52 protein-coding genes, 1 pseudogene and 1 other annotated feature (2 of these 54 cut by a window edge) are annotated in these 57671 nt (G+C 35.7%); of the genes and pseudogenes, 12 read left to right on the top strand and 41 right to left on the bottom strand.

Annotated features, from left to right (window positions below):
- From QM017_RS07120 to QM017_RS07160, 9 genes and pseudogenes are all read right to left on the bottom strand, one after another.
- A pseudogene (locus tag QM017_RS07120) lies at positions 1 to 389 on the bottom strand (ABC transporter ATP-binding protein); it reaches 292 nt to the left of the window's first position.
- Between the two features lie 180 nt (positions 390 to 569).
- Positions 570 to 1250, bottom strand: coding sequence for a hypothetical protein (locus QM017_RS07125; protein ID WP_282709276.1), 681 nt, complete (start codon positions 1248 to 1250; stop codon positions 570 to 572).
- A 116-nt stretch (positions 1251 to 1366) separates the two neighbouring features.
- Positions 1367 to 1708: an AzlD domain-containing protein gene (locus tag QM017_RS07130; protein ID WP_282709277.1), complete on the bottom strand. Its 342-nt coding sequence runs from the start codon at positions 1706 to 1708 to the stop codon at positions 1367 to 1369.
- A gap of 5 nt (positions 1709 to 1713) precedes the next feature.
- A complete protein-coding gene (locus tag QM017_RS07135) occupies positions 1714 to 2484 on the bottom strand; it encodes an AzlC family ABC transporter permease (protein WP_282709278.1) in 771 nt (256 codons plus the stop codon).
- Between the two features lie 249 nt (positions 2485 to 2733).
- Positions 2734 to 5502 (bottom strand): YhgE/Pip domain-containing protein, encoded by a 2769-nt coding sequence (locus tag QM017_RS07140; protein ID WP_282709574.1) that lies wholly within the window; start codon positions 5500 to 5502, stop codon positions 2734 to 2736.
- A 347-nt stretch (positions 5503 to 5849) separates the two neighbouring features.
- Entirely contained in the window at positions 5850 to 7196 is a 1347-nt protein-coding gene (locus QM017_RS07145; protein WP_282709279.1) for a serine hydrolase, read from the bottom strand.
- Positions 7197 to 7285: 89 nt separating this feature from the next.
- Positions 7286 to 8443: an ATP-binding protein gene (locus QM017_RS07150; RefSeq protein WP_282709280.1), complete on the bottom strand. Its 1158-nt coding sequence runs from the start codon at positions 8441 to 8443 to the stop codon at positions 7286 to 7288.
- 26 nt (positions 8444 to 8469) lie between these two features.
- The gene (locus QM017_RS07155; RefSeq protein WP_282709281.1) at positions 8470 to 9159 is read right to left on the bottom strand and encodes a response regulator transcription factor; all 690 of its coding nucleotides are present in this window, start codon (positions 9157 to 9159) and stop codon (positions 8470 to 8472) included.
- A 378-nt stretch (positions 9160 to 9537) separates the two neighbouring features.
- Positions 9538 to 10434, bottom strand: a complete 897-nt coding sequence (locus tag QM017_RS07160) for a phosphate ABC transporter substrate-binding protein (RefSeq protein ID WP_282709282.1) — start codon at positions 10432 to 10434, stop codon at positions 9538 to 9540.
- Positions 10435 to 10652: 218 nt separating this feature from the next.
- On the opposite strand from QM017_RS07160, the gene QM017_RS07165 reads away from it, so the two are divergent.
- Positions 10653 to 11750, top strand: a complete 1098-nt coding sequence (locus QM017_RS07165) for an endonuclease/exonuclease/phosphatase family protein (RefSeq protein WP_282709283.1) — start codon at positions 10653 to 10655, stop codon at positions 11748 to 11750.
- Positions 11751 to 11840: 90 nt separating this feature from the next.
- Here the strand turns inward: QM017_RS07165 and QM017_RS07170 are convergent, their stop codons facing one another.
- The 5 genes from QM017_RS07170 to QM017_RS07190 form a co-directional block, all read right to left on the bottom strand.
- Positions 11841 to 13172 carry a hemolysin family protein gene (locus QM017_RS07170; protein ID WP_282709284.1) on the bottom strand — a complete coding sequence of 444 codons (1332 nt, stop codon included), beginning with the start codon at positions 13170 to 13172 and terminating at the stop codon, positions 11841 to 11843.
- A gap of 78 nt (positions 13173 to 13250) precedes the next feature.
- Positions 13251 to 13775, bottom strand: a complete 525-nt coding sequence (locus QM017_RS07175; protein WP_282709285.1) for a YIP1 family protein — start codon at positions 13773 to 13775, stop codon at positions 13251 to 13253.
- A gap of 178 nt (positions 13776 to 13953) precedes the next feature.
- Positions 13954 to 14766: a MetQ/NlpA family ABC transporter substrate-binding protein gene (locus tag QM017_RS07180; protein WP_282709286.1), complete on the bottom strand. Its 813-nt coding sequence runs from the start codon at positions 14764 to 14766 to the stop codon at positions 13954 to 13956.
- Positions 14767 to 14788: 22 nt separating this feature from the next.
- Entirely contained in the window at positions 14789 to 15475 is a 687-nt protein-coding gene (locus tag QM017_RS07185) for a methionine ABC transporter permease (protein ID WP_282709287.1), read from the bottom strand.
- Positions 15468 to 16511 carry an ATP-binding cassette domain-containing protein gene (locus QM017_RS07190; protein WP_282709288.1) on the bottom strand — a complete coding sequence of 348 codons (1044 nt, stop codon included), beginning with the start codon at positions 16509 to 16511 and terminating at the stop codon, positions 15468 to 15470. Before QM017_RS07190 ends, QM017_RS07185 begins: the two co-directional genes overlap by 8 nt.
- Before the next feature lie 56 nt (positions 16512 to 16567).
- Positions 16568 to 16798 (bottom strand) — a binding site (T-box leader).
- Positions 16799 to 17037: 239 nt separating this feature from the next.
- Between QM017_RS07190 and pepF the strand changes: the two genes are divergently transcribed.
- On the top strand, positions 17038 to 18843 hold the full coding sequence (gene pepF, locus QM017_RS07195) for an oligoendopeptidase F (protein ID WP_282709289.1): 1806 nt from the start codon (positions 17038 to 17040) through the stop codon (positions 18841 to 18843).
- Positions 18844 to 19020: 177 nt separating this feature from the next.
- On the opposite strand, the gene yidA is transcribed toward pepF, so the two are convergent.
- The 4 genes from yidA to QM017_RS07215 form a co-directional block, all read right to left on the bottom strand.
- On the bottom strand, positions 19021 to 19833 hold the full coding sequence (yidA, locus tag QM017_RS07200; protein ID WP_282709290.1) for a sugar-phosphatase: 813 nt from the start codon (positions 19831 to 19833) through the stop codon (positions 19021 to 19023).
- A 97-nt stretch (positions 19834 to 19930) separates the two neighbouring features.
- The gene (locus QM017_RS07205; protein WP_282709575.1) at positions 19931 to 20869 is read right to left on the bottom strand and encodes a zinc ABC transporter substrate-binding protein; all 939 of its coding nucleotides are present in this window, start codon (positions 20867 to 20869) and stop codon (positions 19931 to 19933) included.
- 17 nt (positions 20870 to 20886) lie between these two features.
- A complete protein-coding gene (locus tag QM017_RS07210) occupies positions 20887 to 21723 on the bottom strand; it encodes a metal ABC transporter permease (RefSeq protein WP_282709291.1) in 837 nt (278 codons plus the stop codon).
- On the bottom strand, positions 21723 to 22460 hold the full coding sequence (locus QM017_RS07215) for a metal ABC transporter ATP-binding protein (protein ID WP_282709292.1): 738 nt from the start codon (positions 22458 to 22460) through the stop codon (positions 21723 to 21725). Before QM017_RS07215 ends, QM017_RS07210 begins: the two co-directional genes overlap by 1 nt.
- A 192-nt stretch (positions 22461 to 22652) precedes the next feature.
- Here QM017_RS07215 and QM017_RS07220 point away from each other — a divergent pair, with 192 nt between their 5' ends.
- Complete coding sequence (locus QM017_RS07220) at positions 22653 to 23990, top strand: FAD-dependent oxidoreductase (protein WP_282709293.1); 1338 nt, start codon at positions 22653 to 22655, stop codon at positions 23988 to 23990.
- A 33-nt stretch (positions 23991 to 24023) separates the two neighbouring features.
- Here QM017_RS07220 and QM017_RS07225 read toward each other — a convergent pair whose 3' ends face one another.
- Complete coding sequence (locus QM017_RS07225) at positions 24024 to 24509, bottom strand: hypothetical protein (protein WP_282709294.1); 486 nt, start codon at positions 24507 to 24509, stop codon at positions 24024 to 24026.
- A gap of 181 nt (positions 24510 to 24690) precedes the next feature.
- Between QM017_RS07225 and QM017_RS07230 the strand changes: the two genes are divergently transcribed.
- Positions 24691 to 25383: a L,D-transpeptidase gene (locus QM017_RS07230; RefSeq protein ID WP_282709295.1), complete on the top strand. Its 693-nt coding sequence runs from the start codon at positions 24691 to 24693 to the stop codon at positions 25381 to 25383.
- Between the two features lie 243 nt (positions 25384 to 25626).
- Here the strand turns inward: QM017_RS07230 and QM017_RS07235 are convergent, their stop codons facing one another.
- The 4 genes from QM017_RS07235 to QM017_RS07250 all read right to left on the bottom strand — a co-directional run bounded on the left by QM017_RS07235 (position 25627) and on the right by QM017_RS07250 (position 28895).
- On the bottom strand, positions 25627 to 26376 hold the full coding sequence (locus QM017_RS07235) for a L,D-transpeptidase (RefSeq protein ID WP_282709296.1): 750 nt from the start codon (positions 26374 to 26376) through the stop codon (positions 25627 to 25629).
- 75 nt (positions 26377 to 26451) lie between these two features.
- On the bottom strand, positions 26452 to 27405 hold the full coding sequence (locus tag QM017_RS07240) for a glycosyltransferase (protein WP_349238480.1): 954 nt from the start codon (positions 27403 to 27405) through the stop codon (positions 26452 to 26454).
- Positions 27406 to 27736: 331 nt separating this feature from the next.
- On the bottom strand, positions 27737 to 27877 hold the full coding sequence (locus QM017_RS07245) for a hypothetical protein (protein ID WP_282709297.1): 141 nt from the start codon (positions 27875 to 27877) through the stop codon (positions 27737 to 27739).
- An 85-nt stretch (positions 27878 to 27962) separates the two neighbouring features.
- Positions 27963 to 28895 carry an AEC family transporter gene (locus tag QM017_RS07250; protein ID WP_282709298.1) on the bottom strand — a complete coding sequence of 311 codons (933 nt, stop codon included), beginning with the start codon at positions 28893 to 28895 and terminating at the stop codon, positions 27963 to 27965.
- 236 nt (positions 28896 to 29131) lie between these two features.
- Between QM017_RS07250 and QM017_RS07255 the strand changes: the two genes are divergently transcribed.
- The 3 genes from QM017_RS07255 (at position 29132) to QM017_RS07265 (ending at position 34248) form a co-directional block, all read left to right on the top strand.
- Complete coding sequence (locus tag QM017_RS07255; protein WP_282709299.1) at positions 29132 to 31783, top strand: cation-translocating P-type ATPase; 2652 nt, start codon at positions 29132 to 29134, stop codon at positions 31781 to 31783.
- Positions 31784 to 32052: 269 nt separating this feature from the next.
- Positions 32053 to 32289, top strand: coding sequence for a hypothetical protein (locus tag QM017_RS07260; RefSeq protein WP_001159903.1), 237 nt, complete (start codon positions 32053 to 32055; stop codon positions 32287 to 32289).
- 6 nt (positions 32290 to 32295) lie between these two features.
- Positions 32296 to 34248, top strand: a complete 1953-nt coding sequence (locus QM017_RS07265; protein WP_000163792.1) for a hypothetical protein — start codon at positions 32296 to 32298, stop codon at positions 34246 to 34248.
- 71 nt (positions 34249 to 34319) lie between these two features.
- Here the strand turns inward: QM017_RS07265 and dfrG are convergent, their stop codons facing one another.
- The 7 genes from dfrG to QM017_RS07300 form a co-directional block, all read right to left on the bottom strand.
- Positions 34320 to 34817 carry a trimethoprim-resistant dihydrofolate reductase DfrG gene (dfrG, locus tag QM017_RS07270; RefSeq protein ID WP_000868795.1) on the bottom strand — a complete coding sequence of 166 codons (498 nt, stop codon included), beginning with the start codon at positions 34815 to 34817 and terminating at the stop codon, positions 34320 to 34322.
- Between the two features lie 347 nt (positions 34818 to 35164).
- Positions 35165 to 35821 (bottom strand): class A sortase, encoded by a 657-nt coding sequence (locus tag QM017_RS07275; protein ID WP_282709300.1) that lies wholly within the window; start codon positions 35819 to 35821, stop codon positions 35165 to 35167.
- 76 nt (positions 35822 to 35897) lie between these two features.
- Entirely contained in the window at positions 35898 to 36860 is a 963-nt protein-coding gene (locus QM017_RS07280; RefSeq protein ID WP_282709301.1) for a ribose-phosphate pyrophosphokinase, read from the bottom strand.
- A gap of 133 nt (positions 36861 to 36993) precedes the next feature.
- On the bottom strand, positions 36994 to 38235 hold the full coding sequence (locus QM017_RS07285) for a glutamate-5-semialdehyde dehydrogenase (RefSeq protein WP_282709302.1): 1242 nt from the start codon (positions 38233 to 38235) through the stop codon (positions 36994 to 36996).
- Between the two features lie 14 nt (positions 38236 to 38249).
- On the bottom strand, positions 38250 to 39056 hold the full coding sequence (gene proB / locus QM017_RS07290) for a glutamate 5-kinase (RefSeq protein ID WP_282709303.1): 807 nt from the start codon (positions 39054 to 39056) through the stop codon (positions 38250 to 38252).
- Between the two features lie 170 nt (positions 39057 to 39226).
- Complete coding sequence (locus QM017_RS07295; RefSeq protein ID WP_282709305.1) at positions 39227 to 40072, bottom strand: alpha/beta hydrolase; 846 nt, start codon at positions 40070 to 40072, stop codon at positions 39227 to 39229.
- Between the two features lie 2 nt (positions 40073 to 40074).
- Positions 40075 to 41343, bottom strand: a complete 1269-nt coding sequence (locus QM017_RS07300; protein ID WP_282709306.1) for a PTS transporter subunit EIIC — start codon at positions 41341 to 41343, stop codon at positions 40075 to 40077.
- Between the two features lie 213 nt (positions 41344 to 41556).
- Between QM017_RS07300 and QM017_RS07305 the strand changes: the two genes are divergently transcribed.
- From QM017_RS07305 to QM017_RS07315, 3 genes are all read left to right on the top strand, one after another.
- Positions 41557 to 42774, top strand: coding sequence for an MFS transporter (locus tag QM017_RS07305; protein ID WP_282709307.1), 1218 nt, complete (start codon positions 41557 to 41559; stop codon positions 42772 to 42774).
- A gap of 68 nt (positions 42775 to 42842) precedes the next feature.
- Positions 42843 to 43403: a GNAT family protein gene (locus QM017_RS07310; protein ID WP_282709308.1), complete on the top strand. Its 561-nt coding sequence runs from the start codon at positions 42843 to 42845 to the stop codon at positions 43401 to 43403.
- Positions 43393 to 44004, top strand: a complete 612-nt coding sequence (locus QM017_RS07315; RefSeq protein WP_282709309.1) for a DUF1349 domain-containing protein — start codon at positions 43393 to 43395, stop codon at positions 44002 to 44004. The genes QM017_RS07310 and QM017_RS07315 overlap by 11 nt, the downstream gene beginning before the upstream one ends.
- A 50-nt stretch (positions 44005 to 44054) precedes the next feature.
- On the opposite strand, the gene QM017_RS07320 is transcribed toward QM017_RS07315, so the two are convergent.
- Together QM017_RS07320 and QM017_RS07325 are read right to left on the bottom strand one after the other, a co-directional pair.
- Positions 44055 to 45512, bottom strand: a complete 1458-nt coding sequence (locus tag QM017_RS07320; protein ID WP_282709310.1) for a family 1 glycosylhydrolase — start codon at positions 45510 to 45512, stop codon at positions 44055 to 44057.
- A 152-nt stretch (positions 45513 to 45664) separates the two neighbouring features.
- The gene (locus tag QM017_RS07325) at positions 45665 to 46174 is read right to left on the bottom strand and encodes a DUF308 domain-containing protein (protein WP_178196956.1); all 510 of its coding nucleotides are present in this window, start codon (positions 46172 to 46174) and stop codon (positions 45665 to 45667) included.
- 197 nt (positions 46175 to 46371) lie between these two features.
- Between QM017_RS07325 and QM017_RS07330 the strand changes: the two genes are divergently transcribed.
- Positions 46372 to 46683: a DUF454 family protein gene (locus QM017_RS07330; RefSeq protein WP_282709311.1), complete on the top strand. Its 312-nt coding sequence runs from the start codon at positions 46372 to 46374 to the stop codon at positions 46681 to 46683.
- A 54-nt stretch (positions 46684 to 46737) separates the two neighbouring features.
- On the opposite strand, the gene QM017_RS07335 is transcribed toward QM017_RS07330, so the two are convergent.
- The 7 genes from QM017_RS07335 to QM017_RS07365 all read right to left on the bottom strand — a co-directional run bounded on the left by QM017_RS07335 (position 46738) and on the right by QM017_RS07365 (position 55277).
- Positions 46738 to 47157, bottom strand: a complete 420-nt coding sequence (locus QM017_RS07335) for a PAS domain-containing protein (RefSeq protein ID WP_282709312.1) — start codon at positions 47155 to 47157, stop codon at positions 46738 to 46740.
- Positions 47144 to 48796 (bottom strand): ABC transporter ATP-binding protein, encoded by a 1653-nt coding sequence (locus tag QM017_RS07340; RefSeq protein ID WP_282709313.1) that lies wholly within the window; start codon positions 48794 to 48796, stop codon positions 47144 to 47146. Before QM017_RS07340 ends, QM017_RS07335 begins: the two co-directional genes overlap by 14 nt.
- Positions 48789 to 50480 carry an ABC transporter ATP-binding protein/permease gene (locus tag QM017_RS07345; protein WP_282709314.1) on the bottom strand — a complete coding sequence of 564 codons (1692 nt, stop codon included), beginning with the start codon at positions 50478 to 50480 and terminating at the stop codon, positions 48789 to 48791. Before QM017_RS07345 ends, QM017_RS07340 begins: the two co-directional genes overlap by 8 nt.
- A complete protein-coding gene (locus QM017_RS07350; RefSeq protein WP_282709315.1) occupies positions 50473 to 50874 on the bottom strand; it encodes a YbaN family protein in 402 nt (133 codons plus the stop codon). The genes QM017_RS07345 and QM017_RS07350 overlap by 8 nt, the downstream gene beginning before the upstream one ends.
- Before the next feature lie 87 nt (positions 50875 to 50961).
- Complete coding sequence (locus tag QM017_RS07355) at positions 50962 to 52401, bottom strand: amidase family protein (RefSeq protein ID WP_282709316.1); 1440 nt, start codon at positions 52399 to 52401, stop codon at positions 50962 to 50964.
- A 98-nt stretch (positions 52402 to 52499) separates the two neighbouring features.
- On the bottom strand, positions 52500 to 53894 hold the full coding sequence (locus QM017_RS07360) for a glycoside hydrolase family 1 protein (RefSeq protein ID WP_282709317.1): 1395 nt from the start codon (positions 53892 to 53894) through the stop codon (positions 52500 to 52502).
- 75 nt (positions 53895 to 53969) lie between these two features.
- Positions 53970 to 55277, bottom strand: a complete 1308-nt coding sequence (locus QM017_RS07365) for a PTS sugar transporter subunit IIC (RefSeq protein ID WP_178196939.1) — start codon at positions 55275 to 55277, stop codon at positions 53970 to 53972.
- 205 nt (positions 55278 to 55482) lie between these two features.
- Between QM017_RS07365 and QM017_RS07370 the strand changes: the two genes are divergently transcribed.
- Entirely contained in the window at positions 55483 to 56193 is a 711-nt protein-coding gene (locus tag QM017_RS07370; RefSeq protein WP_282709318.1) for a GntR family transcriptional regulator, read from the top strand.
- A gap of 28 nt (positions 56194 to 56221) precedes the next feature.
- Here the strand turns inward: QM017_RS07370 and QM017_RS07375 are convergent, their stop codons facing one another.
- Both QM017_RS07375 and QM017_RS07380 read right to left on the bottom strand, forming a co-directional pair.
- Positions 56222 to 56599 (bottom strand): VOC family protein, encoded by a 378-nt coding sequence (locus tag QM017_RS07375; RefSeq protein ID WP_178196935.1) that lies wholly within the window; start codon positions 56597 to 56599, stop codon positions 56222 to 56224.
- On the bottom strand, positions 56596 to 57671 hold the 3' portion of the coding sequence (locus tag QM017_RS07380) for an MATE family efflux transporter (RefSeq protein WP_282709319.1). It continues 250 nt past the right edge of the window; only the last 1076 of its 1326 coding nucleotides appear in the window; its start codon lies beyond the right edge, outside the window; it ends in the stop codon at positions 56596 to 56598. Before QM017_RS07380 ends, QM017_RS07375 begins: the two co-directional genes overlap by 4 nt.

A 57671-nucleotide genomic window follows, 5' to 3' on the forward strand; every position in this document is an offset into this window, starting at 1 on the left:
TCTCTTAATGCTTCTAGTGCCATTTGCTTTCGTTTTTTACCTGTAATTTTAGCTATTTTCAACGGTAACATCACGTTCTCTAAAACCGTTTCTTTTGGATTTAAGAAAAATTATTGAAAAACAAAGCCAAAGGTTTTATTACGCAATGAATTCAATTCTTTATTGGTTAACTTAGCAGTATCTTGTTGTGCTAATAAAACTTGTCCGCTTGTTGGTCGATCAAGTAACGCTAAAATATGCATCAAAGTTGATTTACTTGAACCACTCTTACCTATGATTGTTACGCTTTGGCCCTTATCAATGGTTAAATCAATTCCTTTTAAAACGGTAAACAATGTATTTCCTGCACCATATGTGCGTGTTACTTGCTTGGCTTTTAAAACTTCCATTCTTCATCCCCCTTAATCAGTTAGTTACTTATGTAATTAACTACATCACCAACGCATTTTTCGTGCGACCTTTAAGCATAAAAAAAGCCTTCACTTGGAAGACTCTTCTTTATCGTGATAACTTTCATAGGCTTCTTTTAACGACAATTTCTTTTATTTGGCTAATTTTAACACCGCTTGTCAATCTTTAGTCGTCAACTTCGTTACATCTACACCTTGTTTGGTTAATTGTTGTTTAGCCGCTTTTATTTCATCATCTGTCGGTTTATTTTCTTCATCGACAGTATAACCTAAACTCTTTAAAATCTTATTATTTTTAGCTTGAAGTTTTTTAGCCTTAATACGAATTTCATCATAATAAGACTTATTGATGCTTCCATAATCCAAAATAACTGCAAGTTTGGTATTAGAAGCAGTATATTGCGAAGATTTAGTTAACTGCTTAGCTTTAGTATAGGCCTTATTAAAAATCGCAAGTTCCTTGATAACTTCTTTTAATTCGGCTTGTTGCTGTGAAGCACGTCGAATCAAAACCAAGAAGCCTTCATCAAATTGTGCCACTTGACTCATCTGTTCTTTAGCTTGCTGGTAGTTTTTTTGCGCAATATTATCTAAGGCACTACGATAAAGCTGAACTTGTTGTAGATATTCATTTCCTTGTGGATTGTTTTGGTTTCTACGCAAAGCATCTTCTAAAATTGCCTGAGCTTGTGCGTATTTTTCTTTTTTAACTTCTTTTTTAGTTTGTTGTAGCGCACTGTTAAATTCTCGTTTAGTTTCAATTGACTTAGTCACACCAAAACCAACAAAAACTATCGCAATCACACAAGTTATTATGACCCATCCTAGCCAACGTTTCATCTTCTCACCACTCAGTTTTTCTTACTTTCTTGTAATTATAACATTAATCTATAAAAGATTGTTTACTTTCAAAAAAATTTTACATACTAAAAAAGATGGCATACACCATCTTTTACTTATAAAATTACAAACATTGATAAAATCGCTACAGCCACTAGACCAATCACAACTGACAAGCCCATCGAACGTGAACGATAAGCTACAACAATTACGATTAACGAAGCTAAAATCTTAGCTACATGATCTAGTCCTACAAAAGTATAGTTTGTTGTATCCATAAAAACATCTTTAACAACTAGGGCTGTAAAAAGCGAAACTGGCACATATTTCATCCATTCATTGAACCATTCAGGAATCTTACGTGTCGAAAAAATCCGTAACGGGATGAAACGTGGAATATAGGCCACGCACATCGATAAAATAATTAAAATGAAGTGATTAAAAGAAGTCATCTGCATCGTCTTTATTCCTCTGATTTTCTACTAATTACTTTACGACTAGCTGCCGGTTTAATGCGCCGGAGCCAAAAACTGTTTGTCTTTCCATGTCTTACAAGATAATCTTCAATCGCAAAACCAACTAAAGATGCCAACAACGTAGCCACAACCAAGCCCATAGTGCCTTTTAAAACAACCATGAAAAAGGCTGCCAAACAGCCTGCAATAAGACTGATAACAATCGTTAACTTGTTTTTGACTTGCATAATAACCATATATAAGAATAGGGCCGTCAAAGCATAATCTACAATCGCTAAATTAATTGAAATCAAACCGCCAATTAAACTACCAATCAAATTAGCTCCGGTCCAAAAAAGCAATGACCAATGCTCAACTTGTAATGCATCTTTAGGTGTCCATGTTTTATCCGTAGCAAATTTTAAATAGTTAACGGCATAATTTTCATCGTTTAAAGACGCAGCAAAGAAGTACAAAAATTTCTTGCTTGTCCCTCGCATATATTGAGACAAACTAGATCCTAAAAGTGCATAACGCAATTCTAGGAAAAATAGCATTAATAAAATTGTATGCATCGGTGCATTAGTTGCCAACATCGATGCAATCATAAATTGTGCACCACCTGAAAACACCAACAACGATACTAAAGTGGTTAATAAAGCGTTAAAACCAGCTGCATGTAGTAAAATTCCACATGCTAAACCAATCGGTACATAGCTCAAGCACAGTGGTAAGGCAATCTGGAACACCATTACCCAACGTGACTTATTTTCTTCCACGACATGTTTCCCCCACTATCAATTAATCTCTAAAACGTCTCCATTTTCGATTATAGCATAGCTCTTAAACAATTGTTCATCTTTTTTTAGCCGATGATAATTTTTTCTGTAAGATATCGCTAACTATCTGCCTTATTTTATCAAAGTTGCTCAACTAAATTGCTTATTTTAAAACAAAAATACCCTCCTTACTGAAATTATCCAGTAAAGAGGGTACTTAGTAATTCTTAGCTTGTAAATCTATTATTTTTATTGATCTGCTTCAACATTTTCTAAAGATTCTACATAAGTCATCTTGCTTCTTAAAGCACTCATTACAATCCATAAGAGTACCAAACAAATTACAATATAAACAACTTGTACCAAGACAGAAGTTGTAATTTGACTTGCTCCTAAGCCTGAGTTTAAAGCTTGACGGAAGCCATAAACCGAGTAAGTCATTGGCAAGTATGGATTGATTGCTTGGAAGAACCCATCCATTCCTTTGGTGATTTCAATTGGGAACGAACCACCACAAGAACCTAATTGGATTACCAAGAAAATCATACCTAAGAAACGACCTGGGTTGCCTAATGCCATTGATAAGAACATAATCAAATACATTGCTGTTAATGAGAAGCTAATTCCATTGATTAAGAAGCTACCTAAATGTTGTGGATGTAAACCAACTGCCATCATCAATAACATTTCAACTAATGCATTACCAATAGCAACTAAACCACCGATCGCAATCTTACTTGCAAACCATTGTGTAGCTGTACCATCTGGTGTAGACAAGCGACGTAATGGGTAAACCAAGTTAAAGACTAATGCCCCAACATATAAAGCAACAGAAAGCATGTATGGTGCTAAAGCATAACCATAGTTTTGTACTTTACTGTAGTTTTTGTGTTTTAAGTTAGTTGGTGCGGCAAACATTTCCGCATTCTTGTTAGTTAACTTAATGCCATTAACTGTCTTAGCCCCATCTTTAAGGCTGTCGGCTAATGTCTTGTTACCATCTTTAAGTTGCAAAGCACCATCGACAAGTTTACCTGAGTTATCTACTAATTGTTGTGTACCATCAGCTAATTGAGTAATACCACTAGTTAAAGTTGGTACTTGTGCATTTAAAGTATTCAAACCACTAGCTAATTGTGTTGAACCATTGTATGCACTACCCACACCTGCTGTATAAGTGTTAAGTCCACTGCTTAATTGACTTGAACCAGCAAACAATTGTTGCACTCCATTTGGTAATTGTTGAATTTGTTGAGCTTGAGCCTTAATTTGTGGCAACATTTGGCTGTATTTAACAATCTGAGATTGAATGTTTTGTAGATTGCCCATTTGACTTTGCAATTGCTTAATTTGTGCTTGCATTTCTGGGCTTGCAACTACTTTTTGAGCTGTTAATAATGTTTGTAAATCTTGTTGACTCAAGTTAAAGCCTTTAATCGTATTTAAGATATTCAATAAATCTTGTTTCTTAGATAAAACAGCTTGTAAAAGCTTGATTTGTGCTTGTAATTTTTGTAAATCTTCTGGTTTAAAGTTACTTTGCAATGTTGCCAAAATTGGATCAATTGTTTGTTTTACACCGGTATAAAGCATTAATTGTTTTTGTAAAACTTGAGCTTGTCCATTCATAACATCGGCAATCACAGTTGGAAACTTATCTTGCGCAATATTTCCTTCTTTGACTTGGCGTAAAACAGAATTAATAGAAGCCCCAAAAGCACTATCTGAAGTAACTGTAATTTGGCCAGAAGCTAAGCCCATCACAAATTTTTGTGCCTGAGTTGGATCGTTTAAGCCTTGTAATAAGGTCACTACTTGTTCTTGTGTTAAAGTTTGCCCGTTTTGGATAATCGTTGGAATAATCGTTGCTTTAAATGCATTTAAAGCTTGGGTTAAACTATTTTGCAAGCCTGAAACTTGTTCTAATAAGCTAGCAATAACTGTTACTTTATTTTGTAAATCATTAAGTTGAGCTTCATCGATTTGAAGTAATTGTTGGATAGCTGGATCTTGTTTAAGTGTTTCTAAAGCTTGTAAAGTTGATTGTAATTGATTAGCATCAACTTTACCTAAAACTTGGCCTGCATTTAACAATATTTGTAGACTTTGAATGTTTTGTGGTGTCAAATATTGTTGGGCTGTTTGACTTAAATTACCGGCTTTATCCAATAAACCTGGCAATTGTGCTAACATATCTTTAACTTGTTGGCTAGTTGCGACTTGGTTTAATTGATCAATACCTGCTTGTAATTGACTTGCGCCAGAAGTTAATTTTTGTGAATTAGCATTTAATTGCCCTAACCCACTGGCTAAGGCATCTGAACCATTAGTTAGTTGTAAAACGCCACTTGCTAACGGGGTTACGCCTGTCTTAAGTTTAACCACCCCGTCGTTAACCGCGCTAACACCTGCTGTATAAACATTTAAACCATCACTTAACGTTACTGTACCATCACTTAATTGTTTAGCACCATCTGCAGCTTGATTAAAGCCTTTGCCCACTTTTTTGATAGTTGCAAACATCGTATTTGCATAGGCTGTCGTTACATTTTCACGTACTTGAGCCTTGATTTGCTTGGCACCTTCTTGACTGATAACTTGTCCAATATAGTTTAACGAGTCATTTGTGTTATAGGTCAATTCCATTTTCTTAGGATTTTTTTCTAAAACGGTTGTTGCGTTTTTAGAGAAATCTTTTGGAATAGTTAATACCATGTAATATTTTTTGTGACTCAAACCATATTGTGCTTTTTTAGCTGACACAAAATTCCAATCTAAGTCGTTATTTTTCTTTAATTCTTTAACCAATTCAGCCCCAACGGCAAATTTCTTACCTTGATAGTATACGCTCTTATCTTTATTGACAACTGCAACAGGTAAATATTGTGTATTTCCGTATGGATCCCAAACTGACTTCAAGAAGAAGACGGAATAAAGAAATGGAATAAACATGATTCCGATGATTGTTGCAATCAGAATCTTATGATTTTTAATATTTCTAAATTCTTCCTTAATCATATTCAAGACTATTTCCTCCCTATCTTCAATAGCCATTGTCTACTTTTATAATCTATAATATACACTCAATATCCACAAATAACAACTCATAAAACGCGACAATTTTTAAAATATGTCGCGCAATTTCATTTGATTTCATAAGCTATGATTGACCTTTCAAACAAGAAATCGCTTACTTGAAAAATAAATTTTTCCAAAACATTAAGTAACTTTGATAGTGTTAAACTTAGATGTTCTTACTTAACAATAAGACTTTTAATTTAATATGCTAAATCCTTCAAACAAAAAGATCTCCTTACTGGCAAATCCCAGTAAAGAGGTCTTTATTAATTGTAGTTTTTTAACTCTTATTTATTAAACAAGCCTTTAACAGCTCGCCAACCAATTACAAAAATGTTAGCTTTCTTAACTTCGCTTGTCGTCTTAGCTTTGACATTTAAACTTGTCGCCCCATCGAGGTAAGCTAAATCTTGGCCTTTGATGCTTAATGCCAAGGTCCCTACGCTTTGCCCTTTGCTTAATGGTGCTTGTAAACCATCTTTTTCGTAAAGCTTCTTATCAGCTTTTACACTTGCTTTGATTGCTGTTGTTTGTACACCATTTTTCAACCAAACATCTTGGTTATCTTTCAAGGCTACTTTAGTCGTTAATTCTTTACCGTCGTGAACAGGTAAACTGTCTGCTCCTTTAAATGTCATCCCGGCTTTAAGTGTTGTGTAATTGTAATTGTTAAAGACATAAGACATTAATTTTTGGGTTTCTTCAAAACGTGATAAATCTTCTTGACTAGTATGCTTTGCACCTAAAACAACTGTGATGATTCGATGCCCATCTTTTTTAACAGTCGCCACAAAACATGCACCTGCAGAATCAGAAGTACCCGTCTTCAAACCGTCAACAGGAAGTTCCGTATATGACTTAGCCAAGCCTTTCAACATCCAATTCCAATTTTCCATCTCGGTTTGATCAGTACCATTATCAAATTTCATGCGCGTAATCTTAGTTGTATCTAAGACTTCTGGATAATCTTTTAGTAATCGTTGCGCAATGATTGCCATATCTTTAGCAGAAAATTCATTTTCAGCATTATCTGGTGCACCAGGATACTTGGCATCGCCGACTTCACTACTGGATAAACCATTAGCTGTATAAATCTTAGCATCGTTGATTCCAAATTTTTGGGCTTGTTTTCTCATCATGTCGATAAAGCCTTTGTGACTACCTGCCACAGCATTACCTAAAGCCATTGCTGCACCATTAGCAGAATAAATCAAGGTCGCTTGGTATAAAGCTTTAACAGTATACGCATGCCCTTCTTTTAAAGGAACATTTGATAAATTAGTATCTTGGCTGACCTTTTGTGAAGCTTCATCTGGTACAATTTTTTGATTCCATGAAAGTTTTCCTTCATGAATGGCTTGTAAAACTAAATAAACCGTCAAAAGTTTTGACAAAGATGCAATTGGTAAAACTTGTTCGGCATTTTTAGAATATAAAATTTGCCCACTTTTAGCATCAACTGCTAAACCAGCCTTAACATCTAAGTTAAGCTCACTTGTCCCCATATCTTTAATTTCTGCGGCTGCCACACTAGTTGTGTTAAACGCACCGATTCCTGCAGCAAATGTTCCCGCAAACGCTAGTGCTACTCCAAATGCAGCCGTGGTCTTTTTCATTTTTTTGAAAAATTTCATCACGCTGATTTCCCTTCCATATCAATAAAATATTCTTAATCTAGCATACCCAAAACAACTAAATGTTTCAAGCCTTTTCAACAAGTAAATTACGGATTTTGCGGTTTAACAAAATCGGCATGTTTAACTGGTAAACGCAGTGTAAAACTTGTTAAATACTCATCTGATTCTACATAAATATAACCGTGATGTAGTTCAACAATGCTTTGGGCGATTGCTAAGCCTAAGCCCGTTCCACCCGTTTCTTTAGAACGTGAACTCTCCACTCGATAAAAGCGATCAAAAACTTGGGCTAACGCTTTTTTAGGAATTGGTTCGCCATCATTTGCCACGACTAATTCGACTTCTTTTTCTCCAAGAGAATGTGCTTTTAGATAAATATGTTTTCCGCCCTTACCATATTTTAGGCCATTTGAGATTAAATTATTAAAGACCCGCGCTAATTTTTCTGGATCTGCCTCAATTAACAAAGGCTCTTTAGGAGTAGTTACTTCGATTTGCATCTGTTTTTTGCTAGCTTCTAATTCAAAACTAGCTCCTAACTGTTCAAGCATCGCTCCAATATCAATCGTTGAAATATTAACAGGTGCATCTGTTTGTCTGACCTTGGTGTACTCAAACAAATCATCTACTAAAGATTTCATCTGTTTAGATTTCAAATATGCAGTGTGCGTGTATTTGAGCAAATCTTCTTCGCTTTGATATTGTTTGTCTTCAATTAAACCTAAATAACCAATAATAGAAGTTAACGGTGTTCTAATGTCGTGACTGACATTGGTGATTAATTCATCCTTTGAACGCTCAATTTTTCTTTCTTCTTCCATTGCATTAATTGTACTGTCAACTAAAGCATTAACACTTTCAACTACACGTTGCATTTGTCCAGAAAGTGTAAATGGAATCCGATGACTGAAGTGTCCGGATGCAATGTAATGTAACTCTGCGATAACATGACGCAATTGCATTTGTCGATAACGTCGTATTAAGCGCCAATACACAATAAAAATATCAACAACTAACATAAAAACAATAAACAACCAGCCCCAACTCCATAATTGCAAGTTATGCGGCCCAAATGTTAGTGACATCTTTATTTGAAAAATTTCACTCGATAAATAAGGGTTAATATCAATGATTTGTTTTAAAATCACATAAATCGACATGTTTAAAAGTAATAGTAAAATGACGGTTACTACACCTTCACCAAATAATTCACTTTTTTCACGTCCAGTTAACTGAAATTTCAAATTAATTGATCCCCTTTGACTTAATTTTAGCGTGATTCAATCTTGTAGCCTACGCCCCATACAGTTTGAATAACCTTTTCGCCTTTAGTAGCTTCTTCAATCTTATCGCGTAAGTGACTAACGTGTACCATCACGGTTTTAGCAGAAACAACTGATTCTTGTTGCCAAACACGTTCAAAGATTTCATCGGCAGAAAAAACTCTATTAGGGTGACTAGCCAACAAATATAAAATTCCAAATTCTAAAGCTGTTAATTGGATTGCGACACCTTCACTGGTCTCAACTTCATGAGAATCTTTTTTAATTACAAGTGGCCCAATTTCAATACGATCAGGTTCTTCATTTTTAACTTCATGTTGTGAACGACGCAACAATGAACGTACCCGTGCCATGACTTCTAATGGATTAAACGGCTTAGTCACATAATCATCAGCCCCTTGAATCAATCCTTGAATCTTGTCTAAATCATCGGCCTTAGCAGACAACATCAAGACTGGAATCTGTGAGTCTTTACGAATTTCACGAACAACTTGTAAACCATCCATTTGTGGCATCATAATATCTAAAATCATCAATGCAATTTCTGGATTAGTGTTTAACTTAGTCAAGGCTTCCTTACCATTATAAGCTTTTTCAACTTCGTAACCTTCATTTTTAATATAAATACTTAATAATTCAACAATATCTTTGTCATCATCAACAACTAAAATCTTCATATTAATATCCTCCAAAACTATACATTTTAATCTTTTTACACAATTTTGTTTTACTCTTCAATCATAACTAAAGCTTATGTTTTATTCAATCAATAAGGTTATAACATAAGTTTTTTTTAAATCTTAAGCTACAAAAAAACGACGCCTTATCGACGTCGCCTTTTTAATAGCTATTTATATTGAGTATTTTTGACTCAAATATTTGGTCGGATACCTGAAATCAAAATCATTTTACAACTACTTTGCTTGCTGTTTAATTTAGGGTCGTGAAAATGTAGAGGAATAGGAGTTGCCTAAATCAAAACGTATTGGAAAGTAGCCTTTAAATGATGCTTACTTCAGCTGCGAAGTCAAGCATGACGACCAAATCATTTACTTTTATTGGTTAACTGTTACATTACCTTTATCATCTTTTGTCACGTTCATATCATTGATACTGATATAACCAAGTTTTTTAACTAATGAACGTTGTACAGCTGGTGATTGCATATACTTCAAGAATTTCTTAGCAACGCCTGTTGGTTTGCCGTTTGTATACATATGTTCATATGACCAAATCTTCCAAGCGTTTGAAGCTACATTTTCATCAGTTGGTTTAACACCATCAATTGACAATGCTTGTAAGGAATCATCAACATAAGAAAATGCCAAATAACTGATTGCACCTGGTGTTTGTGCAACGATCTTTTGCACTGTTCCGTTTGAATCTTGTTCTTGCGATTTAACTGCTTCTTGACCATTTAATACGGCACTTTCAAAGGTTGCACGTGTACCAGATCCTTTAGCACGGTTAACAACAGAGATTGCTTCATCTTTACCGCCTAATTCCTTCCAGTTGGTAATTTCGCCAGTAAAAATCTTTCTTAATTGTTCCATTGTCACATTCTTGACACCACAGTCTTTGTTAACAACTGGTGTCATCCCAACAACAGCCACTTTATGATCAACTAACTTGTCTGCATCAATTCCAGATTGAGCTTCAGCAAAGATATCAGAATTACCAATTGCAACTGCACCTGATTGAACTTGGCTTAATCCTGTACCAGAACCGCCACCTTGCACAGTGATATCTGCACCTGCGTTACTTTCTTGATATTTTTTAGCAGCTTGTTCAACTAATGGTTGTAAAGCAGTTGAACCAACAATAGTAATCTTTTCTGAATCACTTTTAGCTGCATCTGCTGATTTGCTATTATCTGAACTGCACCCTGTTAACACTGTGCCAAAAACACCCAATGCTACAAGTGCTGAAACGAACAATTTATTTTTTTTCATAATTTGGTTGCCCCTTAACTATAATTATCGTTACTCTCCTGAGCACATTAGTAAGTATAGTCTTTTAATGTAAAAGCAAAATATCGAAAGCGTAAAGGAATTGTAATGATAAAATATTTAAATGTAAAGAAAAAGTAACGTTTCTTCATGTGACAACTTTTTTGTATGCGTAGCTTATGCTAAAATGACTAAGTATCTTTGTAAATGGAGGAAACTATATGTTAAAAAAAAGCTTGCATGCTTTAACTTGGATAGTAGCGGTACTCATAATTGCTTTAGTTGGATACTTTTGCTACTTACAAATCCATTACTACAGGATTGCCGATAAACAAACTTTATCCATTAAAAATCCACAAAAACAACAGCTACAAACCAACAAAACCTACACTTTAAGTACTTACAACATCGGCTTTGGTGCTTATAGTCCAGACTTTACCTTCTTTATGGATAAAAACCAGATGAAAGATGGCCCAGAAACACAAGGTAAAAACGGTAAAGCTAAAGACAAAGAAACGGTATTACATAATACCACAGGTGTGATTAACACCGTCAAAAAACTCAATAGTGACTTTATGTTTTTCCAAGAAGTCGATACAAATTCTAGTCGTAGCTATCATGTTAACCAAGTAAAACAAATCACACATACCTTTAATAATTATGCTAATGTGTTTGCTAATAACTTTCATTCAGTCTTTTTGGCTTATCCTTTAACAGATCCACATGGCGCCGTACAATCAGGCCTTTTAAGTTTGAGCCGTTACCGAATCGATTCTGCGACTCGTCGCAAATATCCAATTAGCCAAGCACTAATCAGTAAGTTTTTCGACTTAGATCGTTGTTTTGTTGTGTTGCGCTTGCCTGTTTCTAACAATAAACAACTTGTCTTAATCAACAGTCATATGTCTGCTTACGATAAAGGTGGCAAAATGCGCGCTAAGCAGCTTGCCTTATTAAACTCCGTCATGCGTCAAGAAGTTAAAGCCGGCAATTACGTTATTGTTGGTGGTGATTTTAATCATGCTTTGGGACAAGATATGCTAACTCATTTTGCTAATCAACAAGAAGTACCTGATTGGGTGTCTGTTTTAACTAATCATGACTTAACTAACGGTATTCATTTTGTGCGCGCGCAAAACACCAATCAAGTTCCAACTTGTCGTGGAACAGACATTGCTTATACTCCAAATAAAACTTATCAAACCGTTGTCGATGGCTTTTTAGTCTCTGATAATGTCGCTGCAACAGCTACTAATATCCAAACTAATTATGCTTATTCCGATCATAATCCGGTACAATTAAAATTCACCTTAAAATAAAAAAGCAAGGTTAGATACAAAAATGTGTCTAATCTTGCTTTTTTACTTAATTAAGCTCAGACTTATTGGTTAGCATCCACATGCTAATTACTAGTCGTTTTCTTTTGGCTGTTTAATTTTAACTTGCATCCACTCGATGTAATTACGATTAAATTCGGTAATCGTAATTTCAAGATCACCCATAGTAATCACTTTACCTAATTTAATCTTATGTTTTTCAAGTAAGTATCCAGCAATTGTTACACTGTCTGATTCTTCAAAATCCTTAGCCTTAAATTTAAAGTAACGCTCAAAATCATATAGTGTAGTTTTTCCTGATACTAAGAAGGTGCCGTCTTCATTTTTGATGATATCATCAGGAGACACATCATCGGCTTCATCTTTAACCGTTCCAAACAATTCTTCATAAATATCACGGTCAGTCACAATCCCACTAGTCCCACCATATTCATCTAAAACTACAACCATTGGGACATGACTTTGAATCATTTGTTGCAATAAATTATGAATAGGTGTTACCTCGGGTGCAGTGATGATTGTACGCATTACCTTAGCAACACGCACATTGGGATCTTCTTTAGCTTGTTTAATCATGTCATAAATGTAAACATACCCCAAAATCTTATCTTTATCATTGTTAGCTACTACTGGATAACGTGTAAATTTTTGGTGTAAATAGCGTTCAATAACGTCTTTGACAGTATCTGTAACATCCACAACTTCTAAGCTTGTACGATCGACCATAATGTCTTTAGCAACCTTATCATTAAATTCAAAAGCCCGTTGCATATAGACATAATCATCTTTATCGATTGCTCCGCCAATAGCAGCATTTTTGGAAATATTTAAAATTTCACTTTGCGATAAAACATCTTCACCTTCGCCAGCAGGCTTTAACCCGATCAAACGAACCAAGCCCGAAGCCGAAACATTTAATAACCATACGAATGGATAAAATGCCACATGAAAATAATGCAACGGTGTTACAACAAACATCATTACTTTTAACGGCATATCAATACTAATATTTTTAGGAACGATTTCTGTCACAACAACTTCAAGATAGGTTAACAACGCCACGCCTAAAAACGCACTAAGCGCAATCACGGTTGCTTTGTTGAGGGGCAAAAAGCCAAACAATTCGGTAAAAAGAGTGGTCAATGAATCTGCTCCAATCCACCCTAAAATAATTCCTGTCAGCGAAATACCTACTTGAGTAGTTGAAAGATACTCATTCATATTAGAGACCATCTTTAATGCTAACCGTAATTTACGTTCATTACCATTGCCATTTTCTAATTCACTTTCAAGCGCACTCTTACGCACGGTCACAATTGCAAATTCTGAGGCAACAAAAAACGAAGCAAAATAAAAGACAATTAGCATTACCAACAAATTAGTGGCTATCTGGCCATTTGACATAAATTAAATCCTCATTTCTATATATTCATACTAATACAATTATAATATCATTTTTGCACTATACAAAACAAATTCAATTTAAAATAATGAACTGATAACAGGTAAAACAATCATTAAAAATAAGATACTGCTCAAAATTCCATTGGCCTTTGGTGTTAATTTTTCTTCTGCAGTGTTTAGACGATAAAAATAAAGTAACGCCCCAACTTCACCCAATAAGATTAAAATATTACCAATATAGATGCTTTTAGCAGGCAATAAGAAAATAATCAACACGATTAAAACTAAGCGACAAAAGACATCTGGTAAGCGACTAATCATATAAATACGAAACATTTCTCCAAAGCTCATATCTTGTTTTAGCCAACGACTCACCCCAAATAAAATTGCTACTAAAATAACAATTCCTAAAGCAGTCCCTATCAAACCTGAAATACTGCCAATTGCTGCAACCAAATATTGAACTGCTTGTTGCTCTAATGTTTTATCCGGTGATAAACGTACTGTGATTAATGCAGTCACCAAGGCCATTACGATCAAATAAGCTGCAAATGTTAGCCACGCCAACATATTAGAGTGCCAAAAATTTTGTTTTTCTTTCATATTAATTCTATCCTCATTTTTAAATATTTATCTCTATCAAAACATGCTTACTAAAATTTTTCAAGTAAAAAGGGGGATTTTCCTTACTAGCTTTTTGAAACAAAAAAAGATTACGGATTAGTAGCAAAAATAAAAAAGAATTGGATGTGTCTTCCACAAACAATTCTTTTTTACTATATTATTTAACTGGCAAAACTGCACCTTTATATTCTTTTTTGATCCATGCTTGTGTTGACTTGGAACGTAGAGCTTTCATCAACTTTTTAATAGCTGGGTTCTTCTCATCGCCCTTACGTACAGCAACAATGTTAGCATACGGAGAAGTATCTTTTTCTAATGCAATTGCATCTTTAGTAGGATTTAACCCTGCTTGTACAGCATAATTAGCGTTAATAACTGTTGCATCACCTTCATTTGCTTCATAAAGTTTAGGCATCAACTTAGCTTCATAAGTATGTTTGAACTTAAGATGTTTTTTATTGGTCTTAATATCATCAAAATTAGCAGTTTCAATGTTAGTGCCTTTCTTTAATGTAATCAAACCTGCATCTTTGAAAATTTGTAAAACGCGGCCGTAATCAGAAACACTGTTAGACACTAAGATTGTCGCATTTTTTGGTAGCTTCTTTAGACTCTTATAATCTTTAGAATAAACACCGATTGGTTCCAGATGAACTGCACCAGCACTTACCAGGTTGCCATCATTTTTCTTATTCCATTCTTCTAAAAATGGTGTGTGTTGGAAGTAGTTAGCATCTAATTCTTTGTTAGCTAAAGCCTTGTTTGGCAAGATATAATCATCGAAAACCTTGATTTTAAGGTTGATTCCTTGTTTTTTTAGTTTAGGCTTGATGTGTTCTAAAATTTTTGCGTGTGGTGTTGATGAAGCACCAACAGTCAGCGTCGTATCAGCGTTAGCTTTTGGAGCTGTAAAGAATAAACAAGCGGCCGTTGCTAAAGTTGTAATTGCTACAAAATGTAATTTTTTCATAACTTTCACCTCATATATATTTTTAACGTTTATCGATTTTTTTAACGACTGTATCCCCAATAAATTGAAATAAAAAGACAATTAAAACAATAATCACCGTTGCACAAAGAGTAATTGCATTATTGTAAGACAAAAATCCATCGGTATAAGCTAATTGACCTAAACCACCAGCTCCAATTGCCCCAGCCATCGCTGTATAGCCAATCAACGAAATGGCCGTTACGGTTATTCCAGAAACCAATGCAGGTAAACTTTCTGGAATCAAAACTTTAAAGACTAATTGCCAACGTGAAGCACCCATGGCTTGAGCTGCTTCTAATACCCCACCATCAACTTCATTAAAAGCAATTTGAACCAAGCGAGCATAAAATGGTGCAGCTGAGATTACAAGTGATGGAATAGCTGCCTTTGCTCCTGTAATTGCCCCAACTAAAACTTGTGTCACGGGTAAAAGTAAAACAATCAAAATGATAAAAGGAATCGAACGAAAGACATTAACGAATAATGTAACTATGATATTTAACAAACGAACTGACCATTTTTTGCTGCCATTTGTTTGATAAAGTATCAATCCTAATAATAGTCCTAAAATCGTTACAATCACTACCGATAAAACGGTCATCCAAATTGTTTCCCAAGTTGCTGCTAAAATATTTGACCAGTTAACTTCTTGAAATTGAAAATATGATGCAAATCCTGTGCTATTCATGAGTAATCACCTTCGTTTCTACACGCATGTTAGCGAAAAATTCTAACGCCGCGTCAATTTGTTTTTTAGGACCCAATAATTGGACAAATAACGTTCCAATCGTGGCCTTTTTATCAGCTAATTGATGAATCGATCCTTCTAAAATACTCAATTGTACTTCTGGAAATTCGCGAATAACTTCTGTCACAACTGGCATTTGAACTTGATCGCCATGAAAACGCAACTGCACCAAAATACCATCAGGATATTTGTTTAACAATTGTGTAGCCACTTCTTTTATATCTGCACTTTGATTAGTGTCTACTTCGGCATTAACAAAACGCTTGGTTAATTCTTGTTGTGGATGATTGAAAACTTCAATAACAGGTCCTTGTTCAATAACTTGACCAGCTTCCATCACTGCTACTTTATCTGCCAAACGGCGAATAACATGCATCTCATGCGTAATGATGACAATAGTCAAACCTAACTTGCGATTAATATCTTCTAGTAAATCTAACACTTCATCGGTTGTTTGTGGATCTAAAGCACTAGTAGCCTCATCTGAAATTAAGATATCTGGATCATTGGCCAAGGCTCTTGCAATCCCTACCCTTTGCTTTTGTCCGCCTGATAATTGTGCCGGATAAGCGTGCATACGTTCACCCAAACCGACTAATTGTGCTAATTCTTTTGCTTTTTTGGTTCGTTGCTCTTTAGCCACGCCGTTTAGTTCTAACGGAAACATGATGTTTTCTAAAACGGTTCGTGACCATAACAAGTTAAAATGTTGGAAAATCATTCCGATTTTTTTACGCTTTTCTCTTAGTTGCGCTCCTTTAAGTGTGTCGATTCGTTGTCCATCGATTAAAATTTCTCCACTTGTCGGCGTTTCTAAACCATTTAGCATGCGAACCAACGTACTTTTCCCAGCCCCAGAAAAGCCGACAATTCCATAAACTTCACCTGTTTGAATCGTCAAATTAACATTTTTAACAGCCTCTAGCGTGCCATCTTTAGTTTCGAATCTTTTAATAATATTTTTTAACTCAATCATCGCTACCCTACTTTCTTTCTAGCCCATTTTTTTGCAAAAAAAAAGTTTCCATCCAAGTAAAGGACGAAAACTCGCGGTACCACCTTATTTTGCCAATGATTCACACCATCAGCCTCTACAACTTCAAACAAAGTCGTTAATTATATCGTATTAACTACGGACCGCCAGCTTTCACCGTCGATCAAACTCAGAGCTCATCTTCATTCGTTTGTTCCATCCTTCTTTTCAGCAACTGAAGGTCTCTGTCAATGGACTGCCCGAACTACTCTTCTCTTCAACGTTTAAAATATTAACTTGTTAATGATTCGATATTAACTTTAAATTTTTCATTTGTCAACTACTATTTTAATTTTTTTCTCACAACTTGGTTTACTATCTACAAATCATGTTTCTAGCCTTGCTTCATACATTTTAGCTTTTCATGTTTAACTTTATCTTTAATAGTTTTAATCAATATTTAATGATTTTAAAATTCTTTGTTAGTTATGCTATAATAAATGAAATTTAACCTAAAGGAGGCTTACTCATGGGATTACCAGCTAGAAAAGATATTCCTAAAGAATTGACTTGGGATGTCAGTGCTCTTTATAAAAGCCAAGAAGAGTGGCAAGAAGACATCGTTTTAGTCAAAAAACTCGTAGCTAATTTAAAAAAGGATTTTACAGGCAAATTAAATAATGCTTTTACCATTCAAAGTGCTTTACATGCCCTTGAAACAATCACACAAAAACTTTCATGGATCGAGCATTTTGCTTTCTTACAACAAGCTGTCGACATGACCGATCCAAACGCTAACCAACTCTTACGAACTTATAGTCAACTCGATGCAACGCTTAGCTCTGAATTAACCTTTGTAGAAACCGAAATTTTGGCTAATTCAGACCAAGTTTTAGATGAAGTCAGCTCTGCTCAACCACGCTTTGCTAGCGTTATTCGTCACTTCAAACAAGCTAAAAAGCATCGCCTTAGTCCTGAAGTTGAAAAAACCTTAGCAATGCTTAATCCAACGCTTAACGGCCCAGAAAATTTATATACGACTTGCCGTGCTGCCGATATGGATTTTGAACCAATCACATTGGATAAGCAAACTTATCCATTATCCTTTGTCTTATACGAAAACACTTATCAATACAGCCCTGATCATAAATTGCGTCGTGCTGCGTTTAAAGAATTTTCTAAAACCTTACGCCGTTATCAAAATACGATAGCAGCCAACTACTACAATCACGTCAGCACCGAAAAAACAATCGCTACTTTGCGCGGCTATGATTCGGTCTTTGATTATTTGTTAGATAAACAAGAAGTATCACGTGAAATGTTTACACGTCAAATCGACATGATCATGGATGGTTTAGGACCCGTCATGCAAAAATACGTCAAGTTAATCGCTAAAAAGCGTGGCTTAAAAGAGATTACCTTTGCCGATTTACAAATCGATTTAGATCCTGATTTTGCACCTAAAGTTGCGCTCAAAGAGGCTCCAGCTTATACATCTAAGGCCTTAGCACCTTTAGGCTTAGATTATCATGACATGATCATGCAATCTTTTAAAGAACGCTGGGTTGATTTTGCATGCAATGCTGGTAAAGAAACCGGTGGCTTTGAAACAGATCCTTATGGCACACATCCTTATATTTTAATGTCTTGGACCGATGAAATGGCTGATGTTTACACCTTATTACACGAATTAGGTCATGCTGGGCAAGCCTTGTTGACGGCGGCTAATAATTCAATTTTAGCCTGCAATCCATCGACTTATCTAGTTGAAGCACCATCAACCTTTAACGAATTATTGTTAACCGATTCCTTAGCCAAAGATACTACCGACTTACGCATGCAACGCTATGCTTATTGCAAGACGTTGACAAATACCTATTACCATAACTTTGTCACTCATTTACTCGAAGCCGCCTTTCAACGTGAAGTTTATAACCTAATCGATCAAGGGCAAGGCTTTGATGGTCCAAAACTTTGCGAGCTTAAAAAAGCTGTGCTCAAGCGTTTCTGGGGAGATACCGTCAAAATCGATGACGATGCTTCTTTGACTTGGATGCGACAATCACATTATTATATGGGACTTTATTCTTACACCTATTCAGCAGGTTTAACCATCGCAACTCAAGCATTCTTAAGTTATCAAGCTAATGGTTCTAAACAAATCGCTCGTTGGTTAGATTTCTTGAAACTAGGTGACCAACAACCACCACTACAAGCTGCTTTAGTAGCTGGTGTTGATATCTCAACTAGCGAACCACTCGCTAACACGATTGCCTTTTTAGATCAGACTGTCGATAAAATCATTGATTTAACAGCTCAAATCGACGCTAAATGATTTTTTAATTTGACTTTTATAAACTTTAGGACCGCTAGTATTTTGGGCGGTCCTATTTTTTGTAAACATTTTTAGCTCTTTTTTGATTTAAAAGTCCAATCAAAAACCCCCATCACTGGAAAAATCCAGTAAAGAGGGCTTTAATCTTTGCGCTACATCAACGTATCACTCATTTTTTTAATTTAACACATATTTTTCTATGGCCATAGCTACACCATCATGATTATTATCACTAGTAATCGCATCGGCAGCTTTTTTAACCGTTTCGTTTGCATTGCCCATCGCAACTCCTAAACCGGCTAATTCAATCATCGTCAAATCATTGTTTTGATCGCCTAAAGCTAGTATTTGCGAATCTTTGATGCCTAATTTGTGGGCTAATTCAAGCACTGCTTGACCCTTATTGGCCTTTTTGTGCATAAATTCAAAGAACCATTCCTCACTTCTAACCGTATAATACTTTTGACAAAGTTCAGCATCAAAATATTTCATGGCTTCATCTAACACAGCTGGTTCATCAACTAACATAAACTTAGCTGCGTTCGTACAGGTAAGTTCCTCACTTGAGCGATAATAAAGGGGCATCTTCGTATAAAATGCATCCATCACGGTATATGGACTAATATTTGCATCGATTGTGTATAACTTAGAATCAGCAGTTACAATTTGGGAGCGCACATGCGCTTGCTTACTGATTTGTAAAAGTTCTTGATAATCGCTTTGACTCAAAAGGTTCGCAAAGACAATCTTTTTTTGTCCAATATTTTCACCTTGAGCCCCATTATATGTAATCGCATAATCATCATCACTTAATAACTCGAGTTCATTTAGATAATCTTGAATCCCAGAAACCGGACGTCCTGTACACAAGACAATATAAACGCCTTTTTGTTTAGCTTTTTTGATTGCTTCTTTAGTTTTGAGCGAAATTCGCTTATGATCATCGACTAACGTACCATCGATATCGATGGCAACTAGTTTAATTGCCATGACAAATTTACCTCACTTATTTTTCAATTATTTTCCCTTATATTATTATAAAAAAAAATCAAGTTTAAGCCAAGAGACTAAAACTTGATTTTAAAAGTTAATTTGGCTTGGTTAAACCTTGAGAAATCCGTGTAATATTAGTTTGCATCATCTTGTAATACGTATCTGCTTTCGAGCCTTTAGCCCCCAACGAATCGGTATAAATTTTAGCATAGATTTTAACACCTGTTTCGTTTGAAACTTTTTGCATGGCCTTAGGCGACACTGAACTTTCAACAAACAAACTTGCCGGTTTATTTTGCTTGATTTTAGCCAAAACTATCTTAAGCTGTTCGGGTGTACCTTGTGCTTCGGTATTTAATGCCCAAATATATGCGGTTTGTAAACCGTATGCTTGGGCAAAATATTCCATCGCACCTTCAGACGTCACTAACAAACGCTGCTGTGGTGCAATCTGAGCAAAGGCTTCTTTAGCATAGGCATCTAAATCGGTAAGTTTAGCTTGATATTTTTGAGCATTTTGACGGTAAAATTTAGCATTTACAGGATCTTTTTTTGCTAATATCTCACTTATATATGCAACATAACGCTTGCCGTTAGCTAAACTTAACCATGCATGCGGATCTGGCTGGTCAGCATGCAAATAACGCACCTTAGCTTGTGTACTTGCGGCAAAAACATCTTGACCAAAGCGTTTATGACTGGCTTGAACCATTTTTTTAAACCAACCATTACCGCCTGTTTCAAGTTTTAATCCGTTGTAAAAAATCACATCTGCCCCAGCAACTTTAGCAATATCTTGGGGCTTTGGCTCGTATTCATGTGGATCTACACCTGGCTTGACGATACTGTAAACATCAGTTTTCTCTTGCCCGACATTTTTGACTAAATCAGCTAAAATTGAGTTAGTCACGACTACTTGTAATTTACCGTCATCTTTTTTTAATGTTGTCGTCTTTTCTTTTTGCTCACTAAACCAAAACACTCCACCAATCAAAAATGCCAAAGCCACTAAACAAATGGTTAATTTCTTAATCATCTTTTATGCCCCTTTTACTTGAACTTTAATAAGCCTTGCTTAGGCGCGATCCAAAAAGTCACCAAAAAGATTGCTGCTGCAACCAAAACAATCGCTGGACCAGAAGCCCAATTAAAAGTATAGCTGAAAAACAAGCCTAAAAAGGCTGCACTAGCACCAAATGTTGCTGCTAATATTAACATTTTTACCAGATTGTTTGTCCACAAAAAGGCCGTAGCAGCTGGTGTAATCAACATTGCCACAACTAAAATGATTCCGACTGTCTGCAAAGCCGACACGGTCACCAAAGTCAATAACAGCATCAATGCATAATGTAATACACGTGTATTTAAGCCATAGGTCTTTGCGTAAATAGGATCAAATGAACTAATTAACAGTTCCTTATAAAACAAGACAATAAACAAGATAACTACGGCTAAAACAAGCACGGTACTCCTCAAATCACTACCGCTAACCGCTAGCACATTGCCAAACAAAATATGATGTAAATTAGCGGTACTTTCAGCTTGAGCAATTAAAATAAAGCCTAATGCATAAAATGCACTAAAAACAATACCGATAGAAGTATCGGTTTTAAGCTTGCTTTTTTCGGCGATAAAGCCAATAACTAAAGAAGCTAAGATACCAAAAAGAGAGGCACCCAATAAAAGATTAATGCCAAAAATATGGGCTAAAGCAACTCCGGGCAAAACAGAATGTGAGATTGCATCTCCCATCAAAGCCATTCCTCGCAAAATAATGAAACAGCCGACTAAGCCAGCCATCACCCCAACTAATAAAGATGCTATTAAAGCACTTTGTAAAAAGCCATAGTGTTGTAGGCCATCCAAAAATTCACCGATTACTTTCATCATTGCTCTTCCTTTCTTGTAAACAAAGTCTGGGCCAAATCCATATTAAATGCTTGGGCAATATTTTCCTTGGTATAAACCTCTTTAACTACGCCTTTAGCCAAAATCCCTTGCTTTACAATCACTAACTCATCAAAGTAATCATAAACTTTACTCAAATCATGATGAACAATGATAATAGTCTTATTTTCTTTTTGCCAAGCCTTTAATATTTTAATGATTTCTTGTTCGCTTTTTAAATCTATTCCGACAAAAGGCTCATCCAAAATGATGACTTGTGCATCTTGCACAATTGCACGGGCAACAAATACTCGTTGTAATTGTCCGCCAGAAAGCTCGCCAATTTGACGTTTAGCTAAATTCGTTAAACCAACCGCTTCTAGTGCTTGCCATACTCTTTTTTTATCTTGTTTTTTAGGATCTTTAAACAAACCCAAGCGACCATAACAACCGCTTAAAACAACTTCAAAGACGTTGATTGGAAAACTTAAATCTAATTCTTTACGTTGTTCGACATAAGCAATTTGTTTACGAACCTTTTTTAACGGTTTTCCTTGATAAGTGATAACTCCACTTTTTGAACTAATCAATCCTAGTGCAGCCTTTAACATAGTCGATTTACCAGCACCGTTTGCTCCGATAATTCCAGTAATTTTACCGGGGGTAAAGCTAACTGACAAATTTTCAAATACCGGTGTATCATCGTATGTAACGGTTAAATTTTCTATATTTAACAAGCTTTTTCCTCCTAGTTTTCGGGTAACCTAAATTTCTTTTTAATAATACCATATAAAGTTGTTTTTTTAAACAAACTTTTTCTCTTAATAAAAACTTAAAATAAATATTGAGCAAATGTATTTTGAACAATATAACTTTATATTATACTGTAATCGTATTCTTAATTATAAAAATTTTTGGAGGTTTTCTAAATGGAAAAAGTTGTTATCGTTGGTTCAAATCATGCTGGTATCGCTGCGGCTAATACCTTATTAGATAACTACGCTGATAAACAAGTAGTCTTAGTTGATCGCAACACCAACCTTAGCTATTTAGGTTGTGGTACTGCTTTATGGGTAGGACGTCAAATCGATTCTTACCGTGATTTATTTTATACTTCAAAAGAACAATTAGAACAAAAAGGTGCACAAGTTCACTTACAAACAGAAGTGCAAGCGATTGATTTCACTAACAAAATTATTAAATGCTTATCTTTAAAAGATAATACTAGCTTTGAATTAGACTACGATAAACTAATTCTTGCGACTGGCTCTCGTCCTATCACACCAAAGATTGATAATAGTGATTTAGCCGGCATTCATTTCTTAAAGCTTTTCCAAGAAGGTCAAGCAGTCGATGCCGCCTTGGATTTAGAACACGTTAAACGTGTGGCTGTTATCGGAGCAGGTTATATTGGTGTTGAAATTGCTGAAGCGATTAAACGCCGCCAAAAAGAAGTCCTCTTGTTTGATGCAGCGCCACACTCACTTTCTAGTTACTATGATCCCGAATTTGCTAACTTGATGGACCAAAACTTGACCCAACACGGTATCGAATGTCACTTCGATGAAATCGTGACAGCTTATCACGGTCAAGATCACATCTCACAAATCAGCACGACTAAATGTCAATATCAAGTCGATTTAGTCATCAATGCGATTGGCTTTTTACCAAATGCACCTTTTGGAAAAGACCATCTCAAGCTCTTTAGTAACGGCGCTTATTTAGTCGATGAACATCAACAAACAAGCGATCCTAATGTCTATGCAATTGGAGATTGTGCCACAATTTATTCAAATGCCTTGCAACAAACCAGCTATATTGCATTAGCTTCAAACGCTGTACGCTCAGGAATCGTAGCCGCCCATAACATTGGACAATTTGGTAGCGTAAGTGCTCCTGGGGTTCAAGGTTCTAACGCTATTTCTATCTTTGATTTAAAGCTTGTCTCAACTGGTTTATCCTTGGCTGCAGCGCAAAAATTTGGTATTGAAGCTCAAGTTAGTGACTTTGAAGACTTACAAAAGCCAGTCTTTATCAAAGACAACTATCAAGTCAAAATTCGCATTGTATTTGCAAAAGATTCACGTCGAATTTTAGGTGCACAATTAGCTTCTAATGAAGACGTTTCTGGTGTTATTCACATGTTTTCTTTAGCAATCCAACAACAATTAACAATTGATCAGCTCAAATTGTTGGATATTTTCTTTTTACCACATTTCAATCAACCATATAACTATATTACGCAAGCTGCATTACATGCTAAATAGCAAAAAAGTCGTCTGGTATTTGCCAGACGACTTTTATGCTTCTTGTTTTTCCAATGCTTCTGCTTGATTTTTTTGACTAAGAGCAATCAATTCAGCTACTTTAATAACGGTCTTAGTCAAGGCTGTTTTAGTTTGTAAAAATTCAGCCACACTACAAATTTCTTCGATGCGTAAACCAGAAGAATTTACGGTTGGTGATTGGACCACTAGGTAGGCGTTGAGTTGGACTTCTTGTTGTAAATCATCAAAGAAGTTATCCACACGTTTAATATTTTCAAACGGCAAATTGATAATCCCACTTTCGATTTGTACAAGAATAGTTTGCTTAGAGTAATTCAAGGAAGCCTCTACGCGTGCTAATTTATCCTTAGCAACCATTGTTTGAAATTGCGTCCATAAACGGTTACAAATTTCTTCAATGCCCAATTGTTCAATTTCTTGTGCACTGAATGCAAGCTTTGTTTGTTGATAATCAGCTGCACTAACTTTTTCAATAAAATCCTTAACTACTATTTGCATCAAAAAAACCACTTTCTAAAAAATTATGTATAATTCCGTTTAAAAAACTGCTAATATACTTTATACCATAGTTTAAAGTAAAAACCAAGTTTCTTTACTTTATCTCTTTTAAAATTGTTTTTGACAATTTCCAAAAAAACTGCTAGTGTCAAAGTATACAGCAATCTTGGAGGAGCTTTATTTGAAAAAACATAGTAAGCCTAAACATGCTAAAACTAAATCAATATTTAGTAATTTAATATTATTAGGTTTGATCTGTTGTCTAATTGCAATTTGTTGTTTACGTTTGTTCAATCAAAAACCAACGTCTACTTCATCTTCAACATTAAAAACAACTACACTTAAAACAAAGAAGACAACATCTAATCAAAAACAACAAGAAAATACCGTGATGCGCACTCCAATCGATTGGCAACAATCTTCACAAACGACACCTTATCCAGACTTAAATCAAGTCAGCAATTTTTGGGTTAAGGTCAGCATCAAGAAAAATCGCACCTACCTGATGTCTGGTAACGATGTTATCTATACGATGTATTCGACAGCTGGTGCTTATTATACAGATGAAACTACAGGCAAAAAAGTCAGCTATACTCCTACTGGAACTTTTTATATTCAAGCCGAACGTGGTGATTCTTTTTTCAATAACGCCCTAAACGAAGGCGCCAATAACTGGGTTTCTTGGCTGAACCATGGTGAATATCTTTTCCATTCGGTGCCAACCTTACCAGATGGCAGCTACAACTTGACAGCAGCCGCCAAACTTGGCAAAACACCTGATTCTCACGGCTGTATTCGGTTAAGTGTTCTTGATTCAGATTGGATGTGTCACAATTTAAAAGTCGGCACTAAAGTCGTCATCGTAAATAACTAAAAAATCTGCAGTAACGTCTAGTTATTGCTCTTTTACAATTTTTAGGACTGCTAGAATTTCTCTAGCGGTCCTAATTTGTTTGCGTTTAAAAAACAGTAAATAAAGCTCAAAAATCAAAATTGATAAGTTTAATTTTTAGTGACTACGCAAAGCTTTGATCAAGAACCAATAAAAAATAGCCCTGAAATAACGAGGATTCATTATTTCAAGGCTATTTTTGAAGTGACTTATCTCACTTCTTGCTTAGTCTTCTAAAAATTCTAAGAAGTTATCATCATCGGAATCTTTACCATGAACCACGACATAAGTCTTTGGCTTGATATTTTCCATGATCCATTTGGCATCAGGTTCACTCAAACGAATGCAACCGTATGCTTCAATATTGTTTTTGCGTGTTACCTTGGTACTTCCCAATCGCTTGGCTTGGGCTTTAATAAAGTTACCGTTTTGATCGACTGGTACGGATTCAAAACGATACATCCCATGACCATCAAAGGAGGTCCAATACTTTGCTCCGTAGCCTAAGGCCGCATTATAATAGCTTTGACCGCGTTGCTTTTGAATCTTAAAGGTTCCAGTTGGCGTTTTTTGGTAAGATTCTGTTGGTTTTTTACCATCGTCATAGTTTTTACCAATCGAAGCATACATCGTATAAAGCGTGTATGGTCCTTGCTTGACATAGACACGTTGTTTTTTAGGTGAAACTTCTAACCAAATGCGTTGACTCTTTTTCTTTAAATGCTTGTATTGGCTCAAATCTGGATAATTTCCACTCAATGAAGGTTTTGTCCAATCGATTGGCGTTACTAGTCGTTGCTTTTGTTGCTTATTGAGACGCTTGATTTTTTTCTCTTTAGCCTTATCAATTTTTTGTTGTTTAGCAATCTTAATTGCATTTTGTTTTTCAGCATTATGGACATGGATATAACTTCCAATCATCAAGCCAACCATCACCACGGCCACTATCCAATAAATAATCTTTATTTTTTTCACGAAATTAGTGCTCCTTATATTTAATCTTTCATTTAAAATCTTAAGCTACATCAAGTTTGACGTCAAATCAAAAAATCAATTAAAACCATACATTTTTTGTGCTAAAAAATAAACGGCTAAGGCTAATTTGCGTCCGGCTTTTCCTGGCATATTCAATCCCTTGCCTACTAAACTTAAACGTAATTTTTGATACAATTTTTGGTCTTTAGTTTCAATGAAATGCCATAGTTGTTCTTTTTTACGTAGGCTTTCATTTGAACCATCTTTTAACAATAGAATCGAAGAAATTGCTGTGATAATTTCAAGATAATTAAACAAATACTTACCAACAAAACTATCAGGTACTACATTTTGGGCATAAAACTCTATCATACGTCGATTGACAAATAATTGCTGATCTATGCGACTAATCATTACTTTTTCATTGACTGATTGATCGCTACGTCCAATAAAATAATGATATAAATCAACGTCTAAATAGTAAAGTTTTTTAGCATAAAATAAGGGCTCAAAAGCATACAAATTATCAACATAAAAAGTATGTGCTGGTAATTGGAATGCCATTTTTTGTAACAATTCTTTACGATAAATAATCGCATGCATTAAAAAATATTTCCCCAGTCTCACTTTGACTCTTGACCAGTCAAAAACTTCTTCTTGGGGTAGCATTTTTGAATATTCCATCGTTTTTTTGTATTTGACGCCTTGCTTATCATAAATATAATTCGTCAACAAAACATCTGGCTTACACTCATCTTTTTGCCAGCTTTCGATAGTGGCAAGGGCTTTTTGATATGCCACTTGGTCTAACCAATCATCGCCATCAACAATCTTGATATAAATTCTTTGAGCATGTTGCAAACCTGTATTAACAGCCTGGCCATGCCCTTCATTTGCTTGATGGATTGTCTTAACAAGACTAGGATAATTAGTTGCATATTCATCAATCATAGTCGCAGTCTTATCAGTTGAACCATCATCTACTAAAATAATTTCAACTTTTTGTCCCCCAACTAATAATGAATCCACACATTTTTTAAATAAGCTTGTGCATTATAACAAGGAACAATAATACTCAATAACTTCACAAAAATCTTATTTCATCTTTGAAAAGATGCCTTTCTTTCCTTAGATCGTGTTATAGCAGACAACACCTTATTATTATACCGCAAAAAAGAACTTGAAAACACAAAAAATCCACATGTGCGCACTATTCAAGCGGCCCATGTGGAGCTATTTTGGTTCAATTAATTGAAACTACTGACAAATTTTACCAATCAAATCACTCGAGTAAAAAAGATTGCACTTAACGATATGCCAGCGAGCTCCACGCGGCTACACGCCTAGTTTTGCTCTTACATTATTTAGCAGCTTTTTCAGCTTCTTCGCGTTCCTTTAAGAAGTTTAAAACAGCTTCGTGTTGAGCGCGACGCTTCTTGACGTTTTTGGAGTTCACTGGACGACGATCGCTAGCTACCCCAACGTGTGTATTTTGTGACATCGAATAAACCCTCCCTTCGACATTCATGCATCTATTCATTTTACAGAAAAATCAAGTTTATTTCAAGTACTTTTCAGTTTTTGACTTATAAAAGACCTGTAAATAAGATTAATACAGGAATTGTAACTACCGATAATAAAGTTGACAGACACATTATCTTGGTTGGAAATTCTAATTCTAAATCATTTAATAAACTAAACAAGACTACTAAACTAGCAATCGGACAACTTACCATAATGATAGTAGCCATCAACGCTTCATGGTTAAGCTCAAACAATTGTAAAAATAAAATGACGACAATCGGAAAAAGTAAGTTTCTAACTAGTACGGCTACCCACGCAAGCATATCTTGCCAACTGTTTTTTAAATCTAATTGACTCAGATTAGTCCCAATAATAATCATGCTCAAAGGCATATTTAAAGCTGTAATATAATCAAAAGTCGTTGTTAAAACTTCAGGAAACGGAATTTGTGCGATAAAAATGATTAAACCAACAATTGAAGCAATGATATTAGGATTGAGTAACGCGCTTTTTAACATTTGTGTTTGCGATTTTTTAACCTTGCCTTGATACATTGCAGCTCCATGCGTCCAGATAAAAATATTTTGTAAAATCAAGTACGGTACCGAATAAAAGACCCCACCGTTACCGACAATTGCTTGAATCAAAGGAATACCTACAAAACCACAGTTTGAATAGACTAGGCTAAAACGCAAAGCATTGCGTTTGACCGGTTGTTTGATCAATTTGGAGCTAAAAATAAGGTTGGCAATTATGATACCTAAGATAAAAACGAGTAAGACACAAAAAAATTCAAGTCCAAACATCGTTAACCTTGCCCAACTAAACTTACGCAAAAACGAATTGATGATCAAAACGGGTGAAACAATATACAACAACAAATTCGTCATGTCTTTAGCCGTTTGTTTATGAATAAAACCAATTTGACTACAAAGCAAACCTAAAATCATCAATAAAAACATAATAACGACTTGCTCGACAGAAACAAAAAACACGCTTAATCCTTCTTTCACTAAAAATCAAAATCTTTCTTATTATATACCTATTTTTAATCAGAAACTATCTATTTTAGTAACAAAAATTGGCTTTTTAAATTCTTAAGATTTTCTAAACAATACCTCAACTTTTTTATAAATAATTCTTTTTTATCCCGTCTTGGTCTTTTTTGTGATAATATTAACTTGTAATAAAATTCAATCATTTTTAAATATCAAAGGAGGAGTTATTACGATTGAAAACGAATTACTACAAGCTTTCTGGTGAAGAAACACTCACCAAATTGGGTAGTTCCCTAGATGGTTTATCACAAAAGGAGGTCGCAAAACGGCAACAAGAATATGGGGCTAACGTCTTAGCTGCCAAGAAAAAAACAACGCTTTTACAAAAGTTCATTGCTCAGTTTAAAGACTTAATGATCGTCATTTTAATGGCGGCAGCTTTGGTTGCAATGATTGCTGGTGAAGTTTCAGATTCGTTGATTATCTTTTTAGTTGTTATTTTAAATGCCGTTTTTGGAGTCTTTCAAGAAGCTAAGGCTGAAAATGCAATCGATGCCTTGCAAGAAATGACCACTCCTTATTCGCGCGTTCGCCGTGATGGTGTAGTTCAACAAGTCAAAAGTGCCGATTTGGTACCTGGAGATATCGTCTTACTTGAAGCTGGTGATATTGTTCCAGCCGACGTTCGCTTATTGAGTGCTAATTCTTTAAAGATTGAAGAAGCAGCTTTAACAGGTGAATCTGTGCCGGTTGAAAAAGATATTGCTACTTTAAGTGAAGAAAATCCCCCACTTGGTGAGCAACACAATCTTGGTTTTATGAACACTAACGTAACTTATGGGACCGCTGAGGCTGTAGTAACCTCAATCGGAATGAACACCCAAGTTGGCCACATTGCCACCATGCTTGAAAATGTTGACAAAGCAGCCACACCTTTGCAAAAAAACATTACTCATTTAAGCAAGGTCTTAACAATCTTAATTTTGGTTATTGCTACAGTCATCTTTGTCTTTGGGGTAATGACACAACGTGAAAGTGTCTTAGATATGTTATTAACATCTATTTCCCTAGCCGTAGCTGCTATTCCCGAAGGTTTACCAGCAATCGTGACGATTACGCTTGCACTTGGTACACAAACAATGGCTAAACGTAACGCCTTAGTGCGTAAGCTGCCAGCCGTTGAAACTTTGGGAACAACAGAAATCATTGCTTCTGATAAAACAGGGACTTTGACACAAAACAAGATGACCGTTGAAAAACTTTACCAAGACGGTCAACTTCAAAGCGCAGCGCAATTTAGTGCTTCACCTGCTAATCGCCTCACACAAATCATGATTTTGGCTAATGATAGTCAAGAAACACCTGATGGTTTGGTGGGCGATCCAACAGAAACAGCTTTGATTCAATATTATTTAGACAATAAATTTGATGTTAAGGCTATTCAAGATTTCTTCCCACGTCAAGCATCATTACCATTTGATTCCGAGCGTAAATTGATGTCTGCTATCGTTAAAGATGACAAAGGTCAACTTTACTTGTTGACTAAAGGTGCGGTTGATGAATTATTACGGCGTGTAACTCAAATTGACGAAAATGGTCAAGTTCGTGCAATCACAACTAAAGATCATGACCAAATTTTGGCTACTAACCAACAATTAGCTCATGAAGCATTACGTGTTTTAGGTTATGCCTATCGTCCATTGACAAGTATGAGTGAGGCATTGACTTCTGAAAATTATGAAAAAGATTTAATCTTCGTTGGTTTAACTGGGATGATTGATCCACAACGTCCAGAGGTTAAAGACGCTGTTAGTGAAGCTAAATCAGCTGGTATTCGTCCATTGATGATTACCGGAGACCATAAGGATACGGCTAAAGCAATTGCTGTGCGTTTAGGAATCATCGAAGCTAATGATGATGAAGGTGTAATTACCGGACGTCAATTAGATGAGTTAAGTGATGAACAACTTAAAAAAGACGTTGCAAAATACTCTGTTTACGCACGTGTGGCTCCCGAACATAAGGTACGAATCGTCAAAGCTTGGCAATCACATGGCAAGATCGTGGCAATGACTGGTGATGGGGTTAACGATGCTCCTGCCTTAAAGACAGCCGACATTGGTGTTGGTATGGGGATTACCGGGACAGAAGTTTCTAAGAATGCTGCTGATATTGTTTTAGCCGATGATAACTTTGCAACAATTATTTTAGCAGTTAAAGAAGGCCGCAAAGTCTTTGCAAACATTCAAAAAGCTATCCAATACTTGTTATCCGCTAACTTAGGTGAAGTGTTGACCTTATTTATGATGACTGTGATGAACTGGTCAATTTTTGCACCTGTGCAAATCTTGTGGATTAACTTAGTTACAGATACATTCCCTGCGATTGCTTTAGGTGTTGAAAAAGAAGAACGCAATATCATGCAAAAGAAGCCACGTGGTAGTCAATCAAACTTCTTATCAAACGGTGTTGGTTCAAGTATTATCTATCAAGGGATCTTAGAAGGTTTATTAACCTTAGGCGTTTACTTGTTTGCCTTGAAATTCCCATTCCACCACTCCGATGCTTTAATTCATGCTGATGCTTTAACCATGGCTTATGCAACCTTAGGTGTTTTACAGTTATGCCACGCATTTAACTGTAAATCAATTCACGGTACGATCTTTACTAAAGAAATCTTTAACAACAAGTTCTTTAACTTAGCTGTTTTAATTTCTGGTATCTTACTTGCGATGACAATCTTTGTTCCTAGCTTCAATGGTATCTTCCATGTTTCTCATTTAGCATGGCAACAATGGATGATTGTTTTAGCTGCTGGTGCATTGCTAATCGTAATCGTTGAAATTGTTAAATTCTTCCAAAGAAGATATTTATATAAAGACTAAAATAAGCAACTAAAAGGATTGATGTGTTAAACTAAGTAGTTCAGTTTTGGAGTACAAAAAGTGAAAATGTAAACCTAAATGAGTATCAAATTGCAACTGAGTTTGATACTCGTTTTTTATTGTTAAATCAACGTTTGTTGTTAATTTACACCACAAAATGTAAGTTAAAATGTATATAAAAATGCGAACGTGAAATAATTATTGTAGGAATGCAAATTGGTGTGTTAAAATGGTTACAATTTACTAAGCAAAAAGGGGTGCATTTTCCTATGCAATTTCTTGAGCCAAAAAATAAGAACGCTAAGTCTGTGGATTGGGAAATATCAGAGCAAGTAAGGGTGATAGTTAAGCAATACGCTGAATATGCAGAGCGTACTGAAAGCGAAGCAGTGGATGAATTCTTATTGAACATTTTAGACGATAAGAAGTTTATTGAATGGATTGCCAACAAGCGAAGTAATAAGCGGATTGTTGAAAAAATGGGTATCAAAGATAGAGTGGGTTGATAGACAATGACCAAGCTTAAAAGATTAGCCACGAAGGAAGATGAAATTGTAGATGTTAAAATTCCGATTTCAAACGAAGAATTAAAAGATAGGGCTAAACAATATGATTTATTAACTCCAAAACGATTTGCAACAAGGTATAACAAAATGTTGTTCTTGCCAACGTCTTTTAAATGGAACGGTTCTGAATATCCCATTCAATATAATTACTGCATCAATCCGTTTTGTTGTAATTTTGGGAAAGAACAGCACAAATTCAAAGATGTAAAAGGGAAACCAAGTCGATATAAAATGACTGGTAGTTCCAAAGATAAAGGTCATAAAGGTATGTACTGCAATGACAATCCTATTGGCAGAGGTGTATCGCAAAACTGTACAGTAACCCCTTTATCTAATTGGTCTGTTGTTGAAGAAATTAAACGCCTTATAGAAATCAATAGCATCCAAGATGTTGAGCCAGATTATCAATTTCATAAAGAAGGCTGCTCGGAAGAAGAATCAACCCCATTCAATGAGCCGAAGCAATTTTACAAAAGGGGGAAAAGTAGGGGCAAATCTCAACGCTATCAATGTAAGGCGTGTAAGAAGTTCACTAATGTTCTACCAAAAAGAGAAGAAACCACTACTTATCACCAACAAAAGAACACCATTCTTCCAATGTTCGCTAAGATGGTTGTTGGAAGGGTTTCAGTCAGTCGTACTTGTGATATTTTAGGAATTGGAGTTGGAACCTACTATCATAAGCTGGAGTGGCTGTATAGGCGTTGTTTGGAGTTTTTAGAACGATATGAGACACAACCCCTTCAAACAAAGAAATTTAACGAGATGTGGCTTAATACGGACAAGATGCACTACTACCTAAATAACGTCCGTAAGAAAGGACAAGGTTCAAAGAAATATACGGGGTTTGAAGACCTTAATATGCAAACGTATATAGTTGTATCTGCTGAGGTCTTATCAAGATATGTGTTCCGTTCTGATGTTGCCTATGATTGGAATATTTCAATGGATGAATTAAATGAAGATACAAGAAAATTCAAAGAAGACCATCTCAATACTTTTAGTCGTAAAAATGATAGGTTAGATTGGTCTTATTATCCACAAGAACCATCCGCTAACGATAGCGAAAATAGGAATGCTTATCTTCACGAATTAGGGAAAATTACTAATAGGAGTAGATTTGTCGATGGTTTAAATGTTGATGCTCCTTATACTACAACTGCTCACTATTGGTTAATTAAACAAATGGTTAATGCCGACGAATGGCGAATGATTAGTGATGATGACTTCTCTATTAGAAACGCCTTTTATAGAGTATTCACGAAAGAATTAAGGTTGAGCGATGCACATCATTTTATTTGCCAAGTTAACAAGACGAAAAGCAGAAAACAATGCTTAAAAGAATTCGGACAAGCAAAAGCAGAACTGCTCGATTGGGGAGATATCAGAGGATTCAAAACAAAGTTTCTACGGACTTTGGCATCTCATTATCTAACTGAATTACTAACAAGTCATCAATTCCACGAAGAGGCTATTAGTAAAGATGGAGAAAGATATCGCAAATATGCCGATAACCCTATCAAACATCCATTAGCCACTAAGGATAAAGGATTTTATTCAGTTGATTGTAGAACGGATTTATCTGCTCTGGAACCAAACGAAATCGCAAAGATGCTATTAAATGTTAATGACCATTCGACCAATAGCTTTATTCAACAGATAAGACGTTATATATCATCTCTTGAAAGACCATTAACAACAGCTCGTGGTGATAAGAAGAGCTATATTTACGCTAACTTCAATCCGAAGTATGCTCAATTTGCGATTACAATTCTAAGAACTTACTACAACTTTTGTCGCCCTTTTAAATCAGCGGATAAAAAGGTTTTGACACCTGCTCAAAGATTAGGGATTACAGATAAACAATTTGATTGGAAAGATATAATTTATTTCAAATGACAAAAAGAGCTTGGAGTAATCCCAAGCTCTTGTGCTTTATCTTTACTGTTCTTCTTCAATTAACGCACCCGTTAACTCAATAAGTTTTTTCTTTCATATACATGAAAATAGTAGTTATACGGATTTTTATCATTCTTTATCCCTTTTTGGGCAAATACCTCATTCCATTCCTCATAATTCACTTCTGGAAAAAAAGTATCTCCTTCGAATTCATGATGTATTTTTGTGATGTACATTTTCTCAACATAAGGGAAAAACAAATTATAAATCTGTTCTCCTCCGAAAATAAAAATTTCTTCTTCGTTTTTACATAACTCAAAAACATCTTCTATTGAATGAACAATTTCACAACCATTAAAGGTAAACCCCTTATCTCTCGTCAGAATAATATTTCTTCTGTCAGGTAAGGCTCTTCCGATTGATTCAAGGTTCTTCCTACCTAATATTATCGGATGTCCCTTTGTAGTATTTTTAACATATTCCCAGTCCTTGGGAATCCTCCAAGGAATGTCATTCTCTTTGCCAATCACTCTATTCTTATCCATCGCAGCAATCAAAGAAACTTTCATTTATAACACATCCTTTTTAACTAATTTACCATCTAATTTCTTATTTCTATCAAAAAACCTTTTCTCATTATCCTGCCCGTTAGTTGAATAAGCAATTTTTTCTATAAGTTATATTATCATAATACCACAAAATCACAAATTTTCATTCAATTATCATTTTCAATTGCATTTTATAAATCATTTTGTATGTAATTTGGTATGTAAGTTAAAATGAAAAAAGTAGTCCATTTTGAAGTACATTTTGTCATTTTGTACTCCAAAACTGAACTACTTAGTGTTAAACGTCAATCCTTTTTTTGATGTTTTAAGCACACTAAAAAAGTGAATCCGTTTTGGATTCACTTTTTTTAAACAAAATATTGCGATGTTTTCTTGGTTAATTTCTCTGCACTAACCAATTCACCTTGGAAAATCAAACGCATTTTTACACCTGGTTGTGAACTCGAGCAAGTCACTAATGTGAGTAACTTTTTAGCGGGCACATCATCAATCCATTGAATCTGATCTTCATTTACGACTACACGCTTAGTCAATTTATACTTGTAAATTTTTTTACCATCAGTTAAATAAGCAATTTGTCCAACCTTAGCCTTGGCTAGCGGTGAAAATAAAATATTTTCGTTTGCCATATGATGCCCAGCCAATGCATAATTTCCTTGTCCCATCTGTTGATTAGGTTTCATCGTCCCTGCACCATGCGCCAAGTTTATATTAGCTACCCCTTCGTAAATAGCTAACTTCATTCCTACGCTAGGAATAGCGATTTTACCGATTGGAGCATCTACACCTTTTAACGCAGCCTTTAATGCTGTTTGGGCATCTAGGGCTGCAACATTTTCTAAATTATAACTAGCCTTTTTTTTAGGCTTAGCAATTTCTTGTTTTAGCGAAGATTGTTCCAAATGTTCAACGACAAATTCTTTGATTTGATTATTAAAAATCAATGCCAATCCCACTAAAAAAACCAATAATAACCCAATATTTATTGCAACTTTTTTCTTCATTTACCCACTTCCTATCACAAAACCTTTGTTAAATTATAGCACAAAAAAAGTCGCCACTAAATGACGACTTAAAAACTTAAATGTTATCTTTTTGATTGAATAAAGAATCCACAGATTGATTGTTGTAAATCAATGAAATTGCTTTAGCAAAAATTGGCGCTACTGACAAAACTTTTAATTGTTCAAATTGTTTTTCAGCTGGAATTGCAATCGTATCCGTCACAACTACTTGTGTAAATTGTGCACTCTTCAATTCTTCAACCGCATTCCCAGATAAAACAGCATGTGTTGCACAAGCATAAATTTCAGTTGCACCAGCTGCTTTTAAAGCTAAAGCCGCATCTGCCATTTTAGCTGCAGTATCAACCATGTCATCGACTACGATACATTTATGACCTTTAACATCACCAATAACATGTGTATTTTCAGGATCTAAACGGTCCGTATCACGCTTGTCAACGATTGCGATTGGCGCTTTTAATAATTCTGCCATATTGCGTGCGGCTTTAACCCCATTATGATCAGGTGCGACAACCACGACATCTTTGCATACGCCGATTTCTTTGAAATAGTTAGCTTGCGTATAAATTGCTAATAAATGGTCAACTGGGATATTAAAGAAACCTTGTAATTGACCAGCATGCAAATCAAGGGTAACTACTCTGTTAGCACCGGCTAATTGAATGAAGTTAGCAATCATTTTAGCCGTAATTGGTTCACGTGAGCGTGCTTTGCGATCGGCTCTTGCATAACCATAATATGGGATAACTGCATTAATTGAACCAGCACTCGAACGACGCAACGCATCCATCATTACCATCAATTCCATGAAGTTTTCATTAACTGGATCAGCAATCGATTGAATGATAAAGACATCGTCACCACGCACACTTTCGTCGATGTTGATTTGAATTTCACCATCGCTAAAATGTTTAACCGAAGCATCGCATAGTTTAGCGCCCATTTCATCCGCAATTTTTTGTGCTAATTCTGGATTAGAATTAAGCGCAAAAAGCTTGATACTAGAATTTTCTTGCATTATTTTTTTCATCCTCCGCACTGTGTTTTGGCCTAACAGTTTTTTATGGGAAAATTGCCCATACACACTTTTATTTTAGCTCAAATTACTAAGAGGGTAAAGATTTTTTCAAAAAGATTTCAACCAACTTGTCTTATTTACGAATCTGACCATCGCCTAAAATCGTGTATTTAGTCGTAGTCAATTCCTTAAGCCCTAATGGCCCTCGAGCATGTAGTTTTTGGGTAGAAATTCCAATTTCTGCACCAAACCCAAATTCAAAGCCATCGGTAAAACGCGTCGAAGCATTAACATAAACACACGCTGAATCGACACGATCTAAGAAATATTGGCTGCGTTGATAATCGTTAGTGATTATTGCTTCTGAATGTTTTGTGCTGTAACGATTGATATGTGCAATTGCCTCATCTAAACTTTCCACTAGCTTAACTGCGATAGTATAGTCATTATATTCAGTTTCCCAATCTTTTTTAGTTGCTAATTTGACGTTTTTATCTAACTGACAAATAGCTTCATCGCCTAAAATCTCAACATTTTCAGCACGCAAGGCTGCTAAAATTTCGCCTACAAAAGCCTTGGCATCTTGATGAATCAATAATTTTTCTGCAGCATTACATACCGAAGGACGTTGTGTCTTAGCATTGACTACGATTTGTTTAGCCATCTCAAGATCAAAAGTACGATCGATATATAAATGACAATTTCCTGCACCAGTTTCAATCACTGGAACCTTGGCATTAGCAACTACGGCTCGAATTAAACGCGCCGATCCTCGTGGAATTAATACGTCTAAATCTTTAAGTTGCATAAATTCATTTGCTAATTGGTGGCTAGGATCACAAATTAATTGTATCGCATCTGGATTATAGCCTTTAGCAACTAAAGAAGCACGTAAAATTTCACTCAAGCAAATATTAGTTTGCATTGCTTCTTTACCACCACGCAAAATAACTGCGTTTCCTGTTTTAAAACACAAACCAAAAGCATCTACAGTTACATTGGGGCGTGCTTCATAAATCATTCCCACTACGCCTAAAGGCACCCGAACTTGATTAATCTTTAAACCAGCATGGTTAACCCAGCCGTTCATCTGCCCTAAAGGATCGGGTAATAAGGCTATTTGTTGTAAACCCGTAGCCATCGCATTGATTTTTTGTTCATCTAACAACAAACGATCTAAAAAGCGTTGATCTGCATTTTCTTTTTGATAGGCCTGCACGTCTAAAGTGTTGGCAGCCAATAATGCTTCTTTTTGCGCTAACAACTGTTTAGCGCTAAACTCTAGGACTTCTTGGCGTGCATTAGCTGCTAGATGTGCTAATTCAAATGCAGCAGTTTTAGCCTTTTGGCCCATTTCTAACAAATTAATCGACATAAGCTTATCCTTTCTTAATTTGGATCAAACAATGTTCCTACTTGCTTACCTGCTAAAATATCTAAAATAATCTTAGGATCTGACCCATTTGCCAAAACGGCTTTTTTACCATGTTTCATCATACGTTGAGCAGCTTTTAACTTTGTATACATGCCACCCGTACCAAAATCAGAACCTGAGCCACCCGCAATTTGATAAACAGCATCATCGATGTGATTTACTGTTTGAATCAAGCTTGCATCAGGATATTTTTGGGGGTTCTTATCAAAAAAGCCATCGATATCAGATAAAATAATCAACAAATCAGCATCCACAATAGCCGCAACTAAAGCCGAAAGCTGATCGTTGTCGCCAAATTTAGTCGTATGTCCCAATTCATCGATGGCTACGGTATCATTTTCATTAACAATTGGAATCACTTTCCAATTAAGCAATGTTTGAAACGTATTAAGTGTATTTTTTAAACTTCCGGTATACTCAAAGACATCATAAGTCAACAAAACTTGACTGATCTTAGTTCCATAAGTCGCAAATCTTTGTTGATAAACCGTCATTAACTGTGATTGTCCCACAGAAGCTAAGGCTTGTTGTTCAGGAATCGCGGTGGGTCGGTGCGTCAAGCCGAATTGTCCCATTCCTACTCCGATAGCTCCAGAAGAAACTAAAATAACTTCTTTATCGGTATTATTTAAACTACTCAAGGTGTAGCTAAGTTGATCGATGGCTGCTAAATTTAATTTCCCGTTTGGATGAAGCAATGAACTTGTTCCAATCTTAACGACAATTCGTTTAACATCATCAAAGTGACGCGTTTGTGTCATAACAAAATTCCTGGCTGTATCAAATATGGTTACCTAGCAAAATACAGCATTACCTTTCAATTTAATTGAAACTTTCTTTTTTCACCATATTATTTTTTGCTATGTGAAAGTTTCTGCAATCCATTTATTATTTTACTATAACAAATTTTAAAAAACTATTATTTTAAGACTCAGCGATTACCGTTAGGATCTGGACGTTGATTCTTATCTAAGATATAGCGTTCGATTAAATCGATGATTTGTTGATTTTGGGGTAAATCAGAGTGTTGTGCTTCTTGTCCTGTTACTGTAATTTCTGTAAATGACTTGACTTGGCCTTGATAAATATATTTCCCCGCTTCAACACTTCTAGCCGGTACTAAGCCGTCTGAATCATAATTTTCAGTCCCGGCAATCGAATAGACACTCAAATCCTTAGGCAATTTGTCTTTAGCCTTGATAAAATCTGCTAACATCTGTGTTTTATGCTGCAACGACGCCTCGTTAAAATTATAAGGCGTGCCAATTGTCATTAATTTTTTGATGCTGACATTGGTTTTAGCATAATATTTCTCTAAAAAAGCGGTATAAATCAAGCCACCATTCGAATGGCCGATGCCTTTAAAATTGTTAAAATTATAATCTTCGGTCAATTTATTAAAAGCCTTTGAAAACATCTTGGCTTGTTGCAAGATATTACTATAGCCATCATGATTATTTTCAAATCCCACCACGATAAAGGGCTCATTATCCTTAGCGGCTATCTTGCCTTTAAAAACCATCTTGCCACTGTTGTAGACTTTAACTTTTAACAGGCTGTGCTTTTTTAGGCTAGTCTCGTTAATCTTTGCAATCAGCTCATCAAAGCGATTTTCCGTTGCAGAACTTCCTGGAATCATGATGATTGGAGAAAGCTTTGAATTATGAAAAGACTGCAGTGTTGTAACATTTGCTTTGGTCCATTTTCCTGCAGGCAAAGCTAGTAAAACTAAGCTTCCTAGCAATAAAAGGACCCAAAATATTCTTTTTTTAACCATCGCTATTCCCTCCGCTCGCTTTGTTTAAGTCTATGGCTTACTTTTTGCGCCAACAAGACAAAAGGTTTATAACACCATATATCTAGCACCAATAATAACAAGCTAAAGACTAAATTTTGCCAATCAGCTCCACTACCAATAAAGGCAATCAATGGTCCTGGTGTCCCGGTTGGCACGGGATAAACAGAATAGCTAAGCCAACCCCATTTTAAAAATAATGCGGCCACTAACATATTTAGCACTGGAATCATTACAAATCCTAGTAAATAAAGTGGATTAAATAAGACCGGCAAGCCAACCAATAAAGCTGCATTGCTATTGAAAAAGACAGGAAAAAGCGTGGCCTTGGCTATGTTGTGTTCATTTTTGTTTTGCGTAAACAATAACAATGCTATGACTAAAGCTAAGCTGCATCCCGCCCCGCCTAAAACACCATAAGCTTGATACAAAGTGTTGCCATTGTATTGATACGGCAAGCTATGTTTGGCAAATGTCGCATTCAAATTAGCAGCAACTAAGCGGCTATCATAATATAAGTTAGGCGTATATGGTCCACTAATTCCAATAAATGCACACAAGTTAGTCAATATTCCAACTAAAAGCGTCAAACCTAAGCCATGACTAAGCAAGCTTAACGCTTGAAAAAAATCGTTGTTTTGATTCAAGTAACGATAAATGAAGGTACTTAAAAAATGATTAATCAACGCACAACTTAGCAATGATACACTTAACGGTTTTAAGGCCATAAAAGCCCGCGCTAAAATATCTGCACTATGCATTGAAGAAACATCAGCAACTTCTTTGGTTAAGATTTTAAACAAATAACCGCTAAAAAAGCCGATAAGAAGGCCTAAAAACAAACTAGCAAAGCCCAACAAACGCCAATTGATAGTTAACACCATGTTTTTATCTGCTGCATAAATCAACAATAAAAAGCTAACCAATCCCCCTAGCCCAGCCATTTGTCCATCACGTTGGTAAAATTTTGCCGTATAACGTGCAACTTGATAAGTAGCTAACACTGCGACCAATCCAAGTGTCATCTTACTTATGTTTTCAAAAACCAAGCGTACTCCTGCATAATGAGGTAACCAATCATCAACATAAAAAATGCTTCCGATAAAGCCATTAACCGATAGAAATGAGGCTAATACTTGGGCTAAATTTCCAATTAAAATCAACGGAAAAAGTACAGCCAAGGTTCTTTGGGTCACACGCAAAAAAACATTTTGTCTAAGTTTAACCAATAACAAAACAAACTTTTCAAACACAACGCCACCTACTTTATCATTTTAGTATCCTTGATTATACTAGAAAAAACTTCCAAAATCATCTTTAGAAGCTTATGCATAATCTATAACAAATTTCGTAAATTAATACATTTTCTTGAAAATGTTACTTGTTTTGTTTGTTTTTTCATGTAAAATAGTCTATTGGAACAAAATAATTGACGACAGAGATCGTCATTTTGGGAGGAATTTTTTATGGAACAGACAACGACTAATAAGATGTCTAAACAACAAAAATGGGTAACAGCTTCGACTGCGGCTGGATTTTCCCTAGAAAATATGGACATCATGTTCCTATCATTTTCATTGGCGTCAATTATTGCTGATTTGCATATTTCAAGTGGAGAAGCTGGGATGATTGGTTCGATTACCAACATCGGAATGCTTGTCGGTGGAGCAATTTTTGGTATTATTGGGGACCGTCATGGACGGGTTAAGACTTTTTCTTATACTATTTTTATTTTTGCCTTTGCCACTGCTGCTATGTATTTTGCACATGACTTGACGACTATTTATATTCTGCGCTTTTTAGCCGGAATCGGGGCTGGTGGTGAATACGGTGTAGGTATGGCAATGATTGCTGAAAACTTCCACTACAACCATGTTGGGCGTATCACTTCAATTGCTGCAATCGGTGGCCAAATCGGTGCGATCTTTGCCGCTTTACTAGCAACCTTTATCATCCCAGATTTTGGTTGGAACGCTCTTTTCTTAGTCGGTATTATTCCTGTTATCTTGACTTATTTCATCAGACAACACGTCAAAGAAAGTGACACTTTCTTGCAAGCTCAAGCTAAAGCACGTGAAAAACAAGAAAAGCCTTCATTTAAAGAACTTTTCAAAACACCTAAGATCGCTTATCAAACAATTGGTTTGATGATCATGGCTATCGTGCAAATCGCTGGCTACTTTGGTTTGATGAACTGGTTACCAACTATCGTGCAACAACAACAAGGTTTATCTGTTTCAGGTTCATCTTTATGGATGATTGCAACAATTATCGGTATGAGTCTTGGGATGGTGGCCTTTGGTTATATCATGGATAACTTTGGTCCACGCATTTCTTTTGGTATCTTCTTACTTGGCTCAGCTGCTATTTTATTTACGATTTTAATGGCTAAAAGTGCTTTAGCTTTAGTCTTAATCGGGGCTGTTATCGGCTTTTTTTCAAACGGTATGTTTGGTGGTTATGGTGCTGTTATCAGTCGTTTATATCCAGTTGAAATTCGTTCGACCGCTAATAACTTAATCATGAATGTTGGTCGTGCAATCGGTGGTTTTTCTTCTGTAGCTATCGGAATTTTAATGGATCACTATACTCTAGGTGTAACCATGGGTTGCTTATCTGCCCTTTATATCATCAGTTTCTTGGTGATGATTACCTTACCTGGAATTCGTCAATTAAGCAAATAATCAAAAAAACAAGCATCTTTACGGGTGCTTGTTTTTTTTATAAAATCATTATCAAAGGAAGTGATTTCATGTACCTGACAAATGGACAAATAACACTGCGCCCCGTCACCTTAAACGATGCTTATGAGTTGTTTAACCTCATTGATGCTAGTCGTCAAAATCTTAGACGCTACTTACCATGGGTTGATGATATTTATCAACCAGAAGACGAACAAACTAGTCTTGCAAAAAGCTTGCCTAAACAAACGATTCTAATGCTAGCTATTGAAATTGATCAAACTATCGTAGGCCTAATCGATCTTCATGATATTTCAAAAGATCATCACAAGGCTCAAATTGGCTATTTTTTAGGCGATGCTTATGTCGGCTTGGGCTATATGAATCAGGCACTAAATTTACTGCAAAAATATGCTTTTGAAGAAATGAACTTGCATCGATTAGAAATTTTAATTGATATAACTAACCATAAGAGCCAAGCAGTCGCACAACGTCTAGGTTATCAAAAAGAAGCTACCCTGCGTGATTATTTATATTATAACAAGCAATTTAGAACTTTTTATTTATATGCTTTACTCAAATCTGAATGGCAGATGAAAAATAAATTTAAGGGAGAAAAAAATGAAATTTAATATTGATGATTTAACATGGACAAGAGCTCCTAAAAGCTACAGTATCACTCAAGATAAAATTGAAATCATTACACAACCTCACACAGATTTATGGCAAAGAACATATTACAAATTTAGAAACGATAACGCCCCACTCTTACAACTGCAAAGTGCTGAAAAATATTTTTCTTTTGTAGTTAAAACAAACTTTGCAAGCAAACATCGCTTTGATCAATGTGGTGTTGCCATGTATTTAGACAGCGATAATTGGTTTAAATGTTCCAGTGAATATGAAAATGAAGAATTTCAGCATCTAGGTAGCGTTGTTACCAACAATGGTTATTCAGATTGGGCAACAACAGTCATCGATGCATCTATCAAAACTATCTGGTATCGATTCAGTCGCAGAGAAGATGATTTTTGTGTTGAAGCATCTTTTGATGGTATTAATTATAATCAGATGCGTATCTTCCATTTTTGGAAAGGTGCTGATACGATCAATTTCGGCATTTATGCTTGCAGTCCTGAAGATTCATCTTTTAAAGCAACTTTTAGTGACATGGAAATTACCGAATGCAAATGGCTAGCCCACACAGGCCAAGCTCCTGATAAAGATATATAGCAAAAAAAGTCAGCAAATACTTGCTGACTTTTTAATTTGTTGCTGATATTTTAATCTAACTTAGCACCATTTGATGCGATGACGTCTTTATACCAGTAAAATGAATCCTTACGGTAACGTTCTAAACTACCGGTACCATCATCGTTTTTATCGACATAAATAAAACCATAGCGTTTAGACATTTGCCCGGTACCAGCCGAAACTAAATCGATGCAACCCCAGCTAGTATAACCACGCAAATCAACACCATTTTCGATAGCCTTATCCATGGCTTTGATGTGTTCTTTCATGTATTCAATCCGGTATGGATCGTGAACTTTGCCATCTTCAAGCTTATCAACCGCACCCAAGCCGTTTTCAACAACCATCAGTGGTAATTCGTAACGATCATAAATCATTTCAAGGTAATATTGTAAGCCCATTGGATCATCGGCCCATTCCCATTCGGAATATTTCAAGTATGGATTACGTGCTCCAGTTGAGAAGTTACCACCAACTTTATCTTCTTGTTGATGTGTAGTAATCGCAGTTGACATGTAATATGAGAAGGTATATAAATCAACGGTACCTTCCTTTAAATCTTCTAAATCTTGCGCGGTGATGTCTAAGTTGACATTGTGTTTAGCCCACAAGCGTTTCGCAAATGTTGGATATTTACCTTTGCATTGTACATCGCCACTATAAAAGATATTTTGTTCCCAAGCATAGCGATTAGCTAAGATATCTTTAGGATCACAGGTTAATGGATAATTGCAAATACCACAAATCATGCAGCCGACTTGATAGTTTGGATCGATTTGGTGTGCTTGTTTAACAGCCTTAGCACTGGCAACATATTGATAGTGCAATTGTTGATAGGCACTTTGATAAGCTTGATCACTTGGATTTTTTTGGACAAATTCCAAAAACATAATTGTATTATTGATTTCATTAAATGTTAGCCAATACTTAACAAGGCCTTTATATTCGTTAAAGATAGTTTCTGTAAAATGTGTGAAAAAATCGATTAATTTACGGTTATTCCATCCACCATAATGTTCTTCTAAGTATAATGGTGTATCAAAATGCGAAATGGTTACGAGTGGTTCAATATCATATTTACGCAATTCTTCAAAGACACTGCGATAAAAATCTAAACCTGCTTGATTTGGTTCTTGTTCATCACCATTTGGGAAAATTCGCGACCATGAAATTGACATTCGAAACATCTTAAAGCCCATTTCAGCAAAAAGTTTGATATCTTCTTTATAACGATGATAAAAGTCGATTCCTTCATGGTTAGGATAGTATTCATCAGCTAAAATTTTGCCGTGTGCTCCTTGAGGTACAAAATCACCTTTACCTGTTGTACCATCGGCAAATTCATAGGTTACTTGTCTTCTAGCATGTAGCGAACCACCAGTTGTAATATCAGTGCGTGCTAAGCCACGTCCTGCTTCATTATAAGCACCTTCTGCTTGATTAGCTGCGATTGCTCCACCCCAGTAAAAATCTTTAGGAAAACTCATAAATTTCACCTCATTTTAAAATTGTACCCGACTAATATTTTTTTAGCCTACAAATATATTTTACACTTTAAAACGATTTTATGTAAGGGGTTTACATTTTTTTTACAAAAAAAGCCTTCTTGAAAAATTCAAGAAAGCTTTTGGCCTTTATTTTAGAAGGCTTGAATGATTTTACCAATACCAATAAAGATTAGATAAAAAGCAATCAACCAAACTAAAGTTGCACTAGCTAGCAATGGGTTAAACAACAAGATGATGCCTAAAATTAACCCTAAGACACTCAAGATAATTAATAACCAATAATAGCCTTTATCAGCTTTGAATACACGGGCTGTCATAATTTCAAAAATAGCATCAAAAATAAACCAGACCGCGAAAATAAAAACAATTACATCAAGTGCCAAGCCCATTCTGATAATGAACAACAAGCCAATCACGATGTCGATGATTCCTAGCCACAATAGCCAACTTGATTTTTGAACCAAGATTTTATTGACTTGATGACGCAACCAAAGAGTTTGTACACCTTTGGCAATCGCTAAAATTCCCAAAACTAAAGGCAAGCTCAATAAAACGCTTAATGGGGCAAATAAAGTATACCCCCCTGCTAGTAACATCAAGATTCCGACTAATAAGCTTAGCCAATCAAATCTTTTTTCCATAATACTCCAACTCCCTTAATAAAATAAAAATTTTTTGTAAACTAAGCTTACCACGACTTAAAAAAAATAGCTTTTATTTTGCTCATGACCGTATTTTATGAAATCTTAATAAAATATTAGAGTCAGATTAAAATATCAACCGCTAAACTATGGTATACTGTTATGTAACACTTAGATAGAAAGTTAGAGGAGAGTATATGCTTAGACACGTCACCAAGATTTTGTGGTTTTTATTAGCCGCTGTCAGTTTAGTCTGTGGAATCGTTGGCTTATTGTTACCCGTTATTCCGCAAGTTCCGTTTTTCTTACTCTTTTTTTACAGTCTCTCGAAGTTTTCTCCTCGCTTCCATGCGTGGTTGACAAACACTAGATTGTATCAAAAGTATGTTAATGGCTTGATTGAATTTATTCAAAAAAAGCAAGACGAAATGGAAAATACCACCAAAAAAGTTTGGTATAAAGTTTTATGGACTAAATTAATGTTATTATCTAAAAAAGTAAAAGATTAATAAAAAAGTGAAGCTTCCTTGTTTGGACAATCCAACAAAGAAGCTTCACTTTTTTTAGTGTTTAGTGATTAATTTCCATAAATTCCCCAAGCGACTTTGCTTGACTAAATGGCTGACATCTTGTGTAACTTCAATACAGCCACGGTATGTGCCTGCATGATCATAAACCGCATAAAAACAGATCTGAATCTGTTTTCCTTTGGCAGGGATGACCATTTCAACTTTAGTTTTATTCCCCGAGTGCATATCTGCTAACAGCTTTTTGATGCGATTGGCACTGTGTTTAGGATGAACATCTAAAACATGTTGGTTTAATGATGACTCTTCTCTACCAAAGATTCGGTGATTATTATTCGAATACCAACGTACAATATCATTTTCATCGATAAAGTCAAATTCTTGAGGAATCACCCGAAAAATACCGGTTAATTGTTCAAGATCGACTTGCCCTGTTTCTAAATCAACAATTTGCATCTTGTGAACTCCTTTTTAATTTATGCTCGCTAATATCATAACATACATCTGCGTTTTGTAGCGTTGTCTGCCGGTGTGAAATAACTAAAACTGCTTTATCTTGGGTGTTTTGGCGGACATTTTGCATGATTTCTCGTTCATTTAAATAATCCAAGCGACTGGTTGGCTCATCTAAAATCCAAAACGGAGCATCCTTTAAAAACAACCGTGCCAGGCCTAAACGTTGCTTTTCACCATCGGAAAGTTGATGCGTTTTTGGTGTGCCAATCTGCGTTTGATATTTGTCCGGTAAAGATTCGATTAAAGGGGCTAAATTAGCTTTTGTAGCGGCTAATTTAATCTGCTCTAAAGAAGCATCTGGCCTTGCTAAGGCGATATTTTGAGCGATTGTCCCCGCAAAAATAAAGGTTTGTTGTTCCATAATCCCTTGGTACTTGCGCAGATTATGTTCGCTTAAATCTTTTATGTCAGTTTGCTCAAAACAAATTGAGCCACTCCAAGGATCATAGACACGTTTCAAAAGATTAACTAGGGTACTTTTACCACTACCGCTTTTACCACCAATTCCAATCATCTTAGCTTTAGTAAGCGTCAAGTCAATATCGCTTAAAACCGCTGCTTTTTCATGATAGCCAAATGTTACTTGCTTAGCTTGCAAGTTTTGCGGTTCAGTAGCTAAAGCGCCTGTTTGCTTAAACTTAACTGCTTCGTCTTGACAGCTCAATTGATATAATCGTTTGGCACTGCCAAGCGGGGCTAATAAGGCTGAACCTAGATTATTTAACGCCAAAGCAGGCCCAAAGCAACTCAAACTTAAAATCGTGCTCAACAATACGACTGCTGGGTCTAATTGTTGATAGACTCCAAGGCCTAAGATGCTTGTTGCTGTCAATATCAAAATGATTTCGCCACGCAAGACCAATAAACTTTCTTGCTTTAATTGTTGTTTTTGTGCAACATCTAAAGCTTGGCCTTTTTTATGTAGCGTAGTTAGCATTTGTTTTTGTAAGCCATATTGTTTAATGTCTGCTAAGGCTTGGACTTGTTGCATCACCACTTGATTTAATTGCGCCAGATTTTCTTGTAAACTTTGGCCGATTTGTTGGTGTTTGTGCCAGCTAAAATACGGTAAGACGATTCCAACTAAAAGTTGACCTAACAACAAAATGATTGCACCTAATCCCCAAAGACGACTCATCCAGATTGTCGTAATAACCGTTGAAACTAGATAAATTGCCACTGGCGAAACCGTATGTGCAAAAAAGACTTCTAAGGCTTCAACATCACTTGTTAAACTTGTAATCAAATCGCCAGAGTCTTTAGTCTTTAAAAAGCTGCTTTGTAAACGCCGGACTTTGGCAAAAAGTTTTGCGCGTAGACTGGCTAACAAACTAAATGCAATGTCATGATTTAAATATTGTTCGCTGTATCTAGCAAAACCGCGCACTACCCCACAACCTAAGATTAAACAAATTAAGCGCGTTAAATTTGTCGTATCTCCTAATGCTAGTTGCCACACACAAAGCGCGCTTAAAAAAGGAATCAACACAACCGCTAGATTGCTGATGACACCAAAGCAAACGGCTAATAAAACTTTATAGCGGCTAGGCCAGATGAATTGTAATAACCATCTAAACATTTTTTCCCTCCTCAAGCAAAGTCTGCTCTTTAGCGAAGTATTCCTTAAAATAGCGTGAATCTTTTAAGAGGCTTTGACTTGTACCACTTGCGGTGATTTGTCCATTTTCAAAAACATAGATTGTTTTAGCATCTAATACGTTATATAACCGGTGCGAAATAAAGATGACAAGCTTTTCTTTTGCCAAGTCATGTAAGTTTTGCATGATGATATCTTCGCTAGGTTTATCAACTCCAGCCGTAATTTCATCACACACCACCAATTGTGCTTGACTCAGCAAACACCGTGCCAACAAGACACGTTGGCGCTGACCACCTGATAGATTAGCACCATTTTCAGCTAACTGATAATCCAATCCTAAGGCTGTTAAATCGACCTTAGCTAAAGCACTTAAGAGTTGTTGTTTACTTGCATTTGGATTAGCTAACAATAGATTTTCGCAAAGACTACCTTTAAACAAATAACCTTGCTCACTGATGTAAAGAGCATTTTCTTGTAGACTTTGTTGGCTCAAAGACGTTAAGTTAGTTTGATTCCAACTGACATTTCCTTGATAATCCAGCTTTTTAGCACTCAAAATCTGCGCAAAAGTACTCTTTCCAGAACCAGACGGCCCTACAAAAGCTATCAGACCGCCTTGTTTTTCGCTAAAATCGTTGACTTGCAGCTTAAAGCTACCTGCATATTCTAAAGCAAGTGTTGCTTTGATTTGCTTTAATGGTTGGACTAAAGTTTGCGTGCCACTAACCGGATTTTCTTGCTCTAAAAAACTAAACAAACGTTTCATCGCACTAACACCATTTAAAGCCACATGGAAAAAAGAGCCTAACTGCCGAAGTGGCAAGAAAAACTCGGCACTCAACAAGATAAACAACAACACACCTAACAAATCAAGGCTCCCTTTACTAAAAGCGACTAAGGCTAAAGAAATGCTCAAGCCTGCCCCACAATATGAGATGAGATCCATGATTGTAATCGAATTAAGTTGCATCGCCAAAAGACTCATCGTAGCCTTACGAAAAGATTCAGCATTTTGTTTTAATTCTTGTTGTTTTGCTTCATCTTGTGCAAAATCCTTTAAAGTTGATAAGCCACGCAAATCTTCTTCAAATACTCGTCCTAAATCTGTGTAGCTATGCCAATATTTGCCTAGAATTTTCTTGGCGCTCTTCATCACTAACACGATAACCAATGGAATTAAAGGCATACAAATCAACAATAATACTGCAGGTTGCCAAGCATAACCTACTAAAACACCAAAGATTAACACGACACTACCAAGACAATAAAAAAGTTGCGGTAAGAAACGTGCGTAATACAGTTCTAATTGATTGATGCCTTCAACTGCATATTGTGCTAAAACACTGGGCGCAAGTTGTTGATTAGCTTGTAATTCTAAGGCTTTTTGTAAAACATTTTGGCGTAGTGTCAAGCGCATCTGGCTTGCACAATACCAGGTTAAATATCCACTAATATAATGCAAAAGCGCCTTTAAAATTAAGGCAAAAGCTCCCAACCATAAGAAATAAAGCGAAAAAAAGCTACCCATTTCAAAATACTCGCTGACTAAACTAGCAAAACCATACCAAATAAAAATAGACAAAGCCAAATTTAGCCAACGAACCGCCACCAATAAAAATATCGGGCGCTTAGCAACTAGTTTAAATAAACGCCGATCAATCATCTAAAGACTCCTCTACTTTATTTTTGCCAAACAATGTGTCCCATTTAAAATACAGACTCAATCCGATAACATGAGCTAAATAAATGCTTGCTACAATGACACGTACCCAAAAATTAGGCACTAAGATAAAGGGCACGGCAAAAACGACCAACATGGAAGCAAACATTTTTAGCATCCCTTTGGTCGTAATTTCACGTTTAAACAATACACGCTCGATATTTTGTTGATAAAAAGTTGAGTTAATGAACTTTTGATAGAGCCTATCGGAACTACGCATCCATAAAAAAGCCGTTGCCAAATAAAAGCCTGTTGTCGGCATAAACGGCACAAAGATTCCGATTGTTCCAAGTGTAAAAGTTATACACCCTAGACTAATAAATAATATTTTTTTCACGTGGTCTCTCCTACTTTGATAATGAATTTACTTTAAGTATACTATAACTTTACCTAATTGAGAAACATTATCAGTTAGAAAATAAGACTAGTGATATACTGGTGGCAAAATAAATTGCTGTGCGTCTTCAAATAAACTTGCCACGCTAAACAATAAATCTTCTCGGCCTTTGGCAGCCATGGCTTGCACACCTAAAGGTAAACCAGACTTAGACGCATATACTGGCAAACTTATTGCTGGTTGACCCGTTAGATTAGCTAACTGTGTGTATGGTGTTTGGGCTAAGCTATCATAAAAGGCTGTATATAAAGCCTCAGCTAACTCTTGTTCACCAGCAGTAGTCACGTTGGTGGTATCTAAAGGTCTTTTTTCAATATCTGGAGCACAAACAGCCGTTGTTGGACTTAAAAACAAGTCATATTTTGTAAAGAGTTCTTCCATTTGTGCGCTTGCTTGATCCCATTCTTGTAAAATCTGCGTATAAGTTGCGGCTGAAATGTGTTTGCCGTAATTATAAATCAACCAACTCAACGGTTCGATGTTTTCTTGTAACTGTGCTTGACTAAAACCTAAATTAGCTAGCATCGCGGTCGTTTCAGCACCATTCATCGCATAATAACCACGGATTAGTTTTTCTCCATCTAAAGGATAAGCAATCTCGGTGATTTGATGGCCTTGTGCACTTAAAAAATCAATCGCCTTTTTTAAGGCTGCTTTAGCATCGGCGCTAACGGGTGTGTTAACCGGAGAATCTTGGCAAAAAGCAATCTTTAAAGGGCGTGTTACCTTAGTATTTTCATCATGCTGCCATTCACAAGGTGGAGCTTGATAGGGAGCAGCTGGATTAACGCCTTGACGTAACCCATAAAACAAAGTCTTGATGTCTCGCACCGAAATGCCCAAGGCAAAATTAATCGAAGCACCTTGCCATCCCCGCAAACCACCTGGTCCAACCGGCATCGTACCTCTAGTTGGTTTTAAGCCCAACAAGCCACAATAAGAAGCTGGGATACGAATCGAGCCTCCACCATCGCTTGCTAGAGCCAAAGGAAAAATTCCACTGGCAACACAAGCGGCCGCTCCTCCACTCGAACCCCCTGGCGTTTTGCTGACATCAAATGGATTTTTGGCGATTCCATGCAATTTAGAATCAGTAACATTTTTAAAACCAAATTCAGGAACATTTGTCTTAGCCAAAGGAACTAGCCCACATCGTTGCACTTGAGCAACAAAATTGTCAGTCTTAGTCGCTTGATACCCATTAAATAATCTTGAACCGGCTTGAGCTAAAAAGCCCGCCTTATCTTGTCCTAAGTCTTTTAATGCGATTGGTAAACCGCCAAACAAGGTAGCTTTAGGATCTTTTATTTTAGCATAACTTGTTGTTGCGATATCTGGGCGCCATTGCGTTATCGCATTTAACGCGGCATTTTTTTCTTGATAAATTTTCCCCCACGAATCAACCAATTCCGTAAAACTGATCTGATTTGTCTTCAACTGGTTGGCCCAGTAAGTTGCATCCTTCATTTTTTCAAACAACCTTTCATTTTTTCTTAATCATACCTAAAGTTACGCCGAAAAAAAAGCTAAGAAAAAGTAATTTAAACTTCTCTTAGCTTATTTTATTAATCAGTTAATATATTTGTGTCGCTGAGTTGTTTGAACCAATGCGCAGATTTTTTCAAAGTCTTAGTTTGTGTATGAATATCATTACGAATTAAACCATAACGATTACGATAGGCATTTTTCCATGACCAACAATCAATGCCAGTCCATACGAAATAACCATGGCAATTAGAACCTTCACTAATTCCTTGATGTAAATAACGCAAATGTTTAGTAATGAAATTAATACGGTAATCATCACATACCATACCTGTATCATCCATGAAACGTTCTTCACGCGAAACACCCATTCCATTTTCAGAAACAAACCACTCGATATTACCATAATTATCGCGAATATTAATAGCAATGTCATATAAAGCTTTAGGATAAATTTCCCATCCTTTATCAACATTCATCACACGTCCAGGCATTTCGTATGCATCAAAATAAATATCTGGCATCCAATCTTGTAAACTATCTGGTGAAATAGCCGGACGTTTAACGCGTTCTGGATGATAGAAATTCACGCCTAAAACATCAATGGTATTTTCCTTAATGATATCAAGTTCTTCTGTACTTGCTTGCCATAAGACGCCATCTTTTTTTAGAATTTCTTCTAATTTAGCTGGAAAATGACCTAAGATTGCTGGATCTAAAAATAAATTGTTTGCCCATAATTCTGCAAATTCTGCAGCTTGTTTATCCTGTTTTTCTTCACTTGCTGCATAAACAGGTGTCAAGTTTAGAATTGTCCCAATCTTTTTATTAGGAGTGTTTCCATATAATTTACGAAATTGAGCAATTGCCTTAGCAGAAGCCAAATTAATATTATAAGCAACTTGTACCGCCAAAGGTCCGTCAACTTTTAGCGGATAATGGAACTGATACAAATACCCACCATCTAAGATGACTTTAGGTTCATTAAAAGTAAACCAATTATCCACCTTATCACCAAATAATTCAAAGCAACGTTTAGCATAAAGGGCAAATAAATCAGTCACATGTTTCGATTCAAAGCCACCATATTTATGCTGTAACTCAACTGGCATATCAAAATGGCAAAGATTAATATAAGGAGTAATGTTGTTTTCTAACATAGCATCGATGACACGGCCATAAAAGTCTGCAGCATTGGAATTAACACTTCCTGTTTCAAAATCATCGATCAAACGACTCCATTGAATTGATGTACGCAATACTTTGATTCCTGCTTGCGCCATCAATTTCAAATCTTCTTCATAGTCATTATAAAAGTTTGATGTTACATCTGGTCCTACTCCATCATAAAATACTTGAGGATCAATTTGATACCAATAATCAAAGACATTTTGGTGTTGTTTTTTAAAGTTACCTTCGGATTGTGGGCCAGAAGTAGCGGCTCCCCAAGCAAAATTTTTTGGAAATGTTAGCATAATTTAAACCTCATATACATATTTTTAGAAAAAAGTAAGAGAGTATCTCACTAGAAACTCTCTTGCTTTTAATAACTATTTATTTTCTTCAGCTTGTTTAGCAAGAACACGATCATTAATCTTAACAAATGGCATATAAATCAAAACGCCTAAAATTAAGATAACTAATTGAACTAAAACAGCTTTCCAATCACCCGCTGTTGCTAAAAATGAACTCAACAATGGTGGAATGGTCCATGGTACTTGAATCACACATGGGCTAATGAATCCAGTAACTGTTGCAATATAACTAATCAAAATACCTAATGCAGGTACCAAAACAAATGGTACAGCCATTGAAATGTTATAAACGATTGGATAACCAAAGATTACAGGTTCGTTGATATTAAACAAACCAGGCGCAAATGATAGCTTAGCAACGTTGCGTGTTACGCTGCTCTTACCAACAATAAAGGTTGCAAGTAATAAACAAATAGTAGAACCAGAACCACCCATTAGGCCAAAAGCTTGAACTTGAGAAACATTAATAATATTTGGAATCTTTTCTCCAGCATTATAAGCTGCAATATTTTCAGTAATATTGATAATCAATAATGGTTCTAGAATTGAACTGTAGATAACTGATTGATGAATACCAAATAACCATAATAAGTTACCTAAAGAATATAAGATCAAACATCCCCAAAGACCTGTTCCAATATGACGTAATGGTTCTTGGATGAAAGTTGTAATCAAATTAATCATATTCATGCCAGTTAAGTTGTAAAGTGTTGCAGAAACTACTGCAAATAAAGACATGATAATGATAATTGGAATTAAAACACTAAATGAACGTCCAACTGCAGGTGGAACACTGTCACCTAAGTTTACTTGTAGTTGCTTAATATTAGAAATTTTAATAAATAATTCGGTCGCAATCAAAGCTGTAATAATTCCAGCAAACATTGCACCTGTTCCTAAGTTAGTAAATGGTAAAACAGCAGATACATCAACTGCTTTTTTAGCACCATCTGGCACAAGTGAGACCGTATTTGGCATCATAGCTACTAAAGCAGCTAAAGAAATCATAGCTGCTGCTAAGGGATTTTTATATTTTCTGTTTTGAGCTAAGAAATATCCCACAATCGCAGCAATCAACAAACTAGAAATATTAAGGGTTGCATTAGTTAAAACTACACCCCAATATTGAATGTTAGCTAATGTTTTCCCTGAAAAAAGCCACGTGAAAACGGTATTATTTAATAAGACAGCTAAACCGGCTAAAATGTATAATGGCATAACAGTTGCAAAAGCATCGCGTAATGAACGTAAATGAATCTGATTGCCTAGTTTAACTGCAAACATCGTAAATTTGTCGACAAATTTTGTATTCTCTGTTGACATTAAAAATCTCTCCTTTATTCTATGTAGATTTATGATAAGGCTTTCTTGTTATCACATAAATAAGTATAACGCTTTATTTTTTAATGTCAATACTTTTGTTTGAAAAGTATATATTTAATATAAAAAGTATATACTTTTAGAAGAAAACGATTTTATTTTGTGCTATAATAAAAGTAAGCAAATTCAAGAAAGGAGGCACATTTCAATGTCTACAAAATACGAAACAATAATTAATGAATTGAAAAAAAGAATCGACCAAAAATTTTATCAACTAGATTTGCCTTTACCTAATCAAAATGATTTAGCTAAAGAATTCAATGTCAGTCGCATGACTGTAAAAAAAGCTCTAGATACATTGATTAACGAAGGTTTACTTTACTCTAAACGTGGAGCTGGTACGTTTATTCGCAAATCTTCTGCCAATCAAAGAATTTCTTTACCTGTCAATGAACATTCAGGCCTAAGTAAAAGCTTGGCTCAAAGAATCGAAAGTCAAATTATTTCGTTTAATGTTACTTTCCCTAATCAAGAAGTATGTGAAAAACTTGAAATTCAATCAACTGATCCTATTTATGATATTTTACGCTTACGCTTAGTTAACCATGAACCTTTTGTACTAGAACACACCTATATGCCAACTAACTTAATTCAGGGGCTTTCTCAAGAAATATTGAAAAAATCAATCTACAACTATATTGAAAATGACTTAAAACTTACAATAGGTGATGCCTTTAGACAAATCACTGCCGAAAAAGCCACTTTAATTGATTGCGAATATCTCAAAGTTGAACCAACCGATCCTATTTTACAGGTTAATCAAATTGTCTACTTAAAAAATGGTCAACCTTTTGAAACATCTACTAGTCGGCATCCTTATAATAAACATATTTATACAATTTTTGATCGTAAAAAATAAACAGTGTAGCACAGGCTACACTGTTTATTTAGTTTGCATAATGCACTATTTCGATTAAATTTTCATCTGGATCTTTGATTGTTACTGCAAAGCATGGGCCAAATGCTCCGGTTGCTTGCTCGTTTACTTTTACGATTGATACAAAGTAACTTTTCAAATGATTCAAAATAGCACTTGGCTGATCAGCACTGACGATACTAAAAGCACAACTGCCTACACTTGGGTTTTGAGGCAACAATTCTTCTTTTGCCAGACTCAAAACCAAAAGCTGTTGACCTAATTTAAAGGTTTTAGTCGTTGGTGTCTGGTTGACTAAAGCCAAATCAAAGACTTCATGATAAAAACGTGCACTTCTTTCTAAATTTTTCGTATATATAACTAAACTATCTATCCGTTTGATTTTCATAATGATTCTTCTTTCCAATTAAATAATTGACGATACAACAAGCCGATTCCTAAACAAGCCACGATTGCTTCAGCACATGGAACAGCAGCCCAAACACCTTCTAAACCTAAGAAATATGCCAATGTAAACAAAGCCATTAACAAGATGACATATCCTCGACCTAAAGACATTACAAAGGCACCACGTGGTTGATTAATGGCGGCTAAAGACATCATGATTACGATGTTAAAGTTTGAGAAAAAGACACTCAAAAAATAAATTGGCATCCCGCTAGCCGCATATTTAACAAGTGCTTGATTTTGTTCAGCATTAAAGGCTGCGATGATAGGATATTTGAAAAGCAACAAGACGATATAAGAAGCTATCGCCAATCCTAGACTCACCTTTAAACCAAGTAAAATAGCAGCACGCACATTGGCAAGTTGATGTTTCCCATATTCACGGCTAGCAATTGGTTGCACACCTAAAGCCACACCGTTAAATAATGCCAACACGACAATCCCGATATTTGCGATTACCCCATAAGCAGCAATCGCATCATTACCAGCTAGTTTAAGCAAAATCCAGTTAAAAGCAAAAATGCTCACGCCTGTACTCATCTCAGTAAAAAACGATGGTCCCCCAATTTTGGCAGCTGCCAAGAGTTCTTTAGGACGTGGTAAAACAAAACGCAAACTCAAAGTACGTTGTTTAAAATGACGATGATTAGTCAAGACAAGTAAACTAATTGCTGGAGCAAATAACGTTGCAATCGCAGCGCCTTCCATCTTTAGCCCTAAACCAAAAATCAAGATCCAATCAACAATAACCACAAAAATCGTTTCAGTCAAAGTCGCAATCATTGTCAACTTCGGATTACCATCGTTACGCACAAAGTTTAAGGCAACGTAATTACACATAAATAATGGACCAGAAAATGAAATGATCCGCAAATACATTGTTGCTAAATCGATAGTTTCAGAATTAGCCCCTAAAAAGTGTAAGATTTGATGCGGAAAAAGATTGGCGCAAAACGCAAACAACAACCCTAAAACCGCACAAAATAATAAAAGCTGACTAAACAAGTCCTTTA

This window comes from Ligilactobacillus sp. Marseille-Q7487 (genome assembly GCF_949152225.1).
In the GTDB taxonomy this organism is placed as follows: Bacteria; Bacillota; Bacilli; order Lactobacillales; family Lactobacillaceae; genus Ligilactobacillus.

Bases quoted from the DNA above. Each gene is read 5' to 3' on its own strand.
- QM017_RS07330 (WP_282709311.1), top strand. From the start codon at position 46,372: ATGCTTAGACACGTCACCAAGATTTTGTGGTTTTTATTAGCCGCTGTC.
- QM017_RS07360 (WP_282709317.1), bottom strand. From the start codon at position 53,894: ATGCTAACATTTCCAAAAAATTTTGCTTGGGGAGCCGCTACTTCTGGC.
- QM017_RS07310 (WP_282709308.1), top strand. From the start codon at position 42,843: ATGTACCTGACAAATGGACAAATAACACTGCGCCCCGTCACCTTAAAC.
- QM017_RS07155 (WP_282709281.1), bottom strand. From the start codon at position 9,159: ATGAAGATTTTAGTTGTTGATGATGACAAAGATATTGTTGAATTATTA.
- QM017_RS07280 (WP_282709301.1), bottom strand. From the start codon at position 36,860: ATGCAAGAAAATTCTAGTATCAAGCTTTTTGCGCTTAATTCTAATCCA.
- QM017_RS07190 (WP_282709288.1), bottom strand. From the start codon at position 16,511: ATGATTGAGTTAAAAAATATTATTAAAAGATTCGAAACTAAAGATGGC.
- QM017_RS07305 (WP_282709307.1), top strand. From the start codon at position 41,557: ATGGAACAGACAACGACTAATAAGATGTCTAAACAACAAAAATGGGTA.
- QM017_RS07210 (WP_282709291.1), bottom strand. From the start codon at position 21,723: ATGAAAGTAATCGGTGAATTTTTGGATGGCCTACAACACTATGGCTTT.
- QM017_RS07220 (WP_282709293.1), top strand. From the start codon at position 22,653: ATGGAAAAAGTTGTTATCGTTGGTTCAAATCATGCTGGTATCGCTGCG.
- QM017_RS07355 (WP_282709316.1), bottom strand. From the start codon at position 52,401: ATGAAGGATGCAACTTACTGGGCCAACCAGTTGAAGACAAATCAGATC.
- QM017_RS07370 (WP_282709318.1), top strand. From the start codon at position 55,483: ATGTCTACAAAATACGAAACAATAATTAATGAATTGAAAAAAAGAATC.
- pepF (WP_282709289.1), top strand. From the start codon at position 17,038: ATGGGATTACCAGCTAGAAAAGATATTCCTAAAGAATTGACTTGGGAT.
- QM017_RS07260 (WP_001159903.1), top strand. From the start codon at position 32,053: ATGCAATTTCTTGAGCCAAAAAATAAGAACGCTAAGTCTGTGGATTGG.
- QM017_RS07245 (WP_282709297.1), bottom strand. From the start codon at position 27,877: ATGTCACAAAATACACACGTTGGGGTAGCTAGCGATCGTCGTCCAGTG.
- QM017_RS07125 (WP_282709276.1), bottom strand. From the start codon at position 1,250: ATGAAACGTTGGCTAGGATGGGTCATAATAACTTGTGTGATTGCGATA.
- QM017_RS07265 (WP_000163792.1), top strand. From the start codon at position 32,296: ATGACCAAGCTTAAAAGATTAGCCACGAAGGAAGATGAAATTGTAGAT.
- QM017_RS07170 (WP_282709284.1), bottom strand. From the start codon at position 13,172: ATGTCAAATGGCCAGATAGCCACTAATTTGTTGGTAATGCTAATTGTC.
- QM017_RS07180 (WP_282709286.1), bottom strand. From the start codon at position 14,766: ATGAAAAAATTACATTTTGTAGCAATTACAACTTTAGCAACGGCCGCT.
- QM017_RS07285 (WP_282709302.1), bottom strand. From the start codon at position 38,235: ATGTCGATTAATTTGTTAGAAATGGGCCAAAAGGCTAAAACTGCTGCA.
- QM017_RS07315 (WP_282709309.1), top strand. From the start codon at position 43,393: ATGAAATTTAATATTGATGATTTAACATGGACAAGAGCTCCTAAAAGC.
- QM017_RS07165 (WP_282709283.1), top strand. From the start codon at position 10,653: ATGTTAAAAAAAAGCTTGCATGCTTTAACTTGGATAGTAGCGGTACTC.
- QM017_RS07295 (WP_282709305.1), bottom strand. From the start codon at position 40,072: ATGGTTAAAAAAAGAATATTTTGGGTCCTTTTATTGCTAGGAAGCTTA.
- yidA (WP_282709290.1), bottom strand. From the start codon at position 19,833: ATGGCAATTAAACTAGTTGCCATCGATATCGATGGTACGTTAGTCGAT.
- QM017_RS07375 (WP_178196935.1), bottom strand. From the start codon at position 56,599: ATGAAAATCAAACGGATAGATAGTTTAGTTATATATACGAAAAATTTA.
- QM017_RS07365 (WP_178196939.1), bottom strand. From the start codon at position 55,277: ATGTCAACAGAGAATACAAAATTTGTCGACAAATTTACGATGTTTGCA.
- QM017_RS07145 (WP_282709279.1), bottom strand. From the start codon at position 7,196: ATGAAATTTTTCAAAAAAATGAAAAAGACCACGGCTGCATTTGGAGTA.
- QM017_RS07140 (WP_282709574.1), bottom strand. From the start codon at position 5,502: ATGATTAAGGAAGAATTTAGAAATATTAAAAATCATAAGATTCTGATT.
- QM017_RS07345 (WP_282709314.1), bottom strand. From the start codon at position 50,480: ATGATTGATCGGCGTTTATTTAAACTAGTTGCTAAGCGCCCGATATTT.
- QM017_RS07335 (WP_282709312.1), bottom strand. From the start codon at position 47,157: ATGCAAATTGTTGATTTAGAAACAGGGCAAGTCGATCTTGAACAATTA.
- QM017_RS07160 (WP_282709282.1), bottom strand. From the start codon at position 10,434: ATGAAAAAAAATAAATTGTTCGTTTCAGCACTTGTAGCATTGGGTGTT.
- proB (WP_282709303.1), bottom strand. From the start codon at position 39,056: ATGACACAAACGCGTCACTTTGATGATGTTAAACGAATTGTCGTTAAG.
- QM017_RS07340 (WP_282709313.1), bottom strand. From the start codon at position 48,796: ATGTTTAGATGGTTATTACAATTCATCTGGCCTAGCCGCTATAAAGTT.
- QM017_RS07130 (WP_282709277.1), bottom strand. From the start codon at position 1,708: ATGCAGATGACTTCTTTTAATCACTTCATTTTAATTATTTTATCGATG.
- dfrG (WP_000868795.1), bottom strand. From the start codon at position 34,817: ATGAAAGTTTCTTTGATTGCTGCGATGGATAAGAATAGAGTGATTGGC.
- QM017_RS07320 (WP_282709310.1), bottom strand. From the start codon at position 45,512: ATGAGTTTTCCTAAAGATTTTTACTGGGGTGGAGCAATCGCAGCTAAT.
- QM017_RS07275 (WP_282709300.1), bottom strand. From the start codon at position 35,821: ATGAAGAAAAAAGTTGCAATAAATATTGGGTTATTATTGGTTTTTTTA.
- QM017_RS07325 (WP_178196956.1), bottom strand. From the start codon at position 46,174: ATGGAAAAAAGATTTGATTGGCTAAGCTTATTAGTCGGAATCTTGATG.
- QM017_RS07175 (WP_282709285.1), bottom strand. From the start codon at position 13,775: ATGAAAGAAAAACAAAATTTTTGGCACTCTAATATGTTGGCGTGGCTA.
- QM017_RS07185 (WP_282709287.1), bottom strand. From the start codon at position 15,475: ATGAATAGCACAGGATTTGCATCATATTTTCAATTTCAAGAAGTTAAC.
- QM017_RS07225 (WP_282709294.1), bottom strand. From the start codon at position 24,509: ATGCAAATAGTAGTTAAGGATTTTATTGAAAAAGTTAGTGCAGCTGAT.